The 57,671-nt window shown below is 66.2% G+C and carries 48 protein-coding genes (2 of these 48 cut by a window edge); 39 read left to right on the top strand and 9 right to left on the bottom strand.

What is annotated here, in order from left to right; all coding sequences use genetic code 11:
* From CHB73_RS05370 to CHB73_RS05355, 4 genes are all read left to right on the top strand, one after another.
* Positions 1-670: the 3' portion of a menaquinone biosynthesis decarboxylase gene (locus CHB73_RS05370; protein WP_235641521.1), read on the top strand. It extends 806 nt beyond the left edge of the window; 670 of the gene's 1,476 nt are visible here — the last part of the coding sequence; its start codon lies beyond the left edge, outside the window; it ends in the stop codon at positions 668-670.
* Positions 671-902: 232 nt separating this feature from the next.
* Entirely contained in the window at positions 903-1,733 is an 831-nt protein-coding gene (locus CHB73_RS05365; protein ID WP_089273399.1) for an endonuclease, read from the top strand.
* A gap of 79 nt (positions 1,734-1,812) precedes the next feature.
* Entirely contained in the window at positions 1,813-2,379 is a 567-nt protein-coding gene (locus tag CHB73_RS05360) for a UbiX family flavin prenyltransferase (RefSeq protein ID WP_089272865.1), read from the top strand.
* A gap of 10 nt (positions 2,380-2,389) precedes the next feature.
* Entirely contained in the window at positions 2,390-3,070 is a 681-nt protein-coding gene (locus CHB73_RS05355; protein WP_089272863.1) for a metal-dependent hydrolase, read from the top strand.
* Here the strand turns inward: CHB73_RS05355 and CHB73_RS05350 are convergent.
* Together CHB73_RS05350 and uvrC are read right to left on the bottom strand one after the other, a co-directional pair.
* A complete protein-coding gene (locus CHB73_RS05350) occupies positions 3,067-4,839 on the bottom strand; it encodes a tetratricopeptide repeat protein (RefSeq protein WP_089272861.1) in 1,773 nt (590 codons plus the stop codon). The two genes, CHB73_RS05355 and CHB73_RS05350, sit on opposite strands and share 4 nt — an antisense overlap.
* Entirely contained in the window at positions 4,839-6,659 is a 1,821-nt protein-coding gene (gene uvrC / locus CHB73_RS05345; protein ID WP_268806901.1) for an excinuclease ABC subunit UvrC, read from the bottom strand. Before uvrC ends, CHB73_RS05350 begins: the two co-directional genes overlap by 1 nt.
* Before the next feature lie 239 nt (positions 6,660-6,898).
* Between uvrC and CHB73_RS05340 the strand changes: the two genes are divergently transcribed.
* From CHB73_RS05340 to CHB73_RS05265, 16 genes are all read left to right on the top strand, one after another.
* Entirely contained in the window at positions 6,899-8,344 is a 1,446-nt protein-coding gene (locus CHB73_RS05340) for an outer membrane homotrimeric porin (RefSeq protein ID WP_089272859.1), read from the top strand.
* A 278-nt stretch (positions 8,345-8,622) separates the two neighbouring features.
* Positions 8,623-10,089 carry an outer membrane homotrimeric porin gene (locus tag CHB73_RS05335; RefSeq protein WP_089272857.1) on the top strand — a complete coding sequence of 489 codons (1,467 nt, stop codon included), beginning with the start codon at positions 8,623-8,625 and terminating at the stop codon, positions 10,087-10,089.
* 174 nt (positions 10,090-10,263) lie between these two features.
* Positions 10,264-11,742 (top strand): outer membrane homotrimeric porin, encoded by a 1,479-nt coding sequence (locus tag CHB73_RS05330; protein WP_089272854.1) that lies wholly within the window; start codon positions 10,264-10,266, stop codon positions 11,740-11,742.
* A 145-nt stretch (positions 11,743-11,887) separates the two neighbouring features.
* Positions 11,888-13,201, top strand: a complete 1,314-nt coding sequence (gene hisD / locus CHB73_RS05325) for a histidinol dehydrogenase (RefSeq protein WP_089272852.1) — start codon at positions 11,888-11,890, stop codon at positions 13,199-13,201.
* A gap of 20 nt (positions 13,202-13,221) precedes the next feature.
* Entirely contained in the window at positions 13,222-14,130 is a 909-nt protein-coding gene (locus CHB73_RS05320) for a phosphoribosylaminoimidazolesuccinocarboxamide synthase (RefSeq protein WP_089272850.1), read from the top strand.
* Between the two features lie 424 nt (positions 14,131-14,554).
* A complete protein-coding gene (gene rpsF / locus CHB73_RS05315) occupies positions 14,555-14,875 on the top strand; it encodes a 30S ribosomal protein S6 (protein ID WP_089272848.1) in 321 nt (106 codons plus the stop codon).
* A gap of 3 nt (positions 14,876-14,878) precedes the next feature.
* Positions 14,879-15,139 carry a 30S ribosomal protein S18 gene (gene rpsR, locus CHB73_RS05310; RefSeq protein ID WP_089272846.1) on the top strand — a complete coding sequence of 87 codons (261 nt, stop codon included), beginning with the start codon at positions 14,879-14,881 and terminating at the stop codon, positions 15,137-15,139.
* 11 nt (positions 15,140-15,150) lie between these two features.
* A complete protein-coding gene (gene rplI, locus CHB73_RS05305; RefSeq protein ID WP_089272844.1) occupies positions 15,151-15,636 on the top strand; it encodes a 50S ribosomal protein L9 in 486 nt (161 codons plus the stop codon).
* Entirely contained in the window at positions 15,590-17,053 is a 1,464-nt protein-coding gene (gene dnaB / locus CHB73_RS05300; protein ID WP_089272842.1) for a replicative DNA helicase, read from the top strand. Before rplI ends, dnaB begins: the two co-directional genes overlap by 47 nt.
* A gap of 53 nt (positions 17,054-17,106) precedes the next feature.
* On the top strand, positions 17,107-18,402 hold the full coding sequence (locus CHB73_RS05295) for a phenylacetate--CoA ligase family protein (RefSeq protein ID WP_089272839.1): 1,296 nt from the start codon (positions 17,107-17,109) through the stop codon (positions 18,400-18,402).
* 4 nt (positions 18,403-18,406) lie between these two features.
* Positions 18,407-18,922, top strand: a complete 516-nt coding sequence (locus CHB73_RS05290) for a DUF456 domain-containing protein (protein WP_089272837.1) — start codon at positions 18,407-18,409, stop codon at positions 18,920-18,922.
* 27 nt (positions 18,923-18,949) lie between these two features.
* On the top strand, positions 18,950-20,395 hold the full coding sequence (gene thrC, locus CHB73_RS05285) for a threonine synthase (RefSeq protein WP_089272835.1): 1,446 nt from the start codon (positions 18,950-18,952) through the stop codon (positions 20,393-20,395).
* A gap of 1 nt (position 20,396) precedes the next feature.
* Complete coding sequence (locus CHB73_RS05280) at positions 20,397-21,164, top strand: TlyA family RNA methyltransferase (RefSeq protein ID WP_089272833.1); 768 nt, start codon at positions 20,397-20,399, stop codon at positions 21,162-21,164.
* Between the two features lie 159 nt (positions 21,165-21,323).
* Positions 21,324-22,082 (top strand): 4Fe-4S dicluster domain-containing protein, encoded by a 759-nt coding sequence (locus CHB73_RS05275; protein WP_089272831.1) that lies wholly within the window; start codon positions 21,324-21,326, stop codon positions 22,080-22,082.
* Between the two features lie 9 nt (positions 22,083-22,091).
* Positions 22,092-24,209, top strand: coding sequence for an aldehyde ferredoxin oxidoreductase (locus CHB73_RS05270; RefSeq protein ID WP_089272829.1), 2,118 nt, complete (start codon positions 22,092-22,094; stop codon positions 24,207-24,209).
* On the top strand, positions 24,206-24,772 hold the full coding sequence (locus CHB73_RS05265) for a hypothetical protein (protein WP_089272826.1): 567 nt from the start codon (positions 24,206-24,208) through the stop codon (positions 24,770-24,772). Before CHB73_RS05270 ends, CHB73_RS05265 begins: the two co-directional genes overlap by 4 nt.
* A 157-nt stretch (positions 24,773-24,929) precedes the next feature.
* Here CHB73_RS05265 and metG read toward each other — a convergent pair whose 3' ends face one another.
* From metG to CHB73_RS05245, 4 genes are all read right to left on the bottom strand, one after another.
* A complete protein-coding gene (gene metG, locus CHB73_RS05260) occupies positions 24,930-26,903 on the bottom strand; it encodes a methionine--tRNA ligase (RefSeq protein WP_089272825.1) in 1,974 nt (657 codons plus the stop codon).
* 105 nt (positions 26,904-27,008) lie between these two features.
* Positions 27,009-28,382, bottom strand: coding sequence for a PSP1 domain-containing protein (ricT, locus tag CHB73_RS05255; protein ID WP_089272823.1), 1,374 nt, complete (start codon positions 28,380-28,382; stop codon positions 27,009-27,011).
* A 94-nt stretch (positions 28,383-28,476) separates the two neighbouring features.
* A complete protein-coding gene (locus CHB73_RS05250) occupies positions 28,477-28,875 on the bottom strand; it encodes a response regulator (RefSeq protein WP_089272821.1) in 399 nt (132 codons plus the stop codon).
* Positions 28,876-29,008: 133 nt separating this feature from the next.
* Positions 29,009-29,851: an MBL fold metallo-hydrolase gene (locus CHB73_RS05245; protein ID WP_179216908.1), complete on the bottom strand. Its 843-nt coding sequence runs from the start codon at positions 29,849-29,851 to the stop codon at positions 29,009-29,011.
* A 188-nt stretch (positions 29,852-30,039) separates the two neighbouring features.
* On the opposite strand from CHB73_RS05245, the gene ilvN reads away from it, so the two are divergent.
* From ilvN to buk, 3 genes are read left to right on the top strand one after another with little or no spacing between them, the layout of a single operon-like run.
* Positions 30,040-30,528, top strand: a complete 489-nt coding sequence (gene ilvN / locus CHB73_RS05240; protein ID WP_089272817.1) for an acetolactate synthase small subunit — start codon at positions 30,040-30,042, stop codon at positions 30,526-30,528.
* A 3-nt stretch (positions 30,529-30,531) separates the two neighbouring features.
* Complete coding sequence (locus tag CHB73_RS05235) at positions 30,532-31,485, top strand: phosphate acyltransferase (RefSeq protein WP_235641520.1); 954 nt, start codon at positions 30,532-30,534, stop codon at positions 31,483-31,485.
* Positions 31,482-32,588, top strand: coding sequence for a butyrate kinase (buk, locus tag CHB73_RS05230; protein WP_089272815.1), 1,107 nt, complete (start codon positions 31,482-31,484; stop codon positions 32,586-32,588). Before CHB73_RS05235 ends, buk begins: the two co-directional genes overlap by 4 nt.
* Here buk and mscL read toward each other — a convergent pair.
* Positions 32,585-33,043, bottom strand: a complete 459-nt coding sequence (gene mscL / locus CHB73_RS05225) for a large-conductance mechanosensitive channel protein MscL (protein WP_089272813.1) — start codon at positions 33,041-33,043, stop codon at positions 32,585-32,587. The two genes, buk and mscL, sit on opposite strands and share 4 nt — an antisense overlap.
* Before the next feature lie 160 nt (positions 33,044-33,203).
* Between mscL and CHB73_RS05220 the strand changes: the two genes are divergently transcribed.
* Together CHB73_RS05220 and CHB73_RS05215 are read left to right on the top strand one after the other, a co-directional pair.
* Positions 33,204-35,681: an EAL domain-containing protein gene (locus CHB73_RS05220; RefSeq protein WP_089272811.1), complete on the top strand. Its 2,478-nt coding sequence runs from the start codon at positions 33,204-33,206 to the stop codon at positions 35,679-35,681.
* On the top strand, positions 35,678-36,307 hold the full coding sequence (locus CHB73_RS05215) for a LysE family translocator (RefSeq protein ID WP_235641519.1): 630 nt from the start codon (positions 35,678-35,680) through the stop codon (positions 36,305-36,307). Before CHB73_RS05220 ends, CHB73_RS05215 begins: the two co-directional genes overlap by 4 nt.
* Here CHB73_RS05215 and CHB73_RS05210 read toward each other — a convergent pair.
* Entirely contained in the window at positions 36,297-38,123 is a 1,827-nt protein-coding gene (locus CHB73_RS05210) for a SulP family inorganic anion transporter (RefSeq protein WP_089272809.1), read from the bottom strand. The genes CHB73_RS05215 and CHB73_RS05210 overlap by 11 nt on opposite strands.
* 381 nt (positions 38,124-38,504) lie before the next feature.
* Here CHB73_RS05210 and nifJ point away from each other — a divergent pair, with 381 nt between their 5' ends.
* Entirely contained in the window at positions 38,505-42,161 is a 3,657-nt protein-coding gene (nifJ, locus tag CHB73_RS05205; RefSeq protein ID WP_089272807.1) for a pyruvate:ferredoxin (flavodoxin) oxidoreductase, read from the top strand.
* Between the two features lie 115 nt (positions 42,162-42,276).
* Here the strand turns inward: nifJ and CHB73_RS05200 are convergent, their stop codons facing one another.
* Positions 42,277-43,050 (bottom strand): sulfite exporter TauE/SafE family protein, encoded by a 774-nt coding sequence (locus tag CHB73_RS05200; RefSeq protein WP_089273391.1) that lies wholly within the window; start codon positions 43,048-43,050, stop codon positions 42,277-42,279.
* A 342-nt stretch (positions 43,051-43,392) separates the two neighbouring features.
* On the opposite strand from CHB73_RS05200, the gene CHB73_RS05195 reads away from it, so the two are divergent.
* From CHB73_RS05195 to CHB73_RS05135, 13 genes are all read left to right on the top strand, one after another.
* Entirely contained in the window at positions 43,393-44,460 is a 1,068-nt protein-coding gene (locus CHB73_RS05195; RefSeq protein WP_179216907.1) for a mechanosensitive ion channel family protein, read from the top strand.
* Positions 44,441-47,779 (top strand): maltose alpha-D-glucosyltransferase, encoded by a 3,339-nt coding sequence (treS, locus tag CHB73_RS05190; RefSeq protein WP_089272803.1) that lies wholly within the window; start codon positions 44,441-44,443, stop codon positions 47,777-47,779. The genes CHB73_RS05195 and treS overlap by 20 nt, the downstream gene beginning before the upstream one ends.
* On the top strand, positions 47,776-50,130 hold the full coding sequence (gene otsB, locus CHB73_RS17265; RefSeq protein WP_089272801.1) for a trehalose-phosphatase: 2,355 nt from the start codon (positions 47,776-47,778) through the stop codon (positions 50,128-50,130). The genes treS and otsB overlap by 4 nt, the downstream gene beginning before the upstream one ends.
* A 33-nt stretch (positions 50,131-50,163) precedes the next feature.
* Positions 50,164-50,565, top strand: a complete 402-nt coding sequence (gene queD, locus CHB73_RS05180; protein WP_089272799.1) for a 6-carboxytetrahydropterin synthase QueD — start codon at positions 50,164-50,166, stop codon at positions 50,563-50,565.
* Positions 50,562-51,212 carry a 7-carboxy-7-deazaguanine synthase QueE gene (locus CHB73_RS05175; RefSeq protein WP_089272797.1) on the top strand — a complete coding sequence of 217 codons (651 nt, stop codon included), beginning with the start codon at positions 50,562-50,564 and terminating at the stop codon, positions 51,210-51,212. The genes queD and CHB73_RS05175 overlap by 4 nt, the downstream gene beginning before the upstream one ends.
* Positions 51,213-51,217: 5 nt before the next feature.
* Positions 51,218-51,919 carry a 7-cyano-7-deazaguanine synthase QueC gene (gene queC / locus CHB73_RS05170; protein WP_089272795.1) on the top strand — a complete coding sequence of 234 codons (702 nt, stop codon included), beginning with the start codon at positions 51,218-51,220 and terminating at the stop codon, positions 51,917-51,919.
* 403 nt (positions 51,920-52,322) lie between these two features.
* On the top strand, positions 52,323-53,417 hold the full coding sequence (locus tag CHB73_RS05165; protein ID WP_218819346.1) for an iron ABC transporter substrate-binding protein: 1,095 nt from the start codon (positions 52,323-52,325) through the stop codon (positions 53,415-53,417).
* Positions 53,418-54,488 carry a FecCD family ABC transporter permease gene (locus CHB73_RS05160; protein WP_089272791.1) on the top strand — a complete coding sequence of 357 codons (1,071 nt, stop codon included), beginning with the start codon at positions 53,418-53,420 and terminating at the stop codon, positions 54,486-54,488.
* Entirely contained in the window at positions 54,485-55,246 is a 762-nt protein-coding gene (locus CHB73_RS05155; protein ID WP_089272789.1) for an ABC transporter ATP-binding protein, read from the top strand. Before CHB73_RS05160 ends, CHB73_RS05155 begins: the two co-directional genes overlap by 4 nt.
* A gap of 3 nt (positions 55,247-55,249) precedes the next feature.
* Positions 55,250-55,855, top strand: a complete 606-nt coding sequence (locus tag CHB73_RS05150) for an FmdE family protein (RefSeq protein WP_089272787.1) — start codon at positions 55,250-55,252, stop codon at positions 55,853-55,855.
* A gap of 119 nt (positions 55,856-55,974) precedes the next feature.
* Positions 55,975-56,298, top strand: a complete 324-nt coding sequence (locus tag CHB73_RS05145) for an ArsR/SmtB family transcription factor (protein WP_089272785.1) — start codon at positions 55,975-55,977, stop codon at positions 56,296-56,298.
* Positions 56,295-57,269: an ABC transporter ATP-binding protein gene (locus CHB73_RS05140; RefSeq protein WP_089272783.1), complete on the top strand. Its 975-nt coding sequence runs from the start codon at positions 56,295-56,297 to the stop codon at positions 57,267-57,269. The genes CHB73_RS05145 and CHB73_RS05140 overlap by 4 nt, the downstream gene beginning before the upstream one ends.
* Positions 57,266-57,671, top strand: the 5' portion of a protein-coding gene (locus CHB73_RS05135; protein WP_089272781.1) for an ABC transporter permease. It continues 332 nt past the right edge of the window; 406 of the gene's 738 nt are visible here — the first part of the coding sequence; the start codon lies at positions 57,266-57,268; its stop codon lies off the right edge, out of view. Before CHB73_RS05140 ends, CHB73_RS05135 begins: the two co-directional genes overlap by 4 nt.

The following is a 57,671-nucleotide window of genomic DNA, read 5'->3' as shown; positions in this document are numbered from 1 at the left end:
AACCAGCCAGTTCGTGTTGGAGGGCTACGTGGATCCGGGGGAGCGCCGCCGCGAAGGCCCCTTCGGCGACCACACGGGCTACTACTCCCTGGCCGACGACTACCCGGTCTTCCACGTCACGGCCCTCACCCACAGGAACGACGCCATCTACCCGGCCACGCTCGTTGGGCCGCCGCCCATGGAGGACTGCTTCATCGGCAAGGCCACGGAGCGCCTGTTCCTGCCGCTGATCAAGAAGCAGCTGCCCGAGGTGGTGGACATGAACCTGCCCCTTGAAGGGGTGTTCCACAACCTCTGCTTCGTCTCCATTGACAAGCGCTACCCCGGCCAGGCGCGCAAGGTCATGTACGCCCTGTGGGGCATGGGGCAGATGATGTTCACCAAGATCATCGTGGTGGTGGACAAGAACATCAACGTGCAAAACGTGTCCGAGGTGCTCTGGCGCATCGGCAACAATGTGGACCCCAGGCGCGACATCGCCATCCTGGAAGGCCCGCTGGACGCGCTTGACCACGCCTCGCCGCTGGCCTTCTATGGCGGGAAAATGGGCATCGACGCCACCAAGAAGGGCCCGGAGGACGGCCACCACCGCCTGTGGCCCGACTCCCTGCGCATGGACCCTGGCGTGAAGTCCAGGGTGGACGCGCTCTGGGGGCAGCTGGGGCTGTAGGACCCGGCATCGCCTCATGTCCACCCTCCGGGGGCCAAAGGGCTTCGCCCTTAGGAATCCCGCCAAGGGTGGGGAGCGCCTCGTCCAGCAGTCGCGCCTGATTCTGCCGCAACCGTAACGACCTGCCCCGCGCTCCGGAGCTTTGCTCCGGAGCGCGGCCAACGGGTCCAGGGGCGCGCCCCTGGCCGCCGGAGGCATCCCCCACACCCCCTGTCCCCCAATGACACACGCCATGCCCCACCAATCGCCCCACCGCACCGCACCGTCTTCCCGTCGCCTGGCCACGCTGCTGGCGTCTCTTGTGGCCGCGCTCCTGCTCGCCTCCTGCGGCGAGCCGGACACAAAGCCCGCCAAGGAGAGGCCCGCCGCCGAGGCCGCGCGCGGCAACACCCGCGAACAGTCCTTCCAGGACGCCAAGCGCGCCCTGCTCCGCCATGTGTACCACGACCACCGCGTGACCTTCTATTGCCTGGCCGTCTTCGACGCCAAGGGCCAGGTGACGCCGCCGCCGGGGTTCCATACGCCCAAGCACAAGGCGCGCGCGGAGCGCATCGAGTGGGAGCACGTGGTTCCAGCGGAGAACTTCGGCCGCAGCTTTGCCGAGTGGCGCGACGGACACCCAGACTGCCTGGACGCGCGCGGGCCGTTCAAGGGCAGGAAGTGCGCGGAGCGGGTGAACGCGGAATACCGGCTCATGCAGGCGGACATGTACAACCTGTACCCGGCCATCGGCGCGGTGAACGCCATGCGCAGCAACTACAACTACGCCATGCTGCCCGGCGCAAAGGAGACCTTCGGGCCCTTCGGCATGAAGATCGAGGGCAACAAGGTGGAACCGCCGGAACACGCGCGCGGGGCCATCGCCCGCACGGTCAAGTACATGGCCTGGGCCTACCCGCGCTTCACGCCCAGCCGCCAGCAGCAGCAACTCATGGACGCCTGGGACCGCATGTACCCTGTGGACCAGTGGGAATGCGAACGGGCCCGGCGCATTGAGGCCATCCAGAGCAACGAAAATCCGGTGGTCAAAGGCCAGTGTCGCGAGGCCGGGCTCTGGCCATAGGGCCGGGCGCGTTGCAAACGGAGCCGGGTTCCCGTATCCTTGCACATGCCGGGCGCAGGCCGTCCGCACAAGGGGAGCCATGAACGCACGACGCATCCTTCTCGCCGTCACCGGAGCCAGCGGCCCGCAGTACGCCTTCGCCCTTGCCCGGGCCCTGTCCGGCCGCCAGGACATCGAACTGCACCTCATCCTCTCCGAGGCCGCTCGGCAGGTCATCGGGCTGGAAACGGACTTCGCCCCGGACGAACTGGCCGCGCTGGCGCACAAAACCTATTCCGAGAAGGACATCGCGGCGGGTCCGGCCAGCGGCTCCTGGCTGCACGCGGGCATGATCGTGTGCCCCTGCTCCATGGCCAGCCTTGCGGCCATCGCCCAGGGCTTCGGCACCAACCTCATCCACCGCGCGGCGGACGTGACGCTGAAGGAAGGCAGACGGCTGGTGCTGGTGACCCGCGAAACCCCGCTGAACCTCATCCACATCAAGAACATGCTGGCGGCCAAGCAGGCCGGGGCGGACATCGTGCCCGCTTCGCCAGGGTTCTACCACAAGCCCAGGACCATAGAGGACCTGGTGAACCATCTGGCCGGGCGCATTCTGGACCAACTGGGGGTGGAGCACAGCCTGTTCACCCGCTGGGGAGACTAAGGAGGACGCCATGCGGCTGACCTGGTTCGGGCATTCCAATTTTCTGCTTGAGGCGGACGGCAAGCGCGTGCTTGTGGATCCCTTCTTCGAGGGCAACCCCAGCGCGCCCATGAAATGGCAAGACCTTGGCGCGGTGGACGCGGTGCTGGTGACCCACGACCACGGCGACCACCTGGGCCAGGCGGTGGAGATACGCGCCGCCCACGACGCGCAGCTTGTGTGCATCTTCGATCTGGCCACGCGCCTGCGCGGCGACGGCGTGCCCGCGGACCGGCTGCTGGGCATGAACATGGGCGGCACGGTGGACGCCGCCGGCGTACGCGTGAAGATGGTCCAGGCCTTCCACTCCGCCCAGACCGGCGCGCCCGCCGGGTACATCATGACCTTCCCCGGCGGCTTTTGCGCCTACCACGCTGGCGACACCGCGCTCTTCTCGGACATGAAGCTCTTCCGCCGCTTCTTCGACATCGACTTGGCGCTTTTGCCCATGGGCGGCTGGTTCACCATGGACGCCACCGAGGCGGCGGTCGCCTGCTCGTTTCTGGGCTGCCGGAACGTGGCCCCCATGCACTGGGGCACCTTCCCCATTCTGGCCCAGAACACGGACGCCTTTGCCGCGGCCCTGAAGGAGCACGCCCCGGACACGGCGCTGGTCCAGGTGCGCCCCGGCCAGACCGTGGACGTGGATTAGGGCAGGCTTGGGGCCGGGGCTTCCAGCCGCCGGACTCCGTCGAGCCCGTTGGGGTTGCCGGGAGCGACCGTGAGGCTCATGCGGTAGAGCCCAAGCGCCCGGTCCCGCTGGCCCAGGACCTCGGCCAACTTGGCCCAGTCCAGCCACGCGTCCAGCTTCCCCGGCTCAAGCTCCAGGCAGCCCAGATACAAGACCTGGGCCTCGCCGGAGCGGCCCAGCCGGGCCAGGCAGTGGGCCATGGCCCGCATGGCCTCGTATTCCTTGCCCACGCGCTTCATTTCCGGCCGCGCCCGCGTCAGAAAGTCCAGGGCCTCGTCGAAACGCTCGCCGCGCATACACAAAAGCCCTAGGTTGTACAGACAGGCATCATAGGTGGGGTGCAGCCGCAGGGCCTCGCGGTACAACTCCTCGGCGGCCGCGTCGTCGCCCTCGGCGACCTTGATGCCGCCGTAATTGTTCAGCACCACATGGCTCTTGCGCGTCACGCGCAGGGCCTGCTCATAGATGGTCGAGGGCGTGGCCCAGGTGGCCAGTTGCCGCTGCTGGACAAGGGTCAGCGCCGCAAGGGGCGCAAGCAGGGCCAGACAGAGTGCCACGCGCGCCCAGGGCCTGCGCAGGGCCGAAAACGCCTCGGCCACCAGGCAGCCCAGGGCCAGGTACAGGCCAAGAAACGGCACGTAGGCCCAGCGGTCGGCCATGGCCACATGCATTCCCACCCTGGGCGGCATGATCACCGGAATCAGCGCGCACAAAAACCACAGCCAGCCCACCAACAGATACGGGCGCCTGCGAACCTGCCAGACGCAGAGGGCCGTCAGCCCCAAGACAAGGCCCTGGCCCCCTAGGCTGTGGGCCAGGGGCACGCTCTCCGGAAAGGGGTAGACAAGGGCCTGATTGGACGGCCAGACCAGCAGCTTCAAGTACCCCGCGCAGGAGGCCAAGGCGTTGGCGACCTTGAGCCCCAGGCCGGGGTCCAGACGGTCGAAGGTCTGCATATGCGTGGAGAGCGCCACGAACGCCGCCAGCACGCCCAGGGCCAGCAACAGCGACTTCTCGCGCACCCTGGCCGCCAGTTCGCGCCAGTCCGGCAGGACGCCCCCTTTGGCCGCGCCCAGGCGGCGCAGGGGCCAGAAGTCCAACAGCACGAGCAGCCCCGGCAGGGTCACCAGCATGGGCTTGGCCATGAGGCTCAGCACATGGGCCGCGTGCAGCCCGGCGTTGAGAGAGGCGCGAGGCCTGCGCGCCCAGCCTATATATATATGGATGGCCGCCAGCCCGAAGAAGGTCGAAAGCATGTCCTTGCGGGCGGAGATCCAGGCCACGGCCTCCACATGCGCCGGATGCACGGCCAGAAGCGCGGCCGCGAGCAGCGCCGCGATCCGGCTGTCCGAAAGGCGCAGCACCAGCCAGAAGAACAGAACCACGTTGGCGACATGCCAGGCCAGGTTCACCAGGTGGAAGCCCCCGGCCCAAAAGCCGAAGGCCTGCGCATCCAACACGAAGGACAAGGTCACCAGCGGGCTCAGGTAGCCGGTGTTGTCCGGCACGAAGGCGCGTCGCACCGTGTCCCAGGACAGGCCGGAGAGCACCAGCCGGTTCTCTGTGACGTACACCGAATCGTCCAGGTTGCAGAAGCCGAAGAAGCCCACATCGCGGTAGGCCAGCACGGCGGCGGCGACGGCCAGCAGGCAAAACAGAAGCGGCCAGCGCGGGGCGCAAGCGGACAGCGGTCCTGGCGCCTGGGGGACAGGGGGGGGCGTATGGGACATCAGGACTCCTGACGGGACGTTTCGGCCTGCGCGCCATCAAAAGCCTGGCGCAGGCGCGCGGCCTTGGCCGGGCCGAGGCCGGGCACGGCGGCCAACGCTTCCACGCTGGCTGCGCGGATGGCCTTCACGCTGCCGAAATGGTCGAAGAGGTGTCGCGCGGTCTTGGGGCCAACGCCGGGCAGGGCCAACAGCTCCCCGGACAGGGACCGCCTGCGCGTGGCCGCCCTGCCCCTGCCGATGACGAAGCGGTGGGCGGCGTCGCGCACGCGTTGCAGAAAAAGCAGGGCCGGACTGCCCGGCTTGAGGGCCACGGGGTTGCGCCTGCCTGGGCGGAACACGCGGTCCTCCAGCTCGCCCGCGCGGCGGCTCGGCCCCTTGGCGATGGACGCGCACTCCAGGGGCGTGTCCGGCAGGGCCTGGGCCAAGGCCGCGGTCACTGCGGCAAGCTGGCCGCGACCGCCGTCGATGAGCAGCAGATCCGGCCAGGGCGGCCCGGACTGGGCGCGCCGCTCGGCCCACTGGGCCAGCGCGGCGTAGTCGTCGCCGCTGCCCTCCACGCCGGGCAGGGCATAGGTGCGGAAGTCCTCCTTGCGCTCTTCCCCGTTCTCGAACACCACCACCCCCGCGCGCACCCCGCTGCCGCCCAAATGCGAGATGTCCACGCACTCCACGCGCAACGGCGGCCCCGGCAAGCCCAGGGCCTGTTCGAGAACGGAAGCCACGTCCTGAACGCCGTCCGTACGGTGGGCCGTGCGCGCCAGATTGAGCGCCAGGTCCAGCAAGCGGCGCTCGTCGTCACCGCGCGGGGCCGAGACCCGGCACGGACCTCCCCGGCGCTCGGCGAGCACCTCGGCCAGTGAGGTGGTCTCCGGCGGGTGCGACAGGACCACGCGGCCGGGAATGTAGCGCTGCGCGCCATAGAACTGGGCGAGAAAGCTCTCCAGTGCGTCTGCGGCCTCACTCGCGCCGAGGCCGGACCAATGGAAGGTCTTCTGCTCAAGAAGCTTGCCCCCGCGCACGAACAGCAGGCCCACTCCAAGCCCTTCCTCCGCCAGTTGGGCCACGGCGACCACGTCGCGGTCCAGGGCGTCGCGCAGCACCGAGGCCTGGCTCTCCAGCGTGGCCTCAATGGCGCGGATCTGATCGCGCAGGCGCGCCGCGTCCTCATACCGCATGTCGCCCGCCGCCTTGTCCATGCGGCGGCGCAGGTCGCGCACAAGGGACTGCGACCGGCCAGAGAGAAACTGCTCCACCTGCCGCACGAGGGCCATGTATTCGTCCCTGTCCACGGGAAGCACGCAGGGGGCCAGGCACTGGTCCAACTGGAAATACAGGCAGGGCCGCACGCGGTTCTTGAACACCGTGTCGGAGCACTTGCGCAGGCGGAATATGCCCCCTACCAGCTTCTGCGTGGCCCGGGCGGCCGAGGCCGAGGCGTAGGGACCGAAATAGGCGGAGCCGTCGCGCACCACGTGGCGCGTCATGGTCAGGCGGGGGAAGGCCGCAGCCTTGTCCAACCGGAACAACAGGGAGCGCTTGTCATCGCGCAGGACGATGTTGTAGCGCGGCCGGTGCTTCTTGATGAGGCTTTCTTCCAGCAGCAGCGCCTCCTTTTCGGTGGAGACGAGCAGAAAATCCACACGGGCGATGCGCGCCACAAGCGCCCGCGTTTTCGGGGAGTGATCGGCACCGGCGCGAAAATACGAAGACAACCTTTTGCGCAGGCTCACCGCCTTGCCCACATAGATGATGCGCCCGGAATCGTCCTTCATCAGATAGACGCCGGGGCTATCGGGATAGTCTTTGGCTATGAATTCCACAAGGTTCCGTGTCGATTGCGGGGCATAAAGGTTACAGAAGCATGTCGCCTTGCGGCCTGTCCAACCTACCCAAAGGCCATACGCAGCGCAAAGAAAAAAAACTGGACGGTAAAATTTTTTTGACCCAGTCGTGATTTTCTGCCTCCAAAACCTTGCGTAGCGGGAAAAATACGGATAAAGACTGTTCGTCAAGATATGGCAAAGGCTCGCTCTCAACGATTCAAGCAAAGGAAGGAAACATGAAAAAGAGATTCGCTCTCTCTCTGGCCCTGGTGGCCGGCCTCGTCATGGGCGCCACCACCGCCAACGCGGCCAGCATCAAGGCCACCGGCGCCTGGCAGGTCGATGCCGCTTTCACGGGCGACAACGACTTCAACCGTCAGACCAAGGACAACAGCTTCTCCATCGGCCAGCGCATGCGCACCGCCTTCCAGTTCATCGCCAACGAGAACCTGAAGGGCGTCCTCGAGACCCAGATCGGCACCAACTCTTGGGGCAATGGCCTGTACCAGATCAGCGCCGGCCGCACCCCCAACGCCACCGCCACCGGCTCCCTGTCCGCTGGCAACGGCAACCTGATCCTGCGCAAGGGCTACCTCGACTTCAACTGGCCCGACACCAAGGTGAAGTTCCTGGTGGGCTACCAGAGCCTGACCCTGCCCGCGGCCTTCGGCGGCGGCAGCGCCATCCTGGACGACCACGTTGCCGGCGCTGCGGCTATCGTGCCCGTCACCGACAACATCAGCCTGGTCGGCGGCTTCGCCCGTCCCCTGGACTCCAACAACTTCGGCGCCACCGCCAACATCAACTACGCTGGCACCAGCACTGACGCCGCGTTCCTGTACGCCAACCTGGACTTCACCGGCTTCAAGGTGCAGCCCTTCTTCGCCTACGCCTACGCTGGCGCGAACACCGTCAACACCGGTGTCGGCGCCAACCAGCTCTCCGGCATGAAGACCCTGGACACCGCCACCGCGTACGGCACCCGCGCGTACTGGGGCGGCGCCGCCTTCACCATGACCGCCCTTGATCCCTTCAAGGTTGTGGCCGACTTCAACTACGGCCGCGCCACCAACGACAGCGCCGCCACCAACGGCGGTTCCGGCCGCAGCGGTTGGCTGGCCGACCTCGCCGTCGACTACACCGGCCTGTCCTTCATGACCCCGAGCGTGTTCTTCGCGTACAGCTCCGGTGAAGGCAAGGACGGACAGAAGTCCGAGCGCATGCCCTCCATGTCCGGTGAGAACTGGGCCTACGGCACCTTCTGGATGCAGGGCGGCGACACCCTGGCCAATTCCTACACCGCTCCCGGCGGCGCTGGCACCGACAACACCAGCAACCTGGGCTTCTGGGCTGCCGGCCTGTCCTTGAAGGATATCAAGTTCATCGACAAGCTGTCCCACACCTTCCACTTGATCTACTTCAAGGGCACCAACGACAAGGACGTTGTCGGCAAGATCGGCACCACCGGTTACGGCAACATGCTGACCACCAAGGACTCCCTGGTCGAAATCGACCTGAACAGCAAGTACCAGATCTACGAGGAGCTCTCCCTCGGTCTGGAACTCGGCTACATCAACGCCGACTTCGACAAGGACGTTTGGGGTCCTGTCATGGGTGGCGACCGCGACAAGCTGAGCAAGGACGCCTACAAGGCCACCTTCATGCTCAACTACAGCTTCTAGTCCCGGGCAAGCCAATGATTCAGGCCGACGCCGCAAGGCGTCGGCCTTTTTTTTGGGGCTTTTTCGGCTAACGGCTACGGCGAACCGAATACGGCCTGACTGGTGCACTTCATATCAATTTTGTAACCTCATCGTCACAGGTTCAAAAAAGGATACGATAAAAAAAATTGAACCCGAGTCAATATTTCTCTTGCAAACCATGGAACCATTGGGATAGACCTGTTCTGCAAGCATGCGTCAGGGTGGTTTACGTAACCGCAAAAGAGGGAAGGATAACAATGAAAAAAATGAAGATGCTTGGATTGGCCTCCTTGTTCGTCCTGGGCTTCACCGGCTTTGCCCAGGCGGCCGAGATCAAGGCCACCGGTGCGTTCCAGATCGATTCGTACTGGAACAATTCCATGAACTTCACGACCCTGGACAAGGACAAGAGCTTCCACATCGAGCAGCGGATCCGCACCGCCTTCCAGTTCATCGCCAACGAGAACCTGAAGGGCGTCCTCGAGACCCAGATCGGCTCCAACTCCTGGGGCAATGGCCTGTACCAGATCAGCGCCGGCCGCACCCCCAATGACACCGCCACCGGCTCCAACAGCGCAGGCAACGGCAACATCATGCTGCGCAAGGGCTACATCGACTTCAAGTGGCCCGACACCAAAGTGAACTTCCTGGTGGGCTTCCAGACCGTGGCGCTTCCTGCCGCCTTCGGCGGCGGCAGCGCCATTCTGGATGACCAGGTGGGCGCGGCCGTGGTGAGCACCCCCATCACCGACAACGTGAAGCTGCTGGCCGGTTACGCCCGTCCTTACGACGCCAACAACTTCGGCTCCACCGCCAACGTTGCTGGCAACGGCACCCAGGGTGACGTGGCCTTCGCCGCCGTGCCGGTCGACTTCTCCGGCTTCAACATCACCCCGTTTGCCGCGTACATGTACGCTGGCCGTCAGGCTGCTGGCACCAATGCCGGCCCCGCCACCACCATCGGCTTCAACAGCTTTGGCGCCAACGCCTCCGTGGGCGCCCGCGGTTACTGGGGCGGCGTCGCCTTCACCATGACCGCCCTTGAGCCCTTCAAGGTCATGGCCGACTTCAACTACGGCAAGGTCACCTACAGCAACTACACCCTGCCCGATTCCACCGACGGTGGCCGCCAGGGCTGGTTGTTCGACCTGGCCGTGGACTACACCGGCCTGTCCATGATGACCCCCGAAGTGTACTTCGTGTACACCTCCGGCAACGGCAAGAATGACGACAAGGACGGCCGCATGCCGGTGATGGGCAACCCCCAGAGCTGGACCATCAACAACTCCTTCTTCTTCTCCGACCGCAACCTGATCAGCGGCAACAACACCAACGCCAATGGCGGCTCCAACGGCGGCGGCACCCGCAACAGCATGGGCTTCTGGGCCACCGGCTTCGCCCTGAAGGACATCAAGCTGTTCGACAACTTCAGCCACACCGTGAACGTGATGTACGTGAAGGGCACCAACGACCACGACGCCATCGCCCGCTCCGTCAACCGCAACTACGGCGTGATGCTGACCGACAAGGACAGCCTGTTCGAGATCGACCTGCAGAACAAGTACAAGATCTACCAGGGTCTGGATCTGATCCTCGACCTCGGCTACATCAACGCCGACATCGACAAGGACACCTGGCGCCAGGTCAACGCCAACTACGGCAACGACGACATGCTGACCAAGAACGCGTACCGCGTGGCCCTCGGCCTCAAGTACACCTTCTAGTTCATCACGAACCGCCTGACGCTCACTTCGGGGCCGGAACGAAAGTTCCGGCCCCTTCGTTTTTTTGCTGCCTCAGCATATTTGCATTTCATCCTTGATTTTCCACACGTTTCAAGTTAGGAGTGTTTACTTACATTGCGACTGTTTCAAATCTCGTGGCGAGGAGAATTTTGCATGAAACGGATGACATCGTTGGCTGCGGCGGTCCTGCTGGCATTGGGGCTTTGTTCGGTTGCGCAGGCTGCTGATATCAAAGCCAGGGGCTACTGGTGGATTGAGGCGGTGAGCCGCTCCAACTGGGACTTCAACGCATCCCGGTCAAACGCCTTCTCCATAGAAGAAAAGCTGCGCACGGCTTTCACCTTCACGGCCAACGAAAACCTGCGCGGCATTCTGGACACCCAGATCGGCACGCAGAACTGGGGTGCTGGTCTCTACCAGATCAGCGCCGGACGCACCCCCAACAGCACCGCCACCGGCGCAAACGGTGCAGGCAACGGCAACATCATGCTGCGCAAGGCCTACATCGAATACAAATGGCCGGAAACCGCCACCAACATCTCGGTAGGCTTTCAAACGGTGACCCTGCCCGCGGCTTTCGGCGGCGGCAGCCCCATCCTGGACGACCAAGTGGCTGCGGCCGTGGTCAGCACCCCGCTTACCGACTCCGTCAGCCTGGTCGCCGGGTACGTGCGCCCGGCCGACAGCAACAACTTCGGCTCCACCGCCAACATTAACGGCACCGGCACCTCGGCAGACGCGGCCTTCGCCATGCTGCCCATCAAGACCCAGACCATGAACATCACGCCCTACGGCATGTTCCTGTATGCCGGATCCCAGGCCGCCGGGACCAATTCAAACCTCAACTCCGCCACGCTGCTCGGCCTCGCCGGCCCCAACAGCTCCACCAGCGAAGGCGTTCGCGGCTACTGGGGCGGCGCGTCCTTCACCATGATCCCGGAAGAGCTGCCCCTTAAAGTCATGGCTGACTTCCACTACGGCAAGGCCACCTACACCAACTATTTCAACAACACCAAGGACGGCGGCCGCGCTGGCTGGATGGCCGATCTGGCCGTGGACTACACCGGCCTTTCCTACATGACGCCCGAGGCCTACTTCGTCTATTCTTCCGGCGAATCCGGACAAAATCCGGACCGCTCCGGCCGAATGCCCGTGGTGGGCGTGCCGCAGAACTGGAGCGTGGGAACAGGCTCCTTCTTCTTTGGCGAACGCCTGGAACTCGCGGGCTCCATCAACAACCCTTCGGGCTACACGCTCTTCACCCTGGGCTACTGGGCCGCAGGCGTCGCCCTTAAAAACATCTCCTTCGTGGACAAGCTCTCCCACGATCTGAACATTCTCTACGCCAAGGGCACCAACAGCGCAGACTATCTGAAAAACACCGTAAACCTTCGCGGCGTGAACTACGCGGGCTTTCTCACCGAAAAGGATTCCCTCTGGGAAGTGGACCTGAACTCCCGCTACAAGATCTACGACGAGCTGACAGCATACCTGTACCTGGGCTACATCAACTCCCACTTCGACACCGCCACCTGGGGGGCCAGCGCCGTTACCAACGCGGGCAACATTGCCGCCAGCGGAAGCAGCGGCAACGCCTACAAGGTCGGCGTTGGCCTGAACTACTTCTTCTAGCCGCTGGCTTGCATGACCTCTCAAGGGCTCGGACATCTGGTCCGGGCCCTTTTTCTTCCTGCAGGGGCCTGCCTCGACTTTTGCCGCCGCTTCCGCTAGCATGACGCCAGTCTCATTCGTCCCACACCGAATCCAGAGGTTCCACATGCCCTGCCGCATCCTGCGCGTTCCCGCCGAGATGGACGTGGACGCCCTGCTCTCCTGGCTTTCCGGACGCAAGAATCCCGGAAATGACGTCACCGCGCGCGTGCGCGACATCCTCGCCGATGTGCAGCAACGCGGCGATACAGCCCTGCGCGACTACACGCGCCGCTTCGACGCCCCAAATTTGCCCAGCCGCTTCCGCGTTCCCCACCGCGACATTGCGGCGGCCCTCAAAAGCGTGGCCGCGTCCGATCTGGACATCCTGCGCGAGGCCATCGCCCGCGTGCGCGACTTCCATGCACGGCAGGCCGAACAGTCCTGGTTCACCACCAGCGCCGACGGCACCGTGCTCGGGCAGATGGTGCGCCCCGTGGACCGCGTGGGCCTGTACGTGCCCGGCGGCCAGGGTGGCGAAACTCCGCTCATTTCCAGCCTGATCATGAACGCCGTGCCCGCCCAAGTGGCCGGAGTGACCGACATCGCCGTCATCTCCCCGCCGCGCAAGGATTCGACGCTCAACCCGTATATTCTCGCCACGGCAGCACTCCTCGGCCTCACGGAGATCCACCGCGCGGGCAGCGCCTGGGGCATCGCAGCGCTGGCCTACGGCACCGCGTCCATCCGCCCCTGCGATGTCATCGCCGGGCCAGGCAACATCTACGTTGCAACGGCCAAGGCCTTGCTCGTGGGCGAGGTCGGCATCGACATGATCGCCGGGCCGAGCGAAATCACCATCCTGGCCGACGAGAGCGCAGACCCGGAATACCTGGCCGCGGACATGCTCTCCCAGGCCGAGCACGACCCCCTCGCCGCCGCCATCTGCATCACCACAAACCCGAAACTTGCCACGGCCCTGCGCAGCGCCTTGGACAGACAGCTTGCGACACTGCCACGCCACGAGCTGGCCCGGCGCTCCCTCAAGGACTGGGGCGCCATCCTCGTGGCGGACGACACGGAGGCGGGCATCGAGCTTGTGAACCGTTTGGCCCCGGAACACCTGGAGCTGGCGGTTGCCGACCCCTTTGCCCTGCTGGGAAAAATCCGCAACGCCGGGGCCATTTTCCTGGGCCACCACTGCCCGGAGCCCGTGGGCGACTATTTCGCCGGGCCAAACCATGTGCTGCCCACCCTGGGCACGGCGCGCTTCTCCTCGGCGCTCTCCGTGCAGAGTTTTTGCAAAAAATCGAGCATAATCGCCACGTCCGCAGCCTATGTGACGGAGCACGGCGGCAAGATCGCCCGGCTGGCGCGGCTGGAGGGGCTGGAGGCCCACGCACGCAGCGTCGAGGCCCGGCTGAAGCCCGACGCCAACTAGACACAACCACGGAGACCCAAATGGAAAGCGTCATCACCACCGACATCACGGAACTGCCCCTCCTCTCCCGCGGCAAGGTGCGCGACATCTACGAGGCCGGGCCGGACAGCCTGCTCATCGTCACCACGGACCGCATCTCCGCCTTCGACGTGATCATGGACGACCCCATCCCACACAAGGGCGTTGTGCTCAACCAGATCACCCTGTTCTGGATGGACATGTTCAAGGACCTGGTGGAAAATCATCTGCTTGCCACCGATGTACGCGACTTCCCCAAGGTTCTCGCCCCGCACGCCTCCATGCTGGAAGGCCGCAGCGTGCTTGTCAGGCGCGCCAAACCGCTGGCCATAGAGTGCATCGTGCGCGGCTACATCACCGGCTCAGGCTGGAAAGACTACCTCAAAAGCGGCAGCGTGTGCGGACACGCCCTGCCCAAGGGGCTGCGCGAAAGCGACAAGCTCGAAAAGCCGCTGTTCACCCCCTCCACCAAGGCGGAACTGGGCGCGCACGACGAAAACATCTCCGTGGAAGAGGCCATGCGCATCACCGGGCCGCTTCTTGCCAACACGGCACAGGAGCTGGCCCTGGGCATCTATTCCAAAGCCCGGGACTACGCCGAAAAGCGCGGCATCATCATCGCGGACACCAAGTTCGAATTCGGTACCGTACAGAACGGCGGCCAGGAGAAGCTCATCCTCATCGACGAGGTGCTGACCCCGGACTCCTCGCGCTTCTGGCCCATGAGCGACTACGCCCCCGGCCGGGGCCAACAGAGCTTCGACAAGCAGTTCCTGCGCGACTGGCTGGAGGAGATCAAGTTCGACAAGCGCCCCCCAGCGCCCAAGATCCCGCAATCCATCATCGACCAGACCCGCGCCAAGTACCTGGAAGCCTTCCGCCTGCTCACCGGGCGCGAGCTGGCCGTGTAGCGCGGCGCACCGCAAGGAGGCCCCATGGACGCCAACATCTGGATTCTCGTGGCCATCGTTGTGGGCTGGGTGGTGCTTTCCCGGCTCATCCCCGGCGTGGGCTGAGGCCCCAAGAAGCAGTGCGGCTGGACGCCGCCCAAGGATGCAAACAAGAAACGGCCCGAGGACAAGGTGCAATAGCCCATGCTGACCACGATCCTGCTGGTGTTTGTGGTGGCCATCGCCGGTTATGCGGCGTTCCGGCTCGTGCCGCCAAGCCTCGGGCTTCGGGGCTGAGCGGCTCCGGAGCGGCGCGTCCGTGAGACGGCCGATGACCAGGACAGGCCCGGCAAGGCTTGACAGAAGCAGGAGCCTGGCGTAAGAGCACCCCTCTACCTTGCTCTTCCCCCGTGCGGGAAGGGCCAAAGACCAAAAGGAGCACCACATGCTGAATCACTACGAGACTCTTGTGCTCATGAGTCCGGAGCTGACCGAGGAGAACCGCAAGGAGATCCTGGGCAACCTTTCCGGCGTCATCGAGCGCGACGGAGGCAAGATCGGCCTCGTCGACGACTGGGGCGTGCGCACCCTGGCCTACCCCGTGCGCAAGCTTACCCGCGGACATTACGTGCGCCTGGACTACACCGCTCCCGGCGCCGCCGTGGCGGAACTGGAGCGCAACATCCGCATCACCGACGGCCTGTTCAAGTTCGTCACCGTCCGTCTTGACGAGGCGCCCGAGGCGCCCAGCACAGAGGAGGCCTAGACCATGGCGTTCCGCAAAAAGTTCACCCCGAAGCGCAAGTTCTGCCGCTTCTGCGCCGACAAGAATCTGCCGCTGGACTACAAGCGCCCGGACATCCTGCGTGACTACATCACCGAGCGGGGCAAGATCATCGCCCGCCGCATCACCGGCACCTGCGCCAAGCACCAGCGCAAGCTCACCACTGAGATCAAGCGCGCCCGGCAGATGGCTTTGCTGTTCTACACCACCGTGCACAGCACGGACGTCAAGAAGAAGACCGTCTAGGAGGCATGACCATGAAACTCATACTGCGCGCCGACGTGGACACCCTGGGGCGCCTGGGCGACATCGTCGCGGTCAAGCCCGGCTTTGGACGGAACTACCTGATCCCTCAGGGCCTTGCCATGCAGGCCTCCGAGGCCAACCTGAAGCAGTTCGAACTGGAGCGCAAAAAGCTGGCCGCACAGGCCGACTCGCTGCGCGCCGAGGCTTCCACCCTGGCCGAGAAGATCGCCGCCGCCAAGATCGTCATCACCGTCCGTGTGGGCGAAGGCGACAAGCTGTACGGCTCCGTCACCGCCCAGAACGTGGCCGACGCCCTGGCCGAGCAGGGCATCGAGATCGACCGCCGCAAGATCGAGCTGCCCGAGGCCATCCGCGCCCTGGGCGACTTCGAGGTGGATGTGCGACTGCACCCCGGCGTCACCGGCACGCTCAAAATCAGCGTGATCAAGCATGGCCAGCAGCAGGAAGCAGAGCCCGAGCAGCAGCCCGAGGCGTAACCGCCAGGGCAATGCTCAGGAGGACGGCGCAGAGGCCCTTGAACGGGCCTCCGCCGCTCTTTCGCGCAACATCCCCCCCCAGAACCTTGAAGCCGAACAGGCGGTTCTCGGGGGGGTTTTTCTGCGCAACTCGCTGTTCCATTCCCTGGTGGACGTCGTCCGTTCCGACGACTTCTATTCCCCCGCGCACCGCATCATCTTCAGGGCCTTCGAGGACCTCTACGCCCGAAACGCGCCGGTGGACCTCATCACGGTCACCGAATACCTGACGCAAAGCCAGGTGCTGGACGACATCGGCGGGCCCGTATACCTGGCGGAATTGGCCAATTCCCCGGTCAGCGCGGCCAACGCGCTCTTCCACGCGGGCATCGTGCGGGACAAGGCCGTTGCGCGCCGCCTCATCGAGACCGCCAGCGACATCATCGGCAACTGCTACGACAACCAGGATATCGAAGGCTTGCTGGACAAAAGCGAGCAGGCGATCTTCCAGATTTCCGACGTGCGCAGCAAGGCCACGGTGCATTCCGGCAAGGAGCTGGTGGACCGGGTCTTCAAGGAGCTGGAGAAGCGCGTGGGACGGCAGGCGCTGGTCACCGGCACCACCACGGGCTATGAAAAGCTCGACGAGATGACCGCGGGCCTCCAGAACTCGGACCTCATCATCGTGGCGGCCCGCCCCAGCATGGGCAAGACGGCCTTTGCCCTGAACCTGGCGCTCAACGCCGCTACCAAGGGCGAAATCGCCGTGCCCACGGCCATTTTCTCGCTGGAAATGTCCATGGACCAGATCATGATGCGCCTGCTGTGCTGCCAGGGCCGCGTGGACCAGACCAACCTCAGGCGCGGCAGCATCGACGACCAGGACTGGGCCAAGCTCTACGACGCGGCAAACATCATCTCCAACGCGCCCATATTCGTTGACGACACGGCCGCGCTGTCCACCATGGAGCTGCGCGCCCGTTGCCGCAGGCTGAAAAGCGAGCACGGCCTGGGCCTGGTGGTGGTGGACTATCTCCAGCTCATGCGCGCCAGCCGCGACATCGACTCCCGCGAGCAGGAAATTTCTGACATTTCGCGCAATTTGAAGGCGCTGGCCAAGGAGCTGAACATCCCGGTCATCGCGCTCTCCCAGCTCAACCGCAAGGTCGAGGAGAGAGGCGACAAGCGCCCCATGCTCTCGGACCTGCGCGAATCCGGCGCAATCGAGCAGGACGCCGACGTCATCATGTTCATCTACCGCGACGAGGTCTACAACAAGAAGGAAGGCAACCCCAAGGCCGGGGTGGCCGAAATCATCATCGGCAAGCAGCGAAACGGACCCGTGGGAGAAGTGGAGCTGTTCTTCAAGAAGCAGTACAGCAGGTTTGAAAATCTCAACACGATGGCGTACCCTTCGGAGTACTTCACGTCCAGTTGACCGGCGCAGCGCGCCTTGTTTCGACCAAACCGAACGCTTCACCAGGGGGGGAGATGTACTACGAAGCCGCAGAGGGCCTGGCCCGCGAATCGCTTGAGAAGTTGCAGACCGAACGCCTGAAACGCACCATCGCCACCTGCCTGCGCTCCCCGTTCTATTCCGGCCGCCTGGGCGCGCTGGGCCTCACCCCGGACGATTTCAACTCGCCTGCCGACATCCGCAAGCTGCCCTTCACCACCAAGGACGACCTGCGCGCCAACTATCCCTATGGGCTCCTCTGCCAGCCCATGGACCACTATGTGCGTCTGCACGCCTCAAGCGGCACCACAGGCACGCCCACGGCCATCTTCTACACCCAAAACGACCTGGATTCCTGGGCGGGCCTGGTGGCGCGCTGCATGTACGCCGTGGGCCTGAGGAAAGGCGACGTGTTCCAGAACATGAGCGGCTACGGCCTGTTCACGGGCGGGCTTGGCATCCACTACGGAGCGGAACGCCTGGGGCTGTTGACCGTTCCGGCCGGCGCGGGCAACTCCAAGCGGCAGCTCAAGCTCCTGCGCGACTTCCACGTCAGCGGCGTGCACATCATCCCTTCCTACGCGCTGCACTTCGCCAGCTTCCTCAAGGAAGAAGGCGTCGACCCGCGGAGCCTCAACTGGCGCATCGCGCTCATCGGCGCGGAGCCGCACACCGAGGAGGCCCGCCAGCGCATTCAGGACCTGCTGGGGCTCAAGGCCTTCAACTCCTACGGCATGACCGAGATGAACGGACCCGGCGTGGCCTTCGAGTGCGAGAAGCAGGCCGGAATGCACGTGTGGGAGGACGCCTACATCGCGGAGATCATCAACCCCGAGACCGGCGAACCCGCAGCCGAAGGCGAAATGGGCGAGCTGGTCATGACCACGCTTTGCCGCGATGGAATGCCCATTCTGCGCTACCGCACCCGCGACCTCACCCGCTTCATACCCGGCGCGTGCGCCTGCGGCCGCACCCACCGCCGTATCGACCGCATTACCGGCCGCGCCGACGACATGCTCATCATCAAGGGGTGCAACATCTACCCCATGCAGATCGAGCAGGCGCTCATGAGTATGCCCGAGGTGGCGCAGAACTACCTCATCGAGCTCTTCAAGGAGGGCGAGATGGACCAACTGCGCGTAAAGGTCGAGATCAAGGACGAATTCTTCGTGGAGGACATGCGCGCGCTCACCGGCTTGCAGAAGAAAATCGCCGCGCGCCTGCGCGACGAGATCCTTGTCACCCCGCGCGTGGAGTTGGTGCAGCACGACTCCATCCCCAAGGGCGAGGGCAAGGCCGTGCGCGTGGTGGACCTTCGCGCCAAGCAGTAGGCCGATGCTGGACGCCGTGGCCGGACTGGCCCTGGGGCTGGTCCTCTTCGCTCTGCTCTGGCTCAATTTGCTGTCCCTGCCGGGCAACTGGCTCATGCTCGGCGTGCTGGCCCTGCTGGCCGCTTTCGGTCCGGAAGGCCGCATCACCTGGTCCTTCGTGGGCATGATGAGCCTGCTCGCCCTGCTGGGCGAGGGCATCGAGTTCGTGGCGCAGATAATAGGCGGCAAGCGCGGCGGCGCCAGCGGCGCTGGCAATTTCGGGGGCGTCGTGGGCTCCATAGCCGGGGCGATCCTAGGCGCGCCCTTTGGCCTGGGCCTGGGCGCCATCGCCGGGGCGCTCGTCGGCGCGTGGCTCGGCTGCTTCGCAGTGGAGCGCCTGCGCCGGGAATCGCACGCGCAGGCGGCGCAGGCGGCCTGGGGATCCTTCTGGGGCCGCAGCCTGGGCCTTGTGGGCAAGGCCGCAGTCGGCGCCGTCATCATCGTCATGAGCGTCGCCCGTTTCACCAGCCAGGCCGCGTAAGGCGGCACACATATTCAAGGAGCATACATGTCCGCCAACACCTTCCCTTCCTATCGCGGCCGCATGGAATACGTCTGTCTGGGCTGCGGCGCGCGCTTCGGCATCGACGAACTGCACTACACCTGCCCCACCTGCGGCGGCGTGTTCCTGCTGACGGACACCACCTTCGACACCCTCAAAAAGACCAGCGGCGCACAGTGGCGCGCCCTTTTCGACGCCCGCGCCGCCAGCAAGAACCCCGCCCTGCGCGGCGTGTTTCGGTTCTACGAGCTGATGGCCCCGGTGCTGGAAGAAGATGACATTCTCTACCTGGGCGAAGGCAACACGCCCATCGTGGACTCCCCCCCTGCCCTGCGCCAGGAACTGGGCCTTAAGACCGCGTACAAGAACGACGGCCAGAACCCCAGCGCCAGCTTCAAGGACCGTGGCATGGCCTGCGCCTTCAGCTTCCTGAAGTCGCTCATCCGCCGCAAGGGCTGGACCGACGTGCTGGCCATTTGCGCCAGCACCGGCGACACCAGCGCCGCGGCATCCCTGTACGCCTCCTACCTGGGCGGCGCGGTCAAGAGCGCCGTCATTCTGCCCGCCGGAAAGGTGACGCCGCAGCAGCTGGCCCAGCCCCTTGGCAGCGGCGCGGTGGTGCTTGAGGTGCCCGGCGTGTTCGACGACTGCATGAAGGTGGTGGAGTTCCTCGCCGACAACTACCGCGTGGCCCTGCTCAACTCCAAAAACGCCTGGCGCATCCTTGGCCAGGAGTCCTACGCCTTCGAGGTGGCCCAGTGGTACGATTGGAACATGGACGGACTGTGCGTGTTCGTGCCCATCGGCAACGCGGGCAACATCACGGCCATCATGGGCGGCTTTCTCAAGCTGCATGAGCTGGGCGTCATCGACGCCTTGCCCCGCGTGTTCGGCGTGCAGTCGCACCATGCCGATCCCGTGTATCGGTACTACGCGGCCGACGCTGGCTCCCGCCAGTTCCAGCCCGTGGCCGTCACCCCCAGCGTGGCCCAGGCCGCAATGATCGGCAACCCGGTGAGCTTCCCCCGCGTGAAGCACTTCGCCGAGCGCTACGAGGCCATTGGCGGCGAGAACGCCTTCCAGGTGGTCCAGGTCACCGAGCAGCAGATCATGGACTCCATGATTGAGGCCAACCGGCACGGGCACATCGCCTGCACCCAGGGCGGAGAATGCCTCGCCGGGGCCCGCCGCGCAAAGGAACTGGGGCTTGTCAGCGCCCAGGAGACCCTCGTGCTCGACGCCACGGCGCATCACCTGAAGTTCATCGGCTTCCAGGACATGTACTTCGAGAACAGCTTCCCGGCGGAATTCGGCGTGACGCCCCGCCCCGAACTGGCCAACAGGCCCAAGCTCGTCATCACCCAGGCCGAAAAGGACGCCCTGGCCGCGCCGGACTACGTGGCCAAGGCCGCGCAGAACGTGGTGGAGCGCCTGGGGCTGGCCAGGAAATAGCATGGCCCCCAAGGCCCCCAAGGCGCGGGCCGACCTGCTTCTGTTCGAGCAGGGGTTGGCCGAAAGCCAGGACGCCGCCATGCGCCTTGTCATGGCCGGAGCCGCGCACTACCTCAAGAACGGGGAAAAGCTGCCTGTGGCCTCGCCCGGGCAGCAACTTCCTGCGGATACCGAGTTCGTGTTGCGCGGGCAGGACCGCTTCGCCAGCCGGGGCGGCTACAAGCTGCTTACCGCCATCGAAACGCTCGGCTTCGACCCTTCCGGCAAGGTGTGCCTGGACGCCGGAGCCTCCACCGGCGGATTCACCGACTGCCTGCTGCAGCACGGCGCGGCGCGCGTCTACGCCGCCGATGTCGGCTACGGCCAGTTGCACTGGAAGCTCCGCAGCGACCCCCGCGTGGTGGTGGTGGAACGCATGAACCTGCGCACCCCGCCGCCCGTAGGTCCGGGATCGCCCTTTCCGGAACTCTTCGACGTGCTCACCGCCGACCTGTCCTTCATCTCGCTCACGGCCATTCTGCCCGGCTGCATGGCGCTCATGAAGCCCTGCTGCGAGCTGGCCGTGCTCATCAAGCCCCAGTTCGAGCTGCCGGCCGGGCGCACGGACAAGGGCGTAGTGCGCAGCGAGACGGACAGACGGGAGGCCGTGGATGCAGTCCTGGCGTTCTGCCGCCAGGAACTCGGCCTCGGCGTCAGCGGCGTGGTCCCCTCCGCCTTGCTCGGCCCCAAGGGCAACCAGGAATATGTGGCCCTGCTGCGCCGTGGCTGAACCGCCTCCCTGGGGAATCTCGCGCTCCTGAAAGGCTGGCTGCGGCGGCCAAAAATTTCACGCCACGCCAGCCCCGGATTGACGCCCCAGAAACCTCCGCATATAGCTCAAGCATCGCACTTCCTGCATTTCAGCCTGTCCCTGCGGACGTGAGGCCCCATGTCGCCTGGAAAGCCCCCTGACGTGATCGAACTGGCCGCCAAGTCCACAGGCCTGGACGACGCCCTGTCGCGACGCGGCTTTCTTGTGTTCTCGGCCTGCGCGGTGTCCAGCCTTGCCGCACTGGGGCTGTGCGAGGCCTTTGCGGCCAATCCGCCGCTGGTGGTTCTGGACAACGCCACAGGCATGATTCTGGCCGACCCCTCGCGCTGCGTGGGCTGCCAGCGTTGCGAGCTGGCCTGCACCGAGTTCAACGAAGGCCTCGCCCAACCCTCGCTCGCGCGCATCAAGATCACCCGATCCCTGAACTTCGGGCCTGCGGGGCCCACAGGCGGGCCCGACATGCACGGGACTTGGGGCGATGGCCTCGTGGTCCAGGGCGTGTGTCGGCAATGCCCGCATCCCGTTCCCTGCGCCACGGCCTGCCCTGAGAACGCCATCGTGTCAGATCCGAGAACCGGGGCGCGCGTGGTGGACACAGAGAGGTGCGTGGGCTGCCGCCTGTGCCAGCAGGCCTGCCCCTGGGACATGATGAGCTTCAATGAGGAACGGCAGAAGGCCTCCAAGTGCTTTCTCTGCAATGGCAAACCCAAATGCGTGGAAGCCTGTCCATCCGGGGCGTTGCGCTTCGCGCCCTGGCGCGACATCACCGGCGAAGCGCCACCAACCGCAGGGCCCCAGGCCGCAAGGCCGACCGCCAAGGCCAAGGCCCGCGTCGGCAACCACGCGCCCGCCGCCAAGAACCCCACACACCGCTAGGAGATCAGCATGAAGGCGACCCCGGGAGGCTTTGCGGGCAAGGTGCTGCGCGTGGACCTGTCCACTGGAACAATCAGCACCCAGGACACGGTGGAGCGCTACGGCGAGATGCTGGGCGGCACGGGTCTTGGCTATCAGGTGCTGTGGGAGGAAGTGCCCGCGGGCACCGGACCCTTCGATGCCGCAAACGCGCTCGTCTTCGCCACGGGCGTTCTGGCCGGAACGAGTGTGCCTTGCAACGGCCGCACCGCCATCACCACCATCTTTCCCTCCTGCTGGCCCAAGGCCCTGGTGGGTTCCGGCCACATGGGCGGGCAGTTCGCGGCAAAGCTCAAATACGCCGGCTACGATGCGATCATCGTGAACGGCAAGGCCGATCACCCCGTGTGGCTGTTCATCCGCGACACGCAGGTGGAGCTGCGAGACGCCGCGCACCTTTGGGGCTGCGGCATCCGCCGCACCACCCTGGAGATCAGCCAGGAAATGGGCGCGGATTGCTGCGTCGCCGCCATCGGCCAGGCCGGGGAACGGCTCGCGCCCCTGGCCACCGTGGTCAATTCCCTGTCCCATTCCGCGGGAGGGGTCGGTGGCGTCATGGGCGCCAAGAATCTCAAGGCCATCGGGGTCCAGGGCTCGGGCGCGCTGCGCATCGCCGGAGACAAGGAACAATGGGAGCAACTGGTGAAGTTCCACCTGTCCATCCTGGGGGCCAACAACCAGCACGTGGTGCCGGCCTTCCCCTCGCCGGAGTCCGAGTACTACAATCCAGGCTCCCGCTGGGTGGGCAAGCCGGGCAAACGCTGGGGCGCGGCCCGGCCCCCGGTGGAGATCACGGGCAGCATCCGCAGCATGAACCGCATTTCCTACCGCACCAACAGCGCGGCCTTCTTCCTGGGCGAACAGGCCTGGAAGCACACGGTTCGCGGCAACGGCTGCACCGCCTGCCCCATCCGCTGCCACACCACCCTCAAGGCGCCGACCGTGGCCGCCAAATACGGCCTGAACGAAATCGCCCAGGGCACCTGCATCGCCCTCAACTTCGGCCGCCGCTTCTTCCCCAGCCTGCCAGGCGGCCCCAAGGGCGAGGCCGCTTTCGAAGCCTGCATGATCGGCATGGACATGGCCGATGACATGGGCATCTGGAGCAACTATGGCCAGCTCCAGCGCGACTTCATCAAGCTCGCCAGGGACGGCGTGCTTGCGGCCAAACTCGGCTCGAAAGAGTACGCCTCCCTGCCCTGGGACAAGTGGCACGCGGGGGATCCCGCTTTTCTGCTGGACCTGATTCCGCGCATCGGCGAACGCCGCGGCGAACTGGGGCATGTGCTTGGCCAGGGCTGCGGCGGCCCCTTCGACCACTGGGGGGTTCCGGAATCCGCCTGGGAGGCGGACCATGCCACCACGTACTGGAAGATGGGGCACCCCAAGCACCACGCCAACGAGGACGATGGCCAATGCGGGGTGATCATCAACACCCAGTACAACCGCGATGCCCAGTGCCATTCGCATACCAACTTCGTGCGCAACGGCCTGCCCGTGCACGAGCAGAAGCGTCTGGCCGGGGAGCTGTGGGGCTCGCCGGACTCCATGGACGCCCCGGGGCACTACACCCGCATGAATCCATACAAGGCGCAGCGCGCCAAATGGGCGCTCATCCGCAAGGAGCTGCACGACTGCCTCGGCCTGTGCAACTGGATGGGGCCGTGGGTGGCCTCGCCACTGAAGGAGCGCGGCTACAGGGGCGACAACAGCCTGGAGTCCCGCTTCTTCAGCCTGGCCACGGGGCGCCACCTTGACCGCGAGGGGCTGGACCTGGCCGGAGAGCGCGTGTTCACCCTGCACCGCGCCCTGACCATCCGAGACATGGGCACCGCGGACATGCGCTCCGCCCACGACCATGTCCCCCGCTGGGTGTACGAGGATCACAATGGCGCGGAGCCCTTCAGCAAGGGCACCATCCGCATGGACGAGGCCGACATGGGCCTGGCCATGGACATGTTCTACGAGCTCATGGGCTGGGACACGGCCACCGGCGCGCCGACACTCGCCACCTATTCCCGGCTTGGCCTGAAGGCTGTGGGGAAGGCCCTGGCGGACAAGGGCCTTGCCAAGGAGAGCGGGGAATGACCCCCGAGGACGCCGACCGGCTGGGCGAGGCGGCTGCGGAGGCGGTACGCGCCGCCAGCGGCACACTGCGCCTGCTGGACTGCGGAGAGGTGCTGGAGGCCTTGGAGGCCGAAGGCCATTTCGCCGAGGCGGACGCTGCCTTCGTTGAGGACGCCCGCGCACTGCTGCCGGGCCTGCTGGCCGCGCATCCCGATCTGGCTGCGTTGCAGAGCCGCGCAGGCAAACCCCTCTACCATGCCCCGCAGCTGCTCAGCCGCACCTACGCCGACATCCTGGACCGACAGGATTCGCCGCTGCTGCTCCTGGCCGAGGAGATCCGGGCCAACTCCCGCGACTATCCGCGTCCGGTCCCGGTGGAGCTTTTCGAGGGACCGCCATTCAACCTTGCGCCAGGGGACGTGGCCCGCGCCTTGGCCGCCATGGACGCAGCCCCGGAGTACGGAGACATCCGCTCCGTTAACACCGCCTCCGGCGCGGTGTACCTCTTCTCCACACGGCACCTGGAGCCCGGCTACGCCGTGTTTCTGGCCCGGCGGGAAGAGTCCTGGGCCATGAATCCCTAGCCTCAGGTGAAAGGAAGGGAAAGCCTCCGGCGGCCGGGGGCTGGCCGCCCCCGAACCCGGCACGAGGGAAAAAGAGAGGGCGTTCTCGTGTACGGTCCCACGAGCCGTATCCGGAGCCGAAAAGCGGGGCCCCCCGGCTCCTTGGAACGTATGCGGACTAGGCCACCTTGCCGCCGTCGTCCACCAGGCCGGAGGCGGTAAGCAGACGGGTGACCTCGGCGTCCTTGGCCACCAGGATCATGCCCTGGCTCTGGACGCCGCGCAGCTTGCGCGGGGCGAGGTTGGCCACCACCACCACCTGCTTGCCCACAAGCTCCTCCGGACTGAAGCGGTCGGCCAGGCCGGCCACGACTTGGCGCGGCTCCGGCTCGCCCAGGGCCACCTTGACCACCAGCAGCTTGTCCGCATCGGGGTGCTTTTCGGCAGAGAGCACAGTGCCCACGCGCAGGTCCAGCTTCTGGAAATCCGCGAATTCGATGGAGTCAGCCGGGCCCACTGGACCGGCGGGCGCGGCGGGCTGCTTTGCGGCCTTTTCCGCCCTGGCCTTTTTGGGTTCCGTGGCGGACGGCTCCAACGGCGCTGGCGGAGCGGGTTCAGGCATTTCAAGCCTGGGGAACAGGTTCGAGGTTTCGGCAACGGCCACGCCGCTTTCCAAAATGCCCCACACTTCCGGCTCCTTGGGGAGCATCACCTTTTCCTGGTCAAAGGGCATTCCGAGTTGTTCGAGCATTTTGCAGCTGGCCTCGGGCATCACCGGCCACAAATGCACGGCCACCTTGCGCATGTGCTCCAGCACGACATACAGCACGGTGCCCAGGCGGGCCATCTGCTTGTTCTTGAACAGTGTCCAGGGCGCGGTCTGGTCGATGTACTTGTTGAGGGCGCGCACGAGCTCCCAAAGGGACTCCAGGGCGCGGGCGGTGCGGAATTCGCCGAAGTTTTCCTGAAAGCCCTGCATGGCCTCGAAGCCCAGGCGCTTGAGCTCCGCGTCCTCCTGGTACTCCTCGGCCGGGGTGGGCACCGTGCCGCCGAAGTACTTGTGCGTCATGGCCAGCGCGCGGTTGAACAGATTGCCCAGGTCGTTGGCCAGGTCGGCGTTGAGTCTGCCCACAAGGGCCTCCTCGGTGAAGGACGCGTCGGACCCAAAGGCCATCTCGCGCATGAGGAAGTAGCGGAAGGCGGACGCCCCGTAGGTTTCCACCATGCGCTGGGGCTCCACCACGTTGCCCAAGGACTTGGACATTTTGGTGTCGCGCACAAGCCAATAGCCATGCACGTTGAGGGACTGGTAGGGCGCGATGCCAGCGGCCTTGAGCATGGTGGGCCAGAATATGGCATGGGGCTTCAAAATATCTTTGGCCACAATATGGTTTGCGGCGGGCCAGAACTTCTTGAACTTCTCGCCGCGCGGATAATTCAGGGCGCTCACGTAGTTCAAAAGCGCATCGAACCACACGTAGCAGACGAAATCCGGGTCAAAGGGCAGCTCAATGCCCCAAGTGAGACGGCTCTTGGGGCGCGAGATGCACAGGTCCTCCAACGCGCCGGACTCCAGCAGGCTCAAGACCTCGTTGCGGTAGCGCGCGGGCCGGATGAATTCCGGATGCTCATTGATGTGGTCGATGAGCCACCCCTGGTACTTGGACATGCGGAAGAAATAGTTCTTCTCCGCAATATACTCGGGCCTGGTCTTGTGGTCCGGGCACATGCCGTCCACAAGCTCCTTCTCGGTGTAGAAACGCTCGCAGCCAAAGCAGTAGTGCCCGCCATACTCGCCAAAATAGATGTCTCCGGACTCGTAGACCTTTTGCAGCACCTTCTGCACGCACTTCACGTGGTCCGGGTCCGTGGTGCGGATGAACTGGTTGGGCTTGGCCCCGACAATGGGCGCCAGACCACGGAAAAGCGCGCTGACCTGGTCGGCGTACTCCTTGGGCGACTGCCCTGCCGCCTCGGAGGCCTTGGCGATCTTGTCGCCGTGCTCGTCCGTGCCGGTGAGGAAATAGGACTCCTCGCCCATGAGCGCATGGAAGCGGCTCACGGAATCGGCAAGGATGGTGGTGAAGGCGTGCCCCAGGTGGGGTTTGGCGTTGACGTAGAATATGGGGGTGGTGACGAAAAAGCGGCTCAAGTCGCTACTCCTTCAATGCGTTTGCCGGACGGAGGCATTCTTGCGTCCGTCCGGCTGTTGCGGCGCGGTGCCGCCGCGGAAAAGTGCCCGCCAAGTCGAGGCCGTTTACTGCTGCGGCTTGGGACCGCTTTTGCTCTTGCGGCGCTTGCGACGCGGCCTGGAGCGCTCGCGGGCCTCGCCTTCCGCCGCCTCGGCGCGAGGTCCCGCGCCTGCGTCCTGGGCGGCCTCGGCCTTGGGCGGCCGGTCATCCTTGTCGATGCGGGGCGGCCGTTCGGTGCGCGCGGGCCTGCCTGTAGACACGCGCCCGGTCGTGCGGCCCGGTCTTCCCGCCGGAGCGCGCCCAGCGCCATCGGAAGCGGTCTCCGCCCTGGGCTCGCCCCTTGCAGCGCCCTTGGGCTCCGCCTTCGCTTCCACCGCCGCGTCGGCCGGCTGGCGAGCGAGCATCTCGCGCCACTCCTCAAGGGTGAACTCGCGTTCTCCCGCGTCCTCCACCCAAACGGAAATGGACTTCTTGAAGAAATTGGCCCGAAGCACCTTGACCGAGCCCAGCGGCGTCTGCACACGCTTGCCGATTTTGGGGCACTGCTTGTGGAATTCCTCGTAACCCTTCTGCTCGTAGCTCAGGCAGCACAAGAGGCGTCCGCAGATGCCCGATATCTTGGCCGGATTCAGGAACAGGTTCTGTTCCTTGGCCATTTTTATGGTGACGGGCGCGAACTTGCGCAAAAAACGGCGACAGCAGCAGACCTGCCCGCAGTTGCCTATGGCCCCGATCATCTGCGTTTCGTGACGCACGCCGATCTGCCGGAGTTCGATGCGAGTGTGGAACTCCCGCACAAGACTCTTGATAAGCTCGCGGAAGTCGATGCGGCTGGGCGCGGTAAAGAAGAAAATCATCTTGCTGCGGTCGTGCAGCACCTCCACGTCCACCAGCTTCATGTCCAGGTTCTGGGAGCTGATGCAGCCCCGGCAAAAGCTGAAGGCCCGGCGCGCCAAGCGGCGGTTTTCTCCCTGTATGTCCAGGTCCGCCTCGGTGGCCGGACGGAGAATGCGCTCCAGTCCCTGCGACGTGCGGGGCACGGGCTGGGCCGGGGCCTGGTCGCTGGCGAAAAGGGCCACAGGAGATGGCGCCGGAGCGCCTTCGCCGTCAAAGGCCGAGGCCTCGGACAAGCAGACCGCGCCTTCCGGCCTTGCGGCGCAGGGGGCGTCAAGGACCGCCGCCTCGCACGGCTGGCCTTCCCACTCCGCAACGCCCAGGCTGACCTCGAAAGGGGCCGGGGCCGGGGCGGCCGCGTCCTGCTCCGAGGCGCCGCACAAGGAGGAAACCGGCGATACGCTCACCGTGGCCACGCGCCCCAGGGCCTGGCCCTGGTCCGTCTCCACCAGCACGTGCTGGCCCACGCCCAGTTCGTGCTCGCCGGAGGCGAAGTAGCATACCGGACCGTGATCACTGAACTTGATTCCAAGAATCTGACTCATGCACCATCCTGACGGGCGGCAACACCCGCCCGACGCGGCATTTTCTAGCCGACTATCGCGTGATTATCAAACAATGGCGGAACGGCGCGGGGCGTCAGTCCAGCAGCCGATGCTCCCGAAGCTCGGCCAAAAGCCGGGCCTCCTCGATGGGTTTGACCAGGAAGCTGTCCGCGCCGCCAAGAAAAAAAGCCTCGTTGGTCTCGCGGTTGTCCTCCACCATGCTGACGACGAACACAACGCAGCGTTCGGCGGCGGCCACGCCCAGATCATCCTCCAGGGCGCGCATCTCCCGCAGGGCCTGCTGGCCGTCCATCTCGGGCATGACAAGGTCCATGCACACGAGATCATAACCGCGGCCATCCTCAAGCGCCTTCTTGAAAGCCCCGACGGCCTCTTCGCCATTGACGGCGATGTGGCACTCCGCCACGGCCCGGAGCATGTCGTGCAGCACGATGCGGCTGTAGAAATCGTCATCCACAATGAGCGCGCGCATTGTCCCCCCTTGTCTCCGGGTTCTTTCAAGGCCGCCTTGCGCGGCAGGTGTTGGTGTGGCACGTATGGGGGGATAAATCAAGTGCCGCACCCCCTTGGACGCCCGGCCCGCAAGGACCGCGCGCAATCCGCCTTCACGCAGGGATGTCCGCCGCCCAGCCCTGCCCCAGTGCCTCGCACGCGGGATCGCCGGGCCGGTCGAACAGCGCCCGGCAACGTTCCACAATCTGGTCCAGCGCCTGGTCCGTGCGCTCCTGGTTGTGGTGGAACAGGCCCAACCGCCCCACTTTGGCCTCTCGGGCCAGGGCCGCGACCTCCATGAAATGCGAATGCCCCCAGCCCCGGCGATGGGGATACTCCTCGGGCGTATACTCCGCATCGTGGATGAGCAGATCGGCCCCGCGGCAAAACGCGGCGTAGTCGGCGAAGGAAAGCCCTCCCCTGTGCCGGAGAGAAAGCTCGTTGTCCGTCAAATAAACGAGGCTCCGCCCGTTCTCCTCGATGCGGAAGCCCGCCCCGCGGTTGGGGTGCGACGTGGCGATGCGCCGCACGGACAACGCGCCGACGCGCAGGGACTCGTTCTCGAAAGGCGCGACCTCGATCCTGGCGGGAACCTTTTCGAAGGGCACAGGGAACAACGGCGGGCGAAGCGCCCGTGAGAGCACGCGGGTCAGTTCGCCGCGCGCATCGCGGCAGCCGCCCAGGCGCAGGGTGACCCGGGGGTCGTACAGGGGCTTGAAAAACGGCAGGCCCTGGATGTGGTCCCAATGGTAATGGCTGAACAGGATCGTCAGGTCGAAGGGCTCATGGCCCAAAAGTTCGCAGCCCAGCAACCGGATGCCCGTGCCCGCGTCCAGGATGAGGAGATCGCCTCGGCTGGAGCGGACCTCCAGACATGAGGTGTCGCCGCCGTAGCGCAGATGTTCCGGCCCTGAGACCGGAACGGAGCCCCGCGCGCCGTGGCAGCGCACCCTCACAAGGGCCCCGCTTCGCGCTCGATGATGGGGGGAATGCTCCTCTGCTCCATATAGAATTCCTATCCCGGACGGCAAAGATTGGCAAGCGTCCACATCGGGATGGCCTTTGCTTCCAGGCGGGAATGCTGTACTGTGGCAGGGATTGCAGGACCATGGATTCATCCGCCCCGGCATGGAGGACGACTGCCGTGAAACACACCATCTCCGCCCTGGTGGCCAACCGCAGCGGCGTGCTGGCCGAAATGGCCGAGGAATTCAAGCGCCGCGGGCTCAACATCCGCAGCATCTCCAGCGGCGAGACCGAAAATCCGGACGTCTCGCGCATGGTCATCTGCTTCGAAACCCCGGACGACCAGCCCGGCGACACCGGCGACATCGTCGACGCGGTGGACCGCATGGCCTTTGTCATCCAGGTGGACGACCTTTCCCGGCGCGAGTTCGTGGACCGCGAACTGGTGCTTTTGAAAGTGCGCCGCAACGGCGAAAGCCTCTCCCAACTCATGCAGATCCTGGAGGTCTTCCGCGCCGGAGTGGTGGGCCTGGGCGAAGGCAGCATCACCGTGGAGCTTTCCGGCGATGCCGAGCGCGTGGAAGGCCTCATCCGGATGCTGGAGCCCTTCGGCATCCTCTCCATGGCGCGCACGGGAAAAATCGCGCTCAAGCGCGGCGACGAGTAGCCCGTGGACAGCCTGGAGCGCATCACCCAGGCCGTGCGCGGGCAAGGCGCCCGCCTGCGCGTGGCCATCGCGCCCTGCGCCGAACCGTTCGTGCTGCGCGCCGCCCTGGACGCCGCAACGCTGGGGCTGGCCGAGCCGGTGTTCATCGGACAAAAGGAACGCACACAGGCCGTGGCCGCGGAACTGGGGTGCGCCCTTGCAGGGTTCGAATTCATCGACTGCCCGGACGACGCCGAGGCCGTGCACAAGGCCGTGGACCTTTATCGGCAAGGCAGGGTCCAGCTCCTCATGAAGGGGCTCGTGTCCACGGCCACCCTGCTCAAGGCGGTGCTCGCCAAGGACGCGAATCTGGTCGCGCCCGGCGGCATCCTGAGCCTGGTGAGCGTCTTCGACGCCCCGGCCGCCCCGGCGGGCTCGCAGCCGCCCCGGCTCATGCTCCTCAGCGATGCGGGCGTGAACATCCGCCCCAGCCTCCAGCGCAAGGCGGACATCCTCAAGAACGCCCTGGCCGTGGCGCGGGCGCTGGGCATTCCCAGGCCACGCGCCGCCGTGCTCGCCGCCACGGAAAAGGTCAACTTCCCGGCCATGCCCGCCACCCTCGACGCCGATCTGCTGGCCAAGATGGGCGCGGAAGGGGCCTTCGGCGATGCCCAGGTGGCCGGACCGCTGGCCCTGGATCTGGCGGTGTCGCCCGTCTCCGCAAGGCTGAAAGGCGTGGACAGCCCCGTGGCCGGACATGCGGACATCCTGCTCGCTCCGGACATCGAATCCGGAAACATCCTGCACAAAGCCGTGAGCACCCTGCTCGGCGCTCCCGTGGCCAGCGTTGTGGTTGGCAGCAAGGCCCCGGTGGTTGTGCCCTCGCGCGGCGACTCCGACCGCTCCAAGCTGGCATCCATCGCCCTGGCCGTGTTCCTGGCCCGGCAGGGCGCGCACGAAACCGGAGTTCGTTCATGAACGCGCGCATCCTGTGCCTGAATCCTGGCTCCACCTCCACCAAGCTTGCCGTGTTCGAGGGCGATGCGCCGCGCTTCTCCGTGGAACTGCGCCACCCCAAGGCCGAACTCTCCGCCTGCGGCGGCGTTGGAGCGCAACTGCCCCTGCGCCTGGCCGCCATCGAGCAGGCCTTGGCCGACGCGGGCTTCGCCGCCGCGCCCGGCGCATATGCCGCCGTGTCCGGACGGGGCGGCTTGCTGCGGCCGCTGCCCGGCGGCGTGTACGCCGTGGATGCGGCGATGCTGGCGGAGCTGGCCGCCGGAGCCCACGGCGAGCATCCCTGCAACCTGGGCGCGCCCCTGGCCCTGCGCTTCGCCGCTGCGTGCGGCTGCCCGGCCTTTGTGGTCGATCCGCCGGTGACGGACGAACTGCGGGACATCGCCCGGATGACGGGACTGCCGCGCATCCGCAGGCGTTCGGTGTTCCATGCGCTCTCGCAGCGCATGGCCGGGCGTCTGGCCGCGCGCCACCTCGGCCTGCGCTACGAGGACGCCACATTCGTTGTGGCGCACCTGGGCGGCGGGGTCAGCGTGGGCGCGCACGACCGGGGCCGCGTGGTGGACGTGACCAACGGCGTGGACGGCGAAGGGCCCATGAGCGCGGAACGGGCGGGCGCCCTGCCCGCCCTGGTGCTGGTGGAGATGGTCCGCGCCGGGGACGACCCCGTGCGGCTGCGCAAGGAGATTCTGACCAGCGGCGGCATGTACGCCCACACAGGAACCAACGACCTGCGCGAGGTGGAGCGGCGCTTCCACGAGGGCGATGCGGCGTGCGGTGCGGTCATCCAGGCCATGGCCTACGGCGTGGCCAAGTTCGTGGGTGCCATGGCGGCGGCCCTGCAGGAGGACGCCAGCGGCGGCCCGGCCGCCATCGTGCTTACCGGGGGCATGTCGCGCAGCCCCCTGCTGGTGGAGGAGATTTCGCGACGGGTGCGCTTTCTGGCCCCGGTGCTGGCCCTGCCCCAGGTGGACGAAATGCTGGCCCTTGCCACCGGGGCGCGTCTGGCCCTGGAAGGCCGCGAACCCGTGCGGAGCTACGCGGCCCTGGCGGGGCGGCAGTCCTAGGAATCCAGCTGCGAGGTGCAGTTGGGGCAGCGCACGGCCTTCACGCTGATGCTCGTGGCGCAATACGGACATTCGCGCGTGGTGGGCGCGGCGGCGGGCTCGTCCTTTTTCTGCATGTCGCGCAGGCGGTTCATGGCGCGCACCACCAGAAAAATCGCCATGCCCACAATGAGAAAGCTGATGACCGTGTTGGCGAACAGGCCCAGATTGAGCGTCACCGCGCCAGCCTTCTTGGCCTCGACCAGGGCGGCGTAAGGTCCGGGCGTCGCGCCCTCGCGCAGCACAACGTAGAGGTTGGAAAAATCCACCCGACCGAGCAGCAATCCGATGGGCGGCATGAGCACATCGTCCACCAGGGACTTGACGATGCCCCCGAAGGACGCGCCGATGACGATGCCCACGGCCATGTCCACCACGTTGCCGCGCATGATGAATTCTTTGAAATCCTTCAGCATCGCACCCTCCTTGAAGAACATGGCCAACGCCGAATGGCGGCCCGGCCCTGCCGTCAGCCTAGCATCATGGCGGGACCGCGGCAATCCCTCTCCCCCCCTTTGCATTTGCGCTTGGATAATGGTATTTGTTTCGTAACACGGACCAAACGATCAGGTGACCATGAGCTCCAAGCCGTTCCCCCTCGCGGCGAGCCCCAGCCCACATACGGCCCCGTCCTCCGGCAAGACGCCGAGGCGGGGGCTTCCGCTCCGGGCGCTTTCCAGCATTCTCGATTCCTTGAGCCTGCCGGTGTTCGCCACGGACCGCAAAGGCCGACTGGCCTTTGTCAACCGGGCCGCGTGCACCGTGCTGGGCAAGCCCGCCGAGGCGCTTTTGGGCGCATCGGAAGCCCTGTTCTTCCCACCGCCGACGGGCGTGGAGCGCCATGCCAGCGAACGCGTGCTGACCTGGAACGGTCGCGAGCACGTGGTGTGCGTCCTGCGCGAGGCCATGGACGGCGGCGGGCTTACGGCCGGACATGTGCTGGACCTGACCCCCCTGCGCGACACGGAGCTTGCCTGCGCCCTGCACCAGAAACGCCTGGAGGCCCTGGTCATGGGCCTGTCCATGCTGCTCATGGCCTTCGACGAACATGGCCGCGTGGCGTTCTGGAACAGGGAGTGCGAGCGCGCGCTGGGCTACACCGCAGACGAGGCGCTGGGCGCCGCCGACATCATGGAACGCCTGTACCCCGACCCGGAACGGCGCCAGAGGATGCGGGCCTGGCACACCGGGGAAGAGGGTCCGGACTGTTGCGAAGCCGTCATGCGCGCGCGTGATGGCGGCGACAGAACCATCGTGTGGAACAGAAACCGCCATGCCCAACCCGTGACCGGCTGGGTCGGCTGGGCTTCCGGCGTCGATGTGACGGATCGCGCCGCGGCACAAAACGCCCTGCGCGAGGCCGAGCGCCGCGCCGATGCCCTGTTCCGCCAATCACCCCTGGGGATGCATGTGTACCGCCTCACCCCCAGCGGCAGACTGCTGCTGGTGGCGGCCAACCCCGCCGCGGACAAAATCCTGCATCGCGACCACGGTCCGCTTTTGGGACAGCCGCTGGAGGCGGCTTTTCCGGAACTGTCCGGCGCCGAACCCCGGCGGCGCATAGAGCGCGCCTGCTCCCACGGAGAGCTCTGGCGGACCGAGCGCAACACCTACAGGGACGAGCAGGCTGCCGGAGCCTACGAGGTGCATTGCTTCCAGATAGAGCCCCGCGTGTGCGCGCTGATGTTCCTGGACCACACCGAGCAGAAGCGCCTGGAGACGCGCCTGCGCCACCAGGCCCTGCACGATCCCCTTACGGGCATCGCCAACCGCTCGCTGTGCGTGGAGCGCATCGACACCGCGCTGCAGCGCGTGCGCAGGCGGCCCGACTACCGCTACGCCGTCATCCTCATCGACCTGGACCGCTTCAAGCTCGTCAACGAATCCCTGGGCCACACCGCTGGCGACGCGCTGCTGATCGAGACGGCCGCGCGCCTGCGCGCCTGCGTGCGCGAGTTGGACACCGTGGCCCGCACGGGCGGGGACGAATTCGTGGTGGTCATGGAGGAGTTCGACTCCTACAAACGCCCCATCCAGGCCATCCGGCGCATCCGCCATGCCCTGGCCGCGCCGGTTACGGCGCGCGGGCAGGAACTCAGCGTCACCGCGAGCATCGGCCTAGCCCTGGGCCAGACCCCGGCGGACAGCGCCGAGGAGGTGCTGCGCAACGCCACCCTGGCCATGCACCGGGCCAAATCCATGGGCAAAAACCGCGTCAAGAGCTTCACCCCTTCGCTGCTGGCCCAAACGCTCAAGGTGGTGCGGCTGGAAAACGAGATGGACCGGGCCATTGCGCGGGGCGAATTCTTCCTGGAATTCCAGCCCATCGTGCAAATGGGCAAACAGCAGGGTCTGTTCGGCTTCGAGGCCCTGGCGCGCTGGCGGCACCCGGAACGCGGGCTCGTCATGCCCGGAGAGTTCATCCCCATCGCGGAGGAATCGGGCAAGGTGGTGGAGCTGGGCTACTGGGCCCTGCGCGAGGGCTCGCGCATTCTGAACAGCTGGCGGCGGCGCCACCCCCACCTGCGCGACGCGGTGCTTTCCGTGAACCTCTCGCCCCAGCAGGTGCCCCGGCCGGACTTTCTGCCGCGCGTGCGCGACATCCTCGCGGAGACGGGGCTGCCCACCAAAAACCTCAAGCTGGAAGTGACCGAAACCGCGCTGATGCAGAGCGGCACAACGGTGCTGAACAAGCTTGCGGAATTGCGCGAAATGGGGGTCACCTTCTCGGTGGACGACTTCGGCACCGGGTACTCCAGCCTGGCCTATCTCACGCGCCTGCCCCTGGACCACCTGAAGATCGACCTGTCCTTCGTGCACATGCTGGAGCACGGCAAGGAAAACCTGGAGATCGTCAAGGCCATCATCCAGCTGGCCACGAGCCTGCGCATGGACGTGGTGGCCGAGGGCGTGGAGACCCGGCGGCAGCAAAGCATTCTGCTGGACCTCGGCTGTGAATTCTTCCAGGGCTACCTGTTCGCCAAGCCCCTGCCCGAGGCCCAGGCCGAGGCGTTTCTCGGTCGCTTCGAGGACGGGGTCTGCCCGTTCCCATGACCATGGGCGACCCCGCGAGCGCCCTGTTTGCCGGAGCCGCCCTGGGCCTCTCGGCGGGTCTTTCCCCAGGACCGCTGCTGGCCCTGGTCATCGTGCAGACCCTGGCCTTCTCCGTTCGCGAAGGGGCCAAGGTGGCGGCCTCGCCCCTTGTGACCGACGCGCCCATCGTGCTTTGCGCCCTGCTGCTCACCTCAGGCTTGGCAGAACACCCGCGCCTCCTCGCCACCCTCACCCTCTGCGGCGCGGCTTACCTCTGCCGGTGCGCCCTTGGAAGCCTGCGCTTCCGCCCGCCGAACGAAACGCCCATCCCCGTGCAGCCCCAATCCTTCCGAAAAGGCGTGTTCGCCAACCTGCTGAACCCCAGCCCCTATCTGTTCTGGGGCACGGTGGGCGCGCCGCTGCTGACCCAGGCCTGGGCCGGCGGGGCGTCTGCGGCCGTGGCCTTCCTGTGCGGCTTCTTCGGTTGCCTGGTGGGGGCCAAGGTGCTGGTGGCGATGCTCACCGGACGCTTCGGCCCGCTCTTGGGCGGCCGGGGCTATGTCCTGGTCATGCGCGGGCTTGGCATCATGCTGCTGGGCTACGCGGGCTGGTTCGCGCGCACGGCCTGGGAGCTTCTTACACGCTAGTGCCGCCCAGCGGCTGGTAGTGCTCGCCGCCGGGCATGTGCTCGCACTCGCGGAACACGCGCGTGTGGCAGCAGGCGCAGCGCTCCGGGTCCAGCCGGGGCACCATGCGCGCAATGGCCTCGGCCTCGGTATCAAAAATATGCCGGCCGCCCAGGCGCTTCAAGCACAGGCCGCGTTCCAGCACTTCGCGCACCTCGCTTTTGAGCCCGCAGAAGAACATGTCCCGTCCAGAGAGCTTGAGGCTCAAAGCCTCGTCGTAGAGCATCCGGCAGCCGGTGGCGTCGATAAAATTGATGCCGCTGCCCACGATGAGGATGTGGCACTGCTCCGGGAAGGTGTTCATGATGCGGTGCAGTTCCTCGGAAATGTGCGTCGCCGCGCCGAAGAAGATGCTGCCGTCCAGGCGCAGGATTTTCAGCTGCGGACATTCCGGAACGGGCTTGCGCTCGACGTTCACCAGGGGCCGCCGCAGGCTGTCCGGGTCCGGGGCCAGCACGGTGAATCCCGGATGCGAGGTGCGCTTGAGGTACATGAGCAGGGAGAGGATGACCCCGCAGAAGATGGCGAACTCCATCTGCACAAAGAGCGTCGCCAGGAAGGTCACGGCCAGCACGCCCGCTTCGCTCTTGTCCGTGCGCAGGATGTGCCGGATGCCGTCCAGGTCCACCAGATTGGCCGCCACCAACAGAATCACGCCGCTCATTGCCGCCAGGGGCAGATGCGCGGTAAGCGGGGCCACCAGCAGCACGATGGCCGCAAGAAGCAGGGCCGAAAACACCGCCGCCAGCGGAGTTTTGGCGCCGGCCTCGAAGTTGAGCCCGGTGCGGGTGAAGGAGCCCGAGGACGCGTATGCCGAAAAAAAGCTGCCCACCACATTGGCCAGCCCCTGGCCGATGAACTCCTGGGAGTTGTCGATGCGCTGCTGCGAGCGCACGGCCACGGCGCGGGCTATGGAGACCGCCTCGGCCAGGCCCAGCATGGCGATGGCCAATGCGCCGGGCACCAGCTGGCGCACCTCGTCGAATCCCGGCAGCGGCAGCGAGAGGGGAGGCAGGGAGGCGGGCAAAGCGCCCACCAGCCGCACCCCATGGGACGCGCCGTCCAAAAGCGCGGCGGCCAGGCTGGCCGCAACCATGGCCAGAAGCAGCGCGGGCAGCCTGGGGTTGAGGCGGCGCACGGCCAGCACCACCAACATGGTGAACACGCCCAGCCCCAGCACCCGGGGATTCGACTGGGGCAAATGCGTGAGCAAATGCCGCCAGCTGGCCCAAACACCGCCGCCGCCGGGCATCTCGACGCCGAAGAATCCGCCCAGCTGGCTGGTGGCGATGAGGATGGCCGCGCCAGCGGTGAAACCGGTCACCACCGAATGCGACACGAAGTTCACCACCGCGCCCAGCCGCGCCAAGCCAAGCCCCAGCTGGAACATCCCGGCCAAAAGGGTGAGGGTGAGCACCAGGCGGATGTACTCCGCGCTGCCCGGCTCCGCAAAATGGCTCACATTCGCCAGAATCACCAGGGAAATCGCTGTGGTTGGCCCGGAGACCAAGTGCATGGACGATCCAAAGAGCGCGGCGATGATCACCGGGACCATGGCCGCGTACAGGCCGTACTGCGGCGGGAGCCCAGCTATGGCCGCAAAGGCCACACCCTGCGGCAGCACAATGACCGCCCCGGTGAGTCCGGCCCAGAGGTCGGCCTTGAGGCTGCGCGCACTCACGTCCGGCAGCCAGGACAAAAACGGCAGAAAGCGCGGTGCAGCCTGGACGGCCTTGCGCCATGGCCCTTCGGGAAGTGGCAGCTCGCAGTAATCCATGGAGATTCCCTACTCGTAATGATTGCTTTTCTCGACCATGGGGAAATCTAGCGCAGGACGGGACGGGACGCCAGCCCAATCTGGCGGTATTCGGTCGCTGAACCCCCTGTGGCCGAAAGTCTGTCCGGAATTTCAGACTAACGCATGGACATAGCGGACCAGCCTGTCCGGTTCACGGCACTTGCTGCCCGTTTTTTCGGACAAATCGTTTCGCCTGAAATGCAGCCACGCTTAATGAGCCACCAACAAATTGAAATGATGATATTTTTTGAGACATGTTCCTTTTGGCACACAAGTTGCGAAGTCATCAAAATTCATCTAGGTCCATTGCTACGCTACCAACCAGTCCAAACCTTTCCATCTGAAAAGAGGGATACGAACATGGCAAAGAAAATGAAGACCATGGATGGCAACACAGCCACCACGCACGTGGCCTACGCCATGAGCGAGGCCGCAGCCATCTACCCCATCACCCCGTCGTCCACCATGGGTGAAATCGCCGACGAATGGGCCGCCAAAGGCCTCAAGAACATCTTTGGCCAGGTGGTGAACATCCGCCAGATGCAGTCCGAGGCGGGCGCTGCGGGCGCCGTGCATGGCTCTCTCGCCGCCGGTGCGCTCACCACCACCTTCACGGCCTCTCAGGGCCTGTTGCTCATGATCCCGAACATGTACAAGATTTCCGGAGAGTTGCTGCCGGGCGTATTCCATGTGACCGCCCGCGCCATCGCCGCGCACGCCCTGTCCATCTTCGGGGATCACCAGGACGTCATGGCCTGCCGTCAAACCGGCTTCGCCATGCTGGCCTCCTCCAGCGTGCAGGAGTGCATGGACCTGGCCCTTGTGTCGCACCTCTCCGCCATCGACTCCAGCGTGCCCTTCGTGCATTTCTTCGACGGCTTCCGCACCAGCCACGAGATCCAGAAGGTCGAGGTCATCGACTACGAGGACATGAAGTCCCTGGTGAACATGGACAAGGTGGCCGAGTTCCGCAAGAACGCCATGAACCCCGAGCACCCGAACCTGCGCGGCACCGCCCAGAACCCGGACATCTACTTCCAGGGCCGCGAGCGCGCCAATCCGTACTACAACGCGGTGCCCAAGATCGTCATCGAGAACATGAAGAAGGTGGGCAAGCTCACCGGCCGCAAGTACAAGCCCTTCGACTACGTGGGCGCTCCCGATGCCGAGAACATCATCGTGGCCATGGGCTCCGGTTGCGAGACCATCCAGGAAGTCATCAACGCCATGGCCAAGAAGGGCAAGAAGGTGGGCCTGATCAAGGTGCGCCTGTACCGCCCCTTCGACGCCGCCAGCTTCTTTGCCGTGCTGCCCAAGGGCGTGAAAAAGATCACCATCCTTGACCGCACCAAGGAGCCCGGCGCCCTGGGCGACCCCCTGTACCAGGACGTGTGCGCCGCCTTCATCGAGCGCGGCAAGGGAATCCCCGAGCTCATCGCCGGTCGCTACGGCCTGGGCAGCAAGGAATTCCGCCCCAATCACGTCATGGCCGTGTACAAGAACATGGAAAAGTCCAAGGCCAAGAACCACTTCGTCGTCGGCATCGAGGACGACGTGACCAAGACCAGCCTGCCCGCAGGCGCCGCCCTGGCCACCACGCCCGAGGGCACCGTGCAGTGCAAGTTCTGGGGTCTCGGCTCCGATGGCACGGTGGGCGCCAACAAGAGCGCCATCAAGATCATCGGCGACAACACCCCGCTGTACGCCCAGGGCTACTTCGCCTACGACTCGAAGAAGAGCGGCGGCATCACCGTCTCCCACCTGCGCTTCGGCAAAAAGCCCATCCAGAGCACCTACCTGGTGGACACGGCGGACTTCATCGCCTGCCACAAGTCCAGCTACGTGCACATCTACGACGTGCTTGAAGGCATCAAGCCCGGCGGCACCTTCCTGTTGAACTCCACCTGGTCCAGCGCGGAAGACATGGAGGCCAACCTGCCCGCCGCCATGCTGCGCACCATCGCCGCCAAGAAGATCAAGCTCTACACCATAGACGCGGTCAAGATCGCAGCTTCCGTGGGCCTGGGCAACCGCATCAACATGATCATGCAGACGGCCTTCTTCAAGCTGGCCAAGGTGCTGCCCATCGACCGCGCCATCGCGCTGCTCAAGGACTCCATCCAGAAGACCTATGGCAAGAAGGGCGACAAGATCGTCAAGATGAACATGGACGGCGTGGACCAGACGCTGGCCAACCTCATCGAGGTCAAGGTGCCCGCCGCCTGGGCCAAGGCAGCCGACAAGCCCGCCGCAGCAGCCAAGCTGCCCGACTTCGTCAAGAACGTCATGCAGCCCATTCTGGCCCAGAAAGGCGACGAGCTGCCCGTCAGCGCCTTCTCGCCCGACGGCTCCTTCCCCACCGCCACCAGCCGGTTCGAAAAGCGCGGCGTGGCCATCCTGGTGCCGGAGTGGATCAAAGACAACTGCATCCAGTGCAACCAGTGCGCCTTTGTGTGCCCCCACGCCACCATCCGCCCGGTGCTGGCCACCGATGCCGAGATGAAGAAGGCCCCCAAGGGCTTTGAGACCCTGCCCGCCCAGGGCAAGGAGCTGAAGGGCCTGCACTTCCGTATGCAGGTGAACACCCTGGACTGCATGGGCTGCGGCAACTGCGCGGACATCTGCCCCAGCAAGAACAAGGCGCTGGTCATGAAGCCCCTGGAGACCCAGACCGCCCTTGAGATCCCCAACCAGGAGTTCAGCGAGACGGTGTCCCTCAAGGGCGACCTGGTCAAGCGCGACAGCCTGAAGGGCAGCCAGTTCCAGCAGCCGCTCCTGGAGTTCTCCGGCGCGTGCGCGGGTTGCGGCGAGACCCCCTACGTCAAGCTCATCACCCAGCTCTTCGGCGAGCGCATGATGATCGCCAACGCCACGGGCTGCTCCTCCATCTGGGGCGCTTCTGCTCCCGCCGCCCCGTATTGCGTCAACAAGGATGGGCACGGCCCGGCCTGGAACAACTCCCTGTTCGAGGACGCCGCCGAGTTCGGCTACGGCTTCACCATGGCCGTCACCCAGCGCCGCGCCAAGCTGGCCGACCTCATGGCCCAGGTGGCTGGCTCCTCCGCAAGCGCAGACATCAAGGCCGCCGCGGCCGAATGGCTGGCGGGCAAGAGCGATCCGGCCATCTCCCGCGCCGCGGGCGACAAGCTCAAGGGGCTGCTCAAGGGAACCAAGGATCCCTTGCTGGCCGAGATCGCCAGCATGGCCGACCTGTTCACCAAGAAGTCCATCTGGGTCTTCGGCGGCGACGGCTGGGCCTACGACATCGGCTACGGCGGCGTGGACCACGTGCTGGCCAGCGGCGAGGACGTGAACATCTTCGTCCTGGACACCGAGGTGTATTCCAACACCGGCGGCCAGTCCTCCAAGGCCACCCCGCTGGGCTCCATCGCCAAGTTCGCCGCCGGCGGCAAGAAAACCGGCAAGAAGGATCTGGGCCGCATGGCCATGACCTACGGGTACGTGTACGTGGCCTCCATCAGCATGGGCGCGGACAAGAACCAGACCCTCAAGGCCATCCAGGAGGCCGAGGCCTACCCCGGCCCCTCGCTCATCATCGCCTACGCCCCCTGCATCAACCAGGGCATCCGCAAGGGCATGGGCAAGAGCCAGGAGGAGGCCAAGCTGGCCGTCCAGTCCGGCTACTGGCCGCTGTACCGCTTCAACCCGCAGCTGGCCGCCCAGGGCCAGAACCCCTTCAAGCTGGAGTCCAAGGCCCCTGACGGCACCCTGCAGGCCTTCCTCTCCGGCGAGAACCGCTACGCCGCGCTGGAGAAGGCCAAGCCCGAGGAGTCCAAGCGCCTGCGCGCGGGCATCGAGGCCGCGTACTCCGAGCGCTACAAGATGCTCAAGGTCATGGACGACCCCAGCATCGTGTGCACTCCCGGCGCCCTGGACGCGCTGATCACCGCCCCGGCCGCCCCTGCCGGAGCGACCCCGGCCAGCGCCAAGCCGTGCAACATGTCCGACAGCGGACATTCGGCCAAGCCCTGCGACGACGGACGCGGCGGCAAGTAGCCGCCCGCCCCGCCACAAACACAAGGCCCCGGAGCGATCCGGGGCCTTTTCTTTTGCGCGCCTTTGGTCTGTGATCCCGGACAGGCGGTCCGGCCAAGGCCCGGCGGCGGGCCTCCTAGACGAGGCCCAGGCACAAAGCCGCGGCCAGCCCCAGAAGCAGACTCCCCACCAGAAGACGCACGGTCTTGATGGTGACCTTCTTGAGCACCCTTGCCCCTATGAACACTCCGAGGAAGGCGGACAAGGTCGCCGTGACGACCAGCCCCAGATTGCCGGAGATCATCACCGAGCCCGCCATAGCGGCGTACACCGTCAGGCGCGACGCATCCACCAGGCAGGCCAGCACAACCCCCGTGGCGATGAAGGCCTCCTTGTCAAGCCCGGCCCCCAGCAGAAAGGCGCTGCGAAAGGCCCCCTGATTGCCGGAAAGACCCCCGAAGAAACCGCTCAGGACGCCGCCCAGCGGGAGCGACGACGGCGGATACGGCTTGGAGCCTTTGCCGGGACGAAATTCCAGAACGGCAAAAATGGCGATCAGCAGGCCAACCAGGAGCTTGACCGGGGCGACCTCCAGCTGCCGACCCAACAGGAAATACCGCAAGAGCGGCTGCATGTCCGAAATCCTGACGAGAAGCCATGCTCCGGCCAGGCTGGCCAAAAGCGCGGGTATGCCGAAACGGAGCACGACCTGGAGGCTCGCCGCGCGGCGGAACATGGCCAGCTTTAAAAGATTGTTGGCGAAATGCACCACAGCCGTCATGGCCACGGCCGTTTCCACGGGGAAGAAGACGGCCATGACAGGGGCAAGCACGGTGCCCAGCCTGAAGCCGGAAAAAAGGGTCAGGCCCGACACGGCCAGGCTGGCAAGGCAGATGACAAGATAGTCCATGGGGCTCTCCACCGCCACGCTCAAGACACAACTCCGCTTCTCCCCAATTGCCATGTCCGGCCCTGCGTGTACAGTGACATTCCTGCGACGAAGCGGCCTGGTCGAGGTCTGCGCGCCGCTTCAGCCAATCCGATCCAAGCCTTGTGGCCCAGGCCCGCAGATGCTACCACATACGCTCGGAGGTGAGTATCCGGCTGCGACAGCGCCCTGGCCGGAGTATTTTCTTCAATTGCGGAGCCGAGTTCCGGATATCCGGAGGTCAGCCCCCCCAGGGGCGGCGCAGCCGCGCACCCAGAGGGAGGTCGTTTTTCCATCATGCCGATGCCTGCCCAAGAACTGTTCATGCCCTTTCTCGCCCTGGCCTGCGCGATCCCCCTGGGGCTGCTGGCCCAGGCCCTCGCCTTTCGCGCCCTGCGGCGGGCAGCCCTGGCCAGGGGAAACGGCATATGGCCCCAGGCTCTGGAGATGCTGCGCGGCCCCGGCCGCATGGCCACGCTGCTCTTGGCGCTGGAACTGGCCATGACGGCTTGGCCCCTTCCCGAAGCCGCCCGGCCGACAGCGGACAAGGCCGCAATCCTGGGTCTCATCGCGCTTCTGGCCTGGCTGGCCCTGGCCCTTGGCGGCGTGCTGGGCCTGTGGGTGCAGCACGCGTACGACCTGAACGCCCAGGATAACCTGCACGCGCGCAGGATGCTCACCAAAGCGCGCCTGTTCCGGCGGCTATTCACGGTGCTGGTGGCCGTGCTGGCGCTCTCCGCCGGGCTCATGGTCTTCGAGGCCACTCGCGGCGTGGGCGCCAGCCTGCTGGCCTCGGCGGGCATCGCTGGCGCGGTGGCGGGGCTTTCGGCCCAACGGCTGCTCGGCGCCGTCATCTCCGGGGTGCAGATAGCCATCACCCAGCCCATCCGCCTGGACGACGTGGTGGTGGTGGAAGGCGAATGGGGCCGCATCGAGGAGATCGGCATCACCTATGTTGTGGTGCGCATCTGGGACCAGCGTCGCCTGGTGCTGCCCACCACGTACTTTCTTGAGCGGCCCATCCAGAACTGGACACGCTCCAGCTCCGAACTTCTGGGCACGGTGTTCGTGCATGTGGACCACCGCGCCCCGGTATCGGCCATCCGGCGGGAGTTGGAGCGCATCTGCAGCCAGGAGGCGGGCGGGCTGTGGGACGGCAGGGTCTGCGGGCTGCAGGTGACCCAGGCCGGACCGGCGACCCTGGAGCTGCGCGCCCTGGTCAGCGCGGCCGATGCTTCTACTTGCTGGGATCTGCGCTGCCTGGTGCGCGAACGCCTGACCGACTTCCTGCGCGAATCTCTGCCCGAGGCCCTGCCGCGCACGCGCCTGGCCAGGGCCGAGGGCCCCCAGGGCACAAACGCCAAGGAGGACCATGCCTTCACCATACGCTAGGAACAACGCCCCGCACTGGTACAAGGACGCCGTCATCTACGAGGTCCATGTGCGCTCGTTTCTGGACAAGAGCGGCAACGGCCACGGAGACTTCGCCGGCCTCACCAGCCGCCTGGACTATATCCAGGACCTCGGGGTAAACGCCTTGTGGCTTCTGCCCTTCTATCCTTCTCCCCTGCGCGACGACGGCTACGACATCGCCGATTACTGCGCCGTGCACCCCGATTACGGCACCCTGGCGGACTTCCGCTCCTTCCTGCGCGAAGCGCACCGCAGGGACATCCGCGTCATCACCGAACTGGTGCTGAACCACACCTCGGACCAGCACGCTTGGTTCCAGCGCGCCCGCAAGGCCAAACCCGGTTCGCCGGAGCGGGACTTCTACGTCTGGAGCGACAACCCGGACAAGTACGCGGGCACGCGCATCATCTTCAAGGACTTCGAACACGCCAACTGGACCTGGGACCATGTGGCCGGGGCCTATTTCTGGCACCGCTTCTACTCCCACCAGCCGGACCTGAACTACGACAACCCCAGGGTGGAGACCGAGCTTCTGCGGGTGGTGGACTTCTGGCTCTCCATGGGCGTGGACGGCCTGCGCCTGGATGCCCTGCCCTACCTCTTCGAGCGGGAGGGCGCGGGCTGCGAGAACCTGCCGGAGACCTTCGACCTGCTGCGGCGGCTGCGCGCCCATGTGGACAGGCGGCACCCCGGACGTATGCTCCTGGCCGAGGTCAACCAGTGGCCCGAGGACGCGGCGCGCTACTTCGGCGCAGGCGACATGAGCCACATGATCTTCCACTTCCCGCTCATGACGCGCATGTTCCTGGCCCTGGAAATGGAGGACCGGGCCCCTGTGGCGGACATTCTGGAACAGACTCCGACCGCACCTCCCCACTGCCAGTGGGCCATATTCCTGCGCAACCACGACGAGCTGACCCTGGAGATGGTTTCCGAGGAGGAGCGGGACTTCCTCTACCAAGTGTACGCCCGCGACCAAAGAGCGCGCATCAACCTGGGCATACGCCGCCGCCTTGCCCCCCTCCTGCGCAACAACCGCCGCGCCATGGAACTGATGAACGTGCTGCTCATGACCATGCCCGGCTCCCCAGTCATCTATTACGGCGACGAACTCGGCATGGGCGACAACTACTACCTGGGCGACCGCAACGGGGTGCGCACCCCCATGCAGTGGAGCCCGGACAAGAACGCCGGGTTCTCCCGCGCCAACCCGCAACAGCTCTACCTCCCCGTGGTCATCGATCCGGAATACCACTACCAAGCCGTAAACGTGGAGGTGCAGCAGCGCAATCCATCCTCCCTGCTGTGGTGGATGAAGCGGCTCATTGCCCTGCGCGGCCGCCACAAGGCCCTGAGCCAGGGAGTCATGCGCATGGTGCGCCAGGACAACCCGAAGGTGCTGGCCTATCTGCGCGAGATCGACGGCGACTGCCTGCTGGTGGTGGTGAACCTCTCCCGCCATCCGCAGGCCGCACGCCTGGACCTGCCCGACTACGCGGGCTGCACTCCTGTAGAATGCCTGGGCGGCGCGCGCCTGCACCCCGTCGAGAGGCGCGAATACCCGCTCACCCTGGGCGCGCACGGGTATTTCATCCTTGCCCTGAACGATGTGCAACGGCAGGCAGGGACCGGCGCCCACGCGCCGCCCACCCTGGCCCTGCGCAGGCGCGGACCGGGCATAGGCCGCTTCCTGGATGCGGAGCTCAAGGCTGCGCTCCAGTCGCGGGTTCTGCCCCAATTCCTGCGCAGGCGCGCCCATGCGGAGGTCCAGCTCATCGACGTGGCCCTGCTGGATGCCCTGCCCGTGGGCACGGACCGCGCCCCGGCCTGGCTCTGCGTCCTCGAATCGCGCCACGAGAGCGGCGCCGCGCAGGCCCGCACGCTGCTCCTGTCCTTCGTGGACGCGGAGCAGGGGGCGCGCGTGCTTGAGGAACGCCCGGAGGATCACATCTGCGCGCTGACGGAACCACCCGGCGCCATCATCGAGGGGCCAAGGGAGCGCCGCGCCCACAACGGACTGCTGCGGCTCTTCGACCAGCAGCGGCGCATCCGCGCCCACAACGGGGAGTTCGTGGTCAGCCTGGACCCGGCCGGGCGTGGGCTGCGCGGCGCAACCGAACCCCCTCCGCACGCGGAGCTCATCGACGGTCCCTCCACCAACGTGCTGCTGGCCTACGGGCGCAGGGTGCTGGTGAAACTGTTCCGCCGCACTGCGGAGGGCGGCACCCCGGACCTGGACGTGGTGCGACACCTGACCGGCCCCGGAGGCTTCCAGAACACCCCGGAGATATTGGGCGAGCTGCGCTACGAGCGGCCCGGAGCCGACCCCCTGGTGCTGGCCCTGGCGCGCCGCTTCGTCGACAGCGAATCCACGGCCTGGCAACTATGCGCAACGGCCCTTGATCTGCACCTGCACCGCAAGGCCCCAAGCGAGGAGCCCGCCCCGGCACCGCTGTCCCTGCTCTCCGGACTGGCGTGGCCACCGGACGACGAAGCCGAGGCCTCCGCCTCTCCGGGCGATCCCGCAGAAGCGGCCATAGAGCTCATCGGCCGCCGGGCGGCCCAGATGCACCTGGCCCTGGCCCTGGACCGGGGCGATCCCGCCTTTGTCCCGGAGCCCTTCGACAAGGGCTACAAACGCTCGGTGTACCAGGACATCTCAAGCCACAGCAGACGCATTCTGGACCTTCTGGCCCTGGAGCGCCCCGGCCTGCCCCAGGCGGAGTCGCTCCTGGCCGACCAGCTGCTGGATCTGCGAAAGGAGTTGGCCGCGCGTCTGCTGCGCTTTCGGGACAGCTCCACGCGCGGGCGCAAGATCCGCGTGCACGGGGAACTGGACCTGCGGCACCTGCTTTTCACCGGTCGCGACTTCATGATCGTGGACTTCGAGGGCCGCACCACGCGCTCGCTCTCCGCCCGCAGGCTCAAGCGCTCGCCCCTGCGCGACGTATGCGACCTGCTGTGCTCCCTTTTGCTGGTGACGGAGAGCGTTCTCAATCGACAGGTGCAGGCCCGGCCGCAGGACGCCACGAGACTGCGCGCCTGGGCCGACGAGTGGTGCGGGCGCATGGCCCGCTGCCTGCTGCGCGGCTACCTGGGAGAGGCCGATGGAGCGGACTTCCTGCCAAAAGACCGGTCCGGGCGGGAGCTCGTGCTCTCAACCTTCCTGCTCGACCAGGCGCTCTTCGAACTGGGCGAAGCCCTGGGCACCGCCCCGAAGACTGGCCTTGGCGGCCTGCTTCACATCGGCATACGCCTGCTCACCACCCCGCCCGCCCCCACGGAGGAGACCCCATGAAACACTGGACACAGCTTGTGCGCTCCCAAGAATTCCGCGCCTTCCTGAGCGCGCCCCGCAAGCTCCTGATGCTCGACTATGACGGCACCCTGGCTCCATTCAGCGTGGAACGCCACAAGGCCGCGCCCTATGTCGGCGTGCGCAGCCACCTGGAGACCCTGTGCCGCGCATCGGACTGGCGGGTGGTCATCGTCTCCGGTCGGCTGGCCACCGAGGTGTCCTCCCTGCTCGGGCTGCCCAAGGGTCTGGAAGTCTTCGGCAGTCACGGGGCCGAGCGGCTCGATCCGGGTGGCACCATTTCGCGCGCGCCCCTGCCCCCGGCCTGGGAACGCGCCCTGGCCGATGCCCGCTTCTGGGCTGAAGGCCAAGCCGTCACCCAGCAGCTGGAGGAAAAGCACGGCTGCCTTGCCCTGCACGTGCGGGGCCTGACCCCACCCAAGGCCGCGGAGCTGCTGGCTGCGGCCACCCACGCTTTTGGCCACATGGCCCAGGCCGCTGGGGCCGAGGTGCTGCCCTTCGACGGCGGCGTTGAGCTGCGTTGCCACGCCTGCAACAAGCGCCATGCCGTGGAACGGCTGCTGGCCGAGGAACGCGCCCGGCACGGCCAGGGGCTGGCCGTGGCGTACCTGGGGGACGATCTCACCGACGAGGACGCCTTTAGCGCCCTGGGCGGCGAGGGGCTGGCCGTGCTTGTGGCCAGGCGCGGCCGCTCCAGCCTGGCCCGGCACCTGCTGCGCCCGCCAGGGGAGTTGTTGGAGTTCCTCAACGCTTGCGCCCTCTCCGCAAGCCCCCCTGCGGTCGCCACCGCTCCCGGCGATGGCCCTGAGGAGGGGGGGGAGGCCCACGGCCTGCGGGGACGGCTGGTGGTGGTCTCCAACAGGCTGCCCGTGACCCTGGCGCGCAAGCCCTCCGGCTGGGAGGTCCAGGCCGGGGCGGGCGGGCTTGTCACCGCGCTGGCCCCGGTGCTGCGCGATCGCGGCGGGCTATGGATCGGCTCCTGCGGACAGGGCGGCGAGGCCGAGGCCAGCGCCCCCTTCGCCCGCTTCTCCAAGGAGGCGGGGTACAGGCTCCTGCCCGTGGAACTGACCGGGGAGGAACACCGCGACTACTACGAGGGCTTCTCCAACGAAATCATCTGGCCCCTGTTCCACGACTTCCAGTCGCGTTGCAATTTCGAGCCCCGCTACTGGAACTGCTACCAGGAGGTGAACAGGAAGTTCGCCCGCACCGTGGCCGCCAACTCCCGCGAGGACGACTACGTCTGGGTGCACGACTACCACCTCATGCATGTGGCGGGATTTCTGCGCGAACAGGGCGCACGCAGGAGTTGCGGCTTCTTCCTGCACATTCCCTTCCCCGCCCCGGACATCTTCCTCAAGCTGCCCTGGCGCAGGCAGGTGCTCTCCGCGCTGCTGGAACACCAGCTGGTGGGGTTCCAAACCCTGGCCGACCGGCGCAACTTCATCCGCTGCCTGCAGGTGCTCCACCCGCGGGCGGAAGTCTGGGGACGCGGCTGCGTCGTCACCGCGGGGGTGGAGGAAAAGAGCGTGCGCATCGGCTGCTTCCCCATCGGCATAGACTACGCAGCCTTCGCCAAGCTCGCCGCCAGCCCGGCCATGGCCGCGCAGGCGCGCGCCATTCGCCAGGCCTACCGGGACAGGACCATCCTGCTCGGCGTGGACCGCCTGGACTACTCCAAGGGCGTGCCGCAGCGGCTGCGGGCCCTGCGCAGCGCCCTGGCCCGCCACCCGGAGCTGCGCGAGCGCGTCTGCCACGTGCAGGTGCTGGTGCCCAGCCGCGAGGGCGTTGGCGAGTACCAGGAACTCAAAAACGAGATCGAGCGCCTGGTGACCCAGATCAACGGCGAGTTCACCGTGCCCGGCTGGGTGCCCATCCACCACCTGTACCGCAACCTCTCGCGCCAGGAACTGGTGGCCTACTACCTGGCCTCGGACGTGGCGCTGGTTACGCCCCTGCGCGACGGCATGAACCTGGTGGCCAAGGAATACTGCGCAAGCAACGTCACAGAGACCGGGGCCTTGGTCTTGAGCGAGTTCGCCGGGGCGGCGGCCCAGTTCCAGCGCCTGGGCGCGCTGCTGGTGAACCCCTACGACACCGAGGAGGTGGCGGACGCCATCAAGACCGCCTGCTGCCTCTCCAGGCCCGACCGCCGTATGCGTATGCACAAGCTGCGCGAAAACGTGCGCCGCAGCAATGTCTCCGGATGGGTGGACTCCTTTCTTGATGCAGCCTTTTCGCGCCACTTGGACGACTTCGCGCCGATCGAAACCGTGCAGTTCCACGAGAAGCCGCCGCGCCGCGCCGGAAAAACCTGGCCGCGCGGCCATTGACGACCCGGCGCGTGAGGCCGTAGCATCACGCTCATGAAACGCAACTACGAACTCTGCGTGCGCGGCGAGTTCTGCGCCGCCCACCGGCTTGCGGGCTATCCCGGCGACTGCAGGAACACCCACGGGCACAACTGGGGCGTCACCGCCTACGTGCTCTGCCACGAGCTCGACGACATCGGCATGGGGCTCGACTTCCGCGAAATCAAGCGCATCCTGCGCGAGGCGCTCGCCACCCTGGACCACGCCTGCCTGAACGACCTGCCGCCGTTCAGCGGACAGAACCCCACGGCCGAGAACATCGCACGGCATCTGTTCCACGACCTGGGTGAACGGCTGGCGCAGAGCGCGCCCCAGAACGGCTCGGCCGCCCGCGTCTCGCGCGTGCGCATCGCCGAGACCCCCGGCGCGGAGGTCACCTACTGGGAGGAGCCATGAGCCTGCGCATCTGCGAAATCTTCAAGAGCATTCAGGGCGAGAGCACCTTTGCCGGAAGGCCCTGCGTGTTCGTGCGGCTTGTCGGCTGCAACCTGCGCTGCGCCTGGTGCGACACCGCCTACTCCCACGAGGGCGGAGAAGACCTGAGCGCCGAAGCCGTGCTTGCGCGCATCGACGCCCTGGGCGGAGGCCTGCCGCACATGCTTGTGGAATTCACCGGCGGCGAACCCCTGCTCCAGCCAGAGGCCGTGGCCCTGGCCAACAGGCTTGCGCGCGATGGCCGCACCGTGCTGGTGGAGACCAACGGCAGCCTGGACATCTCCGCGCTGCATCCGGACGTGGCCGCCATCGTGGACATGAAAGGCCCCTCCAGCGGCGAGTCCGCCAAAATGGACACCGAGAACCTGGAGCGCCTGCGCGCGCGCGACGAGGTCAAGTTCGTCATCGCCGACCGGCTGGACTGGGAGCGGATGCTCTGCCTGCTGCCGCGCATAGACGCCCGCAGAAACCCCGTGAACCTCTCTCCCGTGCCCGGCATTCTCGCCGCCGCCGACCTTGCGCGCTGGATGCTCGACGCCGACCTGGACGCGCGGCTCAACCTGCAACTGCACAAGCACATCTGGCCGGCCGAGGCCAGAGGAGTCTAGCTGACGTGACCCCCACCCCCATCGGTGCGCTCGTTGTCTTTTCTGGCGGGCAGGACTCCACCACCTGCCTGGCCTGGGCGCTCTCGCGCTTCGACCGCGTGGAGACCCTGGGCTTCGACTACGGCCAGCGCCACAGCATCGAGCTCGAATGCCGCGAGGCTGTCCTCGCCGCCCTGCGCGGCCAGCGGCCGGACTGGGCCCAAAAGCTCGGCTCGGACACCCTGCTCTCCCTCGACGTGTTCCGCCAACTGGGCGAAACCGCCCTCACCCATGATGTCGAGATCTCCATGACCGCCACCGGGTTGCCCAGCACCTTCGTGCCCGGCCGAAACCTCGTCTTCCTCACCCTCGCCGGGGCGCAGGCCTATCGTCGCGGCCTCAAGCACCTCGTCACCGGGGTCTGCGAAACCGACTACTCCGGCTACCCGGACTGCCGCGACGACACCATGAAGGCCCTGCAAGTCGCCCTGAACCTGGGCATGGAGACGCGCCTGGTCATCGACACGCCGCTCATGTGGCTGACCAAGGGCCAGACCTGGGCCCTGGCCCGCGACCTGGGCGGCCAGCCCTTTGTGGACCTCATCCTCGAACACACCCATACCTGCTACCGTGGCGAGCGCGGCCAGCGCCACCCCTGGGGCTATGGCTGCGGCCAGTGCCCGGCCTGCCAGCTGCGCGCGGCAGGATGGCGCGACTACTCGGAGTGAGCGAAGGGGGCGGCCACAGCCGGAGCAGACGGCCAGCCCGACAGCGAAGGACGTGAACCACGAGGCTCCGGCCCTGACAATCCAATGGCGCCCGCCACGCCCCGGCCTCCTGCAGTCGGCGTTTGTTCGCGCACACCATGACCGCGGCATGGTGCGGCCATTGCGCCCCCCCCTGTCCCAAGCCTCCGCCCTTCCCGCCAGCTGGGCCTCCGCAACACCTCGCTCCCCGCCTTCGGCCTCCGCCACAGCCCTGGCGTTCAAGCGCCTGCACCAAGAAACAATCTCAACGAACTGAATCGATTGGCGGAGCATGATTGACAGACACCTGCCCAGGAGATACACAAAACGTGTTACGCTTTTCGCATTCTCGACCTTCCCAACACGTATCCTTCCGGAGGCCATGATGGGCAAAGCTCTTTCCTGCGCGCTGATCCTGCTGCTGTTGTGCGCCAATGCAGCCCAGGCCGCGCAGACCAGAACCATCACAGACGGCTATGGCCGCGCGGTGACCATTCCGGCCAAGGTGGAGCGGGTCATCTGCTCCGGTCCGGGCTGCCTGCGCCTGCTGGTCTACCTGCAGGCCCAGGGCATGGCCGTGGCCGCCGACGACATCGAAAGCCGCAGAAACGCCTTCGATGCGCGCCCCTACGCCCTGGCCCATCCAGAGCTGCGCACGCTGCCCGTCTTCGGGCAGTTCCGGGGCAGCGACAACCCCGAACGCATCCTCACCCTGTCCCCGGCGCCCCAGGTCATCCTCAAGACCAGCCCGGAGATGGGCGTCAGCCCGCAGGATCTGGAACGCAAGACCGGCATTCCTGTCGTTGCGCTGAACTACGGCGACCTGGGCAAAAAGCGCCCGGACTTCTTCGCCTCCCTGCGCATCATGGCCCAGGTGGTCCACAGGCAGGAGCGCGCCGAGGCCCTTGTCCGCTTCTTCGACGCACACATCGCCGAGCTGGGCCGCCGGGCGGCCAAGATACCCGGAGCCAAGCGCCCCAGTGCGTTTGTGGGCGGCGTGGCGCTCAAGGGACCGCACGGCTTCAACTCCACCGAGCCCGGCTATCCGCCCTTCCTGTTCCTGAACGCGCGCAACGTGGCCGCCCTGCCCGGCGCGCCCGGCGTTGTGAGCGTGGCCAAGGAAAAAGTTCTGGAATGGAACCCGGACTTCCTGTTCCTCGACCTGTCCACCCTGCAACTGGGCGAAGGCGCGGGCGGCCTGCACGAACTCAAGGCCGACCCGGCATACAAAAGCCTCAGCGCCGTGCGTCAGGGCCGCGTGTTCGGCGTGCTGCCGTACAACTGGTACTCCCAGAACTTCGGCTCCATCCTGGCCGATGCCTATTTCGTGGGCAAGACCCTCTACCCCGACCAGTTCAAGGACGTTCGCCCCGAGGCCAAGGCCGACGAGATTTACACCTTCCTGGTTGGCAAGCCCGTGTACCGCGAAATGGACGCGGCCTTCCACGGCCTGGCCTTCAAGCCTTTGGACCTGCGCTAGATGCATTTCGTCCAGGCCAAGCCATCGCCGGAATACGCCCGCTACATCGGGCGCAAGGTCGCCTTCATCACGGTGCTGGGCGTATGCACGGCCGCCCTGCTCGCCCTGTCCCTGGGGCTTGGCGCGGCGGATCTTTCCGTGGGCGGCGTGCTCCGCGCGCTTGTGGGCCAGGCGGACAACGAACGCGCCCGGCTCATCATTTGGAACATCCGGCTGCCGCAGGCTCTGGCCGCGGTGGCCGCGGGGGCGGGGCTGGCGCTGTGCGGCGCGGCCATGCAGTCGGTGCTGCGCAATCCTCTGGGTTCGCCCTTCACCCTGGGCATTTCGCACGCCGCCGCCTTTGGGGCGGCCGTGGCCGTGCTGGTTCTGGGGGATGGCCGCATGACCGCCAGCAGCGGAGGAGCCACGCTGCTCACCCAGCCCATGCTGGTGGTGGGCGCGGCGTTCTGCTCCAGCCTGGCCGCCTCCCTGGTGATTTTGCTGCTGGCGCGGGCGCGCGGCGCCACGCCGGAGGTGCTGGTGCTCTCGGGCGTGGCCTTGGGCGCCCTGTTCACTGCGGGCACCATGTTTCTGCAGTACATGGCCGACGACACCCAACTGGCCGCGATGGTCTTCTGGACCTTCGGCGACACGGCGCGCGCCGACTGGATTCAGGTGGGCATCCTTGCGGGGGTGACCCTTGCCGCGACGGCGTACTTCCTGTTGAACGCATGGAATTACAACGCCGTGGACGCCGGGGACGAGACCGCGCGGGGCCTTGGCGTGGCCGTGGACCGCGTGCGCTTCGCGGGGATGCTGGTGGCCGCCCTTGTGACGGCGGTGATCATCTCCTTCCTGGGGGTCATCGGCTTCGTCGGACTGGTGACCCCGCATCTGGTCAGACGGGTTGTCGGCGCGGACCACCGCTTCCTGCTTCCCGCAACCGCCGTAGGGGGCGCGCTGCTGCTTCTCGCCGCCGATACCGCCGCCCGCCTGCTGCTGGCCCCCAAGCTGCTGCCGGTGTCCGTGCTCACGGCGTTCCTCGGCGCTCCGGCGTTTTTCGTGCTCATTTTGCGGGGGCGGCGCGCATGATCCTTGAGGTTGCGGGCCTGCGATTCTCCTACGCCAGCCGCGAGGTCTTGCAGGGCGTGGATTTTTGCGTGGCGCCCGGCCAGATTCTGGCCGTGCTGGGCCCGAACGGCGTGGGAAAATCCACGCTGCTCCGATGCGTCAACGCCATCCACAGGCCCAGCCACGGGGCGGTGCTGGTGGAGGGAGCGGACGTGCTGCGCCTGGCCCCGACCGCCGTGGCCAAGGCGGTGGGCTACGTGCCGCAACGCACCGAGGCCCCGCGCCTGACCGTTTTCGATGCGGTGCTGCTGGGCCGCAAGCCGCATTTACGCTGGCGACCAGACGCGCATGACCTGGGAGTGGTGGAAGCGGCCATCGGGCACTTGCGCCTGGAGCCCCTGCGGCTGCGGCACCTGGACCAGCTTTCCGGCGGGGAGCTGCAAAAGGTGGCCATTGCGCGCGCCCTGGTGCAGGAGCCCCGGCTGCTGCTTTTCGACGAGCCCACCAGCGCGCTTGATTTGCGCAATCAGGTGGAGATCCTCAGGCTCATCGGCCATGTGGCCCGGCAGCACCACATGGCCGTGGTCATGACCCTGCACGACCTGAACACCGCCCTGCGCTTCGCCAACCAGTTGGTCTTTCTCAAAAACGGCCGCATCGTTGCCGCCGCGCCCCCGGCCGAAGTGCAGGCCGAAACCGTGCGCGAAGTCTACGGCCTGCCGGTTCAAATCCACCAGATCAACGGACACCCCATCGTTGTCCCCATTACGGAGGAATGACACATGCCCTGCATGATATCCCCGGAGCAGATCAGCGCCTGCATCGCCTTCCATGGTCACGAATGTCCCGGGCTGGCCATCGGAATCCGCGCCGCGGAACTGGCCCTGCGCGAACTCGGCCCGGCCGGGCCGGACCTGGTGGCCGTGTGCGAAACCGACATGTGCGGTGTGGACGCCATCATGATGCTGACCAACTGCACGGTGGGCAAGGGCAACCTCGTCTTCCGCGACCTGGGCAAGATGGCCTTCACCTTCCACCGCCGGGGCGGTCCGGGGTTCCGGGCCGTGCTGCGGCCCCAGTCGCGCCGGGGCATGGACGAGCACATGGTCCCGCTCATGCGCAAGGACATCGACGGCAGGGCCACGGACGCCGAACGCCAGGAGCTGCTTGATCTGCGCAAACAGATGCAGCGCAGCTTCATGGCCATGGAGCTTGAGGACATGTTTGACATCACCAAATTGGAGTCCCTTCCGCCCCGCCCACCCAGCATTCTTGAGAGCCTGGTTTGCGACACCTGCGGCGAGCGGGTCATGGAGTCGCGCACGCGACGCTTTCAAGGCCGCACCCTGTGCATTCCCTGCTTCGAGGCGGTGGAACAAAAGAGGTAGCCGCCGTCGGTCCGGGCCCACGTTCCCCTGCGCCGTGGGCCTGCGGCGCACAGGCGTTCTGTTGACATTCTTCGCCGACTGATTAAGTATCCGCGCAGATGCTTAAGAGTGAGGCAGCCATGTCCGATTCCACACGTCTTGCCGCCATCTTCAAGGCCTTGTCCGTGGAGAGCCGGGTGCGCATGGTGCGCCTGCTCCACGACCATCAGCTCTGTGTAAACGCCCTGGCCCGGAGGCTGGGCATCAGCGCGGCCGCCGTGTCGCAGCATCTGCGGGTCCTGCGCGAGGCAGGCCTCGTCGCGCCAGAACGGCGCGGCCTGCACATGCACTACCGCGTGAACGCCGAAGCCCTGCGCCAATGCGACGAGCTGCTGCACCACCTCATGACCCCGCGGAAGATCGCGCTGGAGCGCTACATTCCCGGCCAGGAGCGCGCAGAATGACGGACCCCATCATTTCCGCCAGGGATTTGCGCAAACGCTTCGGCCAGGTCGAGGCCCTCAAGGGGGTAAGCTTCGAGGTGAACCGGGGCGAAGTGTTCGGATTCCTGGGGCCCAACGGCGCGGGGAAATCCACCACCATCAACGCGCTCACGGGACTGGCCAGGATAGACAGCGGAGAGATCCGCATCGACGGGGTGGACTGCGCCCAAAGGCCGAGAGCAGCCCAGCGGCTCATCGGCGTGGTTCCCGACGAGAGCAACCTGTACACGGAGCTGACGGGCTTTGAAAACCTCTGCTTCTGCGCGGCGCTGTACGGACTGCGCAAGCCGGAGCGGGTAGCGCGCGCGAGAGAGCTGCTCAAGGCCTTTGCCCTGGAGCAGGCGGCGGACCGCAAGTTCGGCGGCTATTCCAAGGGCATGAAACGCAAGCTCACCCTCGCGGCCGGAATCATCCACCGCCCGCCCATCCTGTTCCTGGACGAACCCACCACGGGAATCGACCTGGGCAGCGTGCGCCACATCCGCGCCTTGATAACGGAGCTGAACGCCACCGGCACGACCATCTTCCTCACCACGCACTACATCGAGGAAGCCGAAAGGCTCTGCGGCCGCATCGCCTTCATCGTCGGGGGGCGGGTGCTGCGCATGGACAGCGTGGAGAACCTGCTCCAGCCGGTCCGGTCCAAGCATATGCTGCGCATAACCGCCGAAGGCAGGCTGGACAGCCATGCAGAAGCCTTGCGACAGTCCTTCCCCGAATTCACCATCCGCCTGCTCGACGGAATGCTGCATATCGAAGCCGACGGGCCTGTGCCCGTGGGGCCGCTGGTGCGCCATCTGGAGGATCGCGGGGCGGAGGTTTTGGAAGCCAGGCGGATGCGTCCAACGCTGGAGGATATCTTTGTGGACATCACCGGCATCGGCGCCCAGGCCATGCAGCAGGAAAAGGGCAAAACCGGAGGCCGCGCATGAAACACTGGATCGCCTTCTGGAACATCCTGCTCAAGGACATGCGCACCTATTATGTGAAGCCGCCCAACATCAGCTGGGGGCTTGTGTTCCCGCTGGCCTGGACAAGCATGTTCTTCATCCGCTCCGGCACCGGCATGGAGGCCATACCGGCCCTGCTGCCCGGCGTGGTGGCCCTGTCGGTGCTGTTCGGCACCTCGTCCATGCTGGCCGTCACCGTAACCTTTGAAAAAAAGAGCCGCTCCTTCGAGCGGCTGCTGCTGGCTCCCATCCCGCTGGAACTGCTCATGCTGGCAAAAACGGCCGGGGCCATCCTCTTCGGCATCGCCAACGCCTTCGTCCCCCTGCTGCTGGCCTGGGCGTTCTCCGAACTCCCACGGGTGAACTGGCTGCTGTTCGCGCCCA

Source organism: Humidesulfovibrio mexicanus (genome assembly GCF_900188225.1).
Lineage (GTDB): Bacteria > Desulfobacterota > Desulfovibrionia > Desulfovibrionales > Desulfovibrionaceae > Humidesulfovibrio > Humidesulfovibrio mexicanus.
This window is presented reverse-complemented; position numbering and strand designations above follow the sequence as displayed.

Bases quoted from the DNA above. Each gene is read 5' to 3' on its own strand.
- CHB73_RS05365 (WP_089273399.1), top strand. From the start codon at position 903: ATGCCCCACCAATCGCCCCACCGCACCGCACCGTCTTCCCGTCGCCTG.
- CHB73_RS05360 (WP_089272865.1), top strand. From the start codon at position 1,813: ATGAACGCACGACGCATCCTTCTCGCCGTCACCGGAGCCAGCGGCCCG.
- CHB73_RS05355 (WP_089272863.1), top strand. From the start codon at position 2,390: ATGCGGCTGACCTGGTTCGGGCATTCCAATTTTCTGCTTGAGGCGGAC.
- CHB73_RS05350 (WP_089272861.1), bottom strand. From the start codon at position 4,839: ATGTCCCATACGCCCCCCCCTGTCCCCCAGGCGCCAGGACCGCTGTCC.
- CHB73_RS05340 (WP_089272859.1), top strand. From the start codon at position 6,899: ATGAAAAAGAGATTCGCTCTCTCTCTGGCCCTGGTGGCCGGCCTCGTC.
- CHB73_RS05335 (WP_089272857.1), top strand. From the start codon at position 8,623: ATGAAAAAAATGAAGATGCTTGGATTGGCCTCCTTGTTCGTCCTGGGC.
- CHB73_RS05330 (WP_089272854.1), top strand. From the start codon at position 10,264: ATGAAACGGATGACATCGTTGGCTGCGGCGGTCCTGCTGGCATTGGGG.
- hisD (WP_089272852.1), top strand. From the start codon at position 11,888: ATGCCCTGCCGCATCCTGCGCGTTCCCGCCGAGATGGACGTGGACGCC.
- CHB73_RS05320 (WP_089272850.1), top strand. From the start codon at position 13,222: ATGGAAAGCGTCATCACCACCGACATCACGGAACTGCCCCTCCTCTCC.
- rpsF (WP_089272848.1), top strand. From the start codon at position 14,555: ATGCTGAATCACTACGAGACTCTTGTGCTCATGAGTCCGGAGCTGACC.
- rpsR (WP_089272846.1), top strand. From the start codon at position 14,879: ATGGCGTTCCGCAAAAAGTTCACCCCGAAGCGCAAGTTCTGCCGCTTC.
- rplI (WP_089272844.1), top strand. From the start codon at position 15,151: ATGAAACTCATACTGCGCGCCGACGTGGACACCCTGGGGCGCCTGGGC.
- dnaB (WP_089272842.1), top strand. From the start codon at position 15,590: ATGGCCAGCAGCAGGAAGCAGAGCCCGAGCAGCAGCCCGAGGCGTAAC.
- CHB73_RS05295 (WP_089272839.1), top strand. From the start codon at position 17,107: ATGTACTACGAAGCCGCAGAGGGCCTGGCCCGCGAATCGCTTGAGAAG.
- CHB73_RS05290 (WP_089272837.1), top strand. From the start codon at position 18,407: ATGCTGGACGCCGTGGCCGGACTGGCCCTGGGGCTGGTCCTCTTCGCT.
- thrC (WP_089272835.1), top strand. From the start codon at position 18,950: ATGTCCGCCAACACCTTCCCTTCCTATCGCGGCCGCATGGAATACGTC.
- CHB73_RS05280 (WP_089272833.1), top strand. From the start codon at position 20,397: ATGGCCCCCAAGGCCCCCAAGGCGCGGGCCGACCTGCTTCTGTTCGAG.
- CHB73_RS05275 (WP_089272831.1), top strand. From the start codon at position 21,324: ATGTCGCCTGGAAAGCCCCCTGACGTGATCGAACTGGCCGCCAAGTCC.
- CHB73_RS05270 (WP_089272829.1), top strand. From the start codon at position 22,092: ATGAAGGCGACCCCGGGAGGCTTTGCGGGCAAGGTGCTGCGCGTGGAC.
- CHB73_RS05265 (WP_089272826.1), top strand. From the start codon at position 24,206: ATGACCCCCGAGGACGCCGACCGGCTGGGCGAGGCGGCTGCGGAGGCG.
- ricT (WP_089272823.1), bottom strand. From the start codon at position 28,382: ATGAGTCAGATTCTTGGAATCAAGTTCAGTGATCACGGTCCGGTATGC.
- CHB73_RS05250 (WP_089272821.1), bottom strand. From the start codon at position 28,875: ATGCGCGCGCTCATTGTGGATGACGATTTCTACAGCCGCATCGTGCTG.
- buk (WP_089272815.1), top strand. From the start codon at position 31,482: ATGAACGCGCGCATCCTGTGCCTGAATCCTGGCTCCACCTCCACCAAG.
- mscL (WP_089272813.1), bottom strand. From the start codon at position 33,043: ATGCTGAAGGATTTCAAAGAATTCATCATGCGCGGCAACGTGGTGGAC.
- CHB73_RS05220 (WP_089272811.1), top strand. From the start codon at position 33,204: ATGAGCTCCAAGCCGTTCCCCCTCGCGGCGAGCCCCAGCCCACATACG.
- CHB73_RS05215 (WP_235641519.1), top strand. From the start codon at position 35,678: ATGACCATGGGCGACCCCGCGAGCGCCCTGTTTGCCGGAGCCGCCCTG.
- CHB73_RS05210 (WP_089272809.1), bottom strand. From the start codon at position 38,123: ATGGATTACTGCGAGCTGCCACTTCCCGAAGGGCCATGGCGCAAGGCC.
- nifJ (WP_089272807.1), top strand. From the start codon at position 38,505: ATGGCAAAGAAAATGAAGACCATGGATGGCAACACAGCCACCACGCAC.
- CHB73_RS05200 (WP_089273391.1), bottom strand. From the start codon at position 43,050: ATGGACTATCTTGTCATCTGCCTTGCCAGCCTGGCCGTGTCGGGCCTG.
- CHB73_RS05195 (WP_179216907.1), top strand. From the start codon at position 43,393: ATGCCCTTTCTCGCCCTGGCCTGCGCGATCCCCCTGGGGCTGCTGGCC.
- treS (WP_089272803.1), top strand. From the start codon at position 44,441: ATGCCTTCACCATACGCTAGGAACAACGCCCCGCACTGGTACAAGGAC.
- otsB (WP_089272801.1), top strand. From the start codon at position 47,776: ATGAAACACTGGACACAGCTTGTGCGCTCCCAAGAATTCCGCGCCTTC.
- queD (WP_089272799.1), top strand. From the start codon at position 50,164: ATGAAACGCAACTACGAACTCTGCGTGCGCGGCGAGTTCTGCGCCGCC.
- CHB73_RS05175 (WP_089272797.1), top strand. From the start codon at position 50,562: ATGAGCCTGCGCATCTGCGAAATCTTCAAGAGCATTCAGGGCGAGAGC.
- CHB73_RS05165 (WP_218819346.1), top strand. From the start codon at position 52,323: ATGGGCAAAGCTCTTTCCTGCGCGCTGATCCTGCTGCTGTTGTGCGCC.
- CHB73_RS05160 (WP_089272791.1), top strand. From the start codon at position 53,418: ATGCATTTCGTCCAGGCCAAGCCATCGCCGGAATACGCCCGCTACATC.
- CHB73_RS05155 (WP_089272789.1), top strand. From the start codon at position 54,485: ATGATCCTTGAGGTTGCGGGCCTGCGATTCTCCTACGCCAGCCGCGAG.
- CHB73_RS05150 (WP_089272787.1), top strand. From the start codon at position 55,250: ATGCCCTGCATGATATCCCCGGAGCAGATCAGCGCCTGCATCGCCTTC.
- CHB73_RS05145 (WP_089272785.1), top strand. From the start codon at position 55,975: ATGTCCGATTCCACACGTCTTGCCGCCATCTTCAAGGCCTTGTCCGTG.
- CHB73_RS05140 (WP_089272783.1), top strand. From the start codon at position 56,295: ATGACGGACCCCATCATTTCCGCCAGGGATTTGCGCAAACGCTTCGGC.